Source organism: Aerococcus viridans (genome assembly GCF_001543285.1).
In the GTDB taxonomy this organism is placed as follows: Bacteria; Bacillota; Bacilli; order Lactobacillales; family Aerococcaceae; genus Aerococcus; species Aerococcus viridans.
In genome coordinates, this window is the sequence record NZ_CP014164.1 from 1 (window position 1) to 57,671 (window position 57,671).

Here is a 57,671-nt window from a genome sequence, read left to right on the forward strand (position 1 = left end):
TGTAGGCTTATGCTTTCAATCATTTGCCTTAGATGCAGTCGAACGCCCTTAGCCGTGGCCTAAGGGCTTGTCTGGCTGTTCATTCTGTAAGGCTAAAGTAAAAAATAGAATGATATATACCAGGCTATCCAGAACCACTGCGAAGGCATGCTAGGAAAGCGCAGTTATTTTCTCACGACGCTGTGGAGGTGTTCTTTTTAAAAAGTAGTGCGTAATAAGCAAACAACTATTCTAAAGTTTGATCGATAAAGCTAGCTCTAATATCCGTTGGCAAATATATTTAGCGCTAACAAAAAAGTCGCCCTTTTTCAAGGACGACTTTCTTTGTTTCTATTAACCAACTTCAATTTGTGCGTCTGGATTATTGAATACATCTTCGTTTAGAGTGCCCAAACGTTTAGAAGTGACAACACCTGCTAGGATTGAATCGTTAACGTTTAAGGCTGTACGGCCCATGTCAACAATTGGTTCAATTGAAACCATTAAACCAATGATTTCTACTGGTAGGCCTAGGGTACCGAATACGATTAGTGATGCGAAGGTTGCACCACCACCAACACCGGCTACACCGAATGATGAAATAACGATAGTACCAATAATGGTTAACCAAACCATTGGGTCAGATAGGTCCATACCCACTGTTGGGGCTACGATGGCTACTAACATGGTTGGGTAGATACCAGCACAACCGTTTTGACCGATGGATAAACCAAAGGTACCGGCGAAGTTAGCTGTTGCATCTTCTACACCTAAAGCTTCTGTTTGTGTCTGGATGTTCATTGGTAATGTCCCACCACTTGAACGTGATGTAAAGGCAAATCCTAATACAGGAGATGCTTTCTTGAAGTAGTTGATTGGGTTGACTTTGAAACCAGCTAAGATCAAGGCATGAATTGCGAACATGATAATAATGGCTACGTAAGCTGCGATAACGAATGTGGCCATATTCAATAGGGCTTGGAAGCTTGATGATGCCATGGCTTTCACCATTAAGGCAAAGATACCATAAGGCGCCATTCTCAAGACTAATGTCACGATACGTGAAACGATGGCGTCTAACATATCGATCATTTTCTTAAAGTATGAAGCTTCTTCTGGGTGTTTTCTTGCGATACCTAGATAAGCGACACCAACGAAGGCTGAGAAGATTACTACTGCGATGTTACTTGATTGACGTAAGCCCGCTAAGTCTTCAAAGATATTTGTTGGGATAAATGACAGGATTTGTTGCGGTAGGGTTGTATCAGCGATTTCAGCTTGGCGCTCTTGGATATAAGCGATCCGTGCTGTTTCGGCTGCCCCCTGGGTAAATTCTGCACCGTCTAAGTTGAATAGTAAGGCAATGGATAAGCCAATAACGGATGCAACGGCTACTGTGATAATTAATACAGCTAGGACGTTGAAACCTATTTTGCCAAGGTTCTTCTCACCTTCTACTCGGGTAAAGGCGCGGACTAGTGAAACGAAGATTAATGGTACAACAAGCATTTGCAAGAAGGATACGTATCCGTTCCCGATGATGTTGACCCAATCTAAAATTGTTGTGGTTGTACTTGAGTCGGAACCAAATAGTAATTGAATAATAATACCAAAAACAATCCCAATACCTAATCCGATAAAGACACGGTTTGAATATTTCACGTGTTTCCCTGCTAAACGGTTTAGGAATAACAATACAAGTACAAAAATAGCTAATGTAATGATAACTGCCATCTTGTCTTCCTCCTGAATATTGATATAAATGTGGTGCTGATTAAGAATCAGCAGATCCAATTACATCATTCAACTGGTCATTCAAAATGCCAATGAATCGTTCGGCTTCGCTAGATAGTTTACGGTATTTGTTTTGAATGTAAATAATATGGTTGTCTTCAACATCTGTAACAGGGACGGTGGTCATCATGTCACGGAATGGTGAAGTCAATATACCTGTACCCACTAGGATAGCGTCGGTTTTCACTAAGACATTAATCGAAGTCGCCCGGTCGCTGACGTAAATGGTTGATTGTGTAGAGCCCTCTCCCAGGTCCAATGCTTCCTCAGTTAATTGAGCTGAGGAACCTTGTGTCTGTTCGAATGTAACAGATGGATAGGCCAGCAAATCTGCTTGGGTTAGGCTTTCTCTACCTGCTAAGGGATGTTGTTTACCGACGAAAACATGGGGTTGAAAGGCCCCGATTTCTGTATAGCTCAACTCGTTATGGTTTAGGTACTGCTTAATGACCTTTTGGTTGTAAGCATTCATGTATAAAATCCCGATTTCAGAATAGGCATTTTTGACATTTTCCATTACATCAGTTGTTGAGGTTTCTAATAAACGATAATGGTGGGCGCGATCTTCATCATTTGCAACTAATACCGCAAAAGCTTCTGACACAAAGTCATAATGCTGACTAGATACAGAAAACAATTTTTTTCGGTCGGCATCTAAGTAACGATTCTCCATAATGGATACCTGCGACAAGACGTCACGAGCGTACGATAAGAATTCGCTACCTTCTTCAGTAATGAAGATACCGCGTTTTGTGCGCTCGAAGATTTGTAAGTCATACATTTCTTCCAACTCACGAATGGCCGTTGATAAAGAAGATTGCGCCATGAACAGCCGTCTAGCCGCCTCACGGAATGATCCGCTATCAGCGACGACAACAGCATATTTTAGTTTTTGAAAGTTCATGGCTCTCTCCATCCTTCCCTTGTGAACTCCTACACTCACAATTTACTATATTACACTAATCAAATTCATTTTTCACTATTACTGCTCACAGATAATCACTTTTTTTAACGTTAAAAGCTTGGTTAATATCTGCCACTAAATCATCACTATTTTCAATCCCTGTTGATATCCGTAAAACCTTGTCAGTTAGGCCGTATTGCGCCCGTAATTCAGTTGGGATATCCGCATGCGTTTGTGTTTCTGGGTAAGTAATTAAACTTTCTACCCCACCTAAACTCTCTGCAAAAGTAAAAATCTTCAAGCTGTTCAAGGCATCGCGAATAATTCCAGCGTCTTTCACTGCGAATGATACCATACCCCCGCGTCCTGAGTAATACACTTTCTCAATTGCTGGGTGGTTTTCTAAAGCTTCTACCAAGGCTTTGGCGTTCTTTTCATGTTGTTGCAAGCGAACTGCCAAGGTTTTTAGTCCACGCACGATCAACCAACAGGCAAAAGGATCTAAAGTTGCCCCTGTTGTATTCAATTGGAAGGCTAATTTTTCATTGATATCTTGACCCTTGCTGGCTACTAAACCACCTAAGACATCATTGTGACCACCAATATATTTCGTTGCTGAATGGATGACAACATCCGCCCCTTCTTCAAGTGGGCGTTGGATGAGTGGTGTGTAGAAAGTATTGTCTACAACAACTACAGCACCAACTACATGGGCACGTTTAGATATTTCCGCAATATCAAATTCCACCATCATTGGATTAGTTGGTGTTTCGATGAAGACTAATTTCGGTCCTTTTTCAATTTCAGCGTACACTTCATCTTCTGTTAAACAGTAAGTGAAGTTGCAGAAGCCCTTTTCCTCCATGTGATGGAAGTAACGGTATGAGCCACCATATAAATCTTGTAGGGTAACGACTGTATCTCCATGTGATAATAAGCCTTCAATAACTAATTGAATAGCTGCCATACCTGATGACGTAGCAAACCCTTGTTCACCATACTCCAAAACTGCAATTGCTTCTTGCAAGACGTCACGAGTTGGGTTGGCCGTACGCGTATAGTCGTAACCAGTAGATTCACCTAGGCCTGGGTGTTTATAGGCTGTTGAGAAATATAGTGGCGTGTTAATCGCACCATAAGCCTTGTCACTACGGTTACCAATTTGTGCAAGCAAAGTTTCAATATGTCGTTCTGTCATCGTCATTACCGTCCTTCTATTAAAATTCAATTAAATTCCGTTATCGCTTTTATCAATCATAACATGGTTTAAATGATTAAAATTTATGGATATTAGAACGGTGCTGTTCGCTACAAACGAACACAATCAAGTTGTTGATTGGACGACATTTTCCCACAGCAAAAAGGACCATCAACCATTAAGCTGATAGCCCTTCCGCCAATAAGAATATTGGATTATTTAAAATCTACGTATACGATAACGCCATTCGCGTCTTTGGCGGTTACATGATTTGCTTCTTCAGCAACTACACGACCGTTAGCTTTTAATTTTGCTACGATGTTATTGTATAATTCTTGGTTATGGTAAGTTAATGTGTATGCTGCTATACCAGTTTGGTCTTCAGCGTAAGGTACCATCGATTCTGCACCCCAAGCGTTTACGGCGATGTGGTGGTGGTAGTCAGAGTATGAAGTAAAGTGGACATTATTCGTGAAGCCCATTTGCTCTTCTAAGACCATTTCATCTGTTAAGAAACCGAAGAAGTCTTCTACTTTAGCTGATGATAAGTGTAAGTGACCGATGATTGTCCCTTCAGCGAAGAATGCTTGTGGTTCGTCAGATGAACGGCTAGCTAATACGCCTTCTGCATCCATTGGTTCAGTCACACCAGTTACCCCTCCGTTTGGACCATGTGTCCATTGGTCAGCAATACGATCAGCGTAAATTTCAATACCATTGTCTTCTGGATCTTGTAAGTATAATGCTTCTGAGTAAGAGTGGTCTGAAGCACCTGATAATTGTGTTTGGTTTAATAACATACGATATAAAACGTCACCTAAAGCGGCACGAGAAGGTAACAACCAAGCTGTGTGGAATAGACCATTTTTCGGACCAGTGATTAATTTGTAGTCTGCTTTACCGTCTAAGATTAATTGCGGTGCATCTTGCCCTTTGAAACCTAATTCAACGATACCTTCAGTTTCTTCATCTTTTAAGATTTCTAAACCGATCACTTCGTTGTAGTAGCGTTTCATTTTGTTTAAGTTTTTTACGCGGTAAGTAACTGTTGAGATTGTAACATCATTAAAAAACTGTTTTTCCATTTTATATTTCCACCTTTTATTTTGCTTATATATACGAATTGAGTTTGCTTCAACTATTATCATTAAATTTTGATTTAACAACTTATTTTTTTAAAAAAATACTTACTAAAAGTAAGCTCATATACAGTATACTTTTTTTTTCTCAGTAGTAAACACTCTTGCTTCTTTCTTCTCATATTTTTTGGTATCCCGAATAAAAAAGCCAAAACTTTACTAATTCTAATGAAATGCTATACCAAATGTTTTATAATAAAAGTGGAATATAAGAAGAAATGGAGTGAATGTGAATGTTTGAATGGTTTGCAAGTGCCAACCCGATTTTACAAGCTACGCTGGCCGGCGTCTTTACTTGGTTAATGACGACTTTAGGTTCAGCATTGGTATTTTTCTTTAATGAAATTAACCGTCGTGTATTGGATATTATGAATGGATTTGCTGCTGGGGTTATGATCGCCGCAAGTTTCTGGTCACTTCTTGCCCCATCAATTGAATATGCAGAGGCAGGTGGGTGGGGCCGTTTTGCCTTTGTACCAGCCTTAATTGGTTTTATCGTAGGGGGACTTTTCCTACGTTTGATCGATTACATCACCCCCCATTTACATATGGGACAAATTAAAATGGATGCTGAAGGACCTAAGACCAAGTTGCCAGCAACAACCTTGTTATTCTTAGCCGTAACCATCCACAACATCCCCGAAGGTCTATCTGTTGGGGTAGCATACGGGGCCAACGAATTTAATGCTGCAAGTCTGGCTTCTGCCTTGGGATTAACCATGGGGATTGGGCTACAAAACTTCCCTGAAGGGGCAGCCTTATCTATGCCAATCCGCGCAGAAGGTGCCAGCAAATGGCGTGCCTTCCGGTTGGGTCAAGCATCTGCCCTAGTAGAAATCGTCGGTGCCGCTTTAGGCGCTATACTGGTTTCTCAAGTGACTGTTATCTTACCTTATGCACTAGCCTTTGCAGCAGGTGCCATGGTCTTCGTTTGTGTGGAACAACTGATTCCTAGATCACAATCGCATGGTAACTCAGATATCGCCACCGTCGCCCTACTTATTGGCTTTGGTGTCATGATGACCCTAGACGTTGCTTTAGGTTAAATCCCTTGCAAAACGTTTTGTAAAAAGACTACCGCAATAAAACCCATCAACCAGACGCAAACAGCGTACACCAGGTTGATGGGTTATTTTTTGTATATTTAAGACAGGTATTTTTAAAAAATGACTGTCTGTTAGAATTTCACATCCGCGTCTTGCATGGCTTTTTGAATGTAAGCTGCCGACTCATGCAATTTTTCCTCTTCCCAAGTATTCAAGCTAACGGGTAGTCGTTTTTCCACGCCATTAACCCCAATAATACATGGCATTGATAGGGCAACGTTGCCGTTATAGCCGTATTCGCCACGTAGAGTGGTGCAGGCTGGGTAAACACTGCGTTCATCAAGGACGACGGCCTTAGCCATCGTAACCGCTGCTTGAGCAACACCCGCATTAGTCCAACCCTTGCCATTAAAGACATCATAAGCTGCAGAAACCACATTCTTCTTGATATCTTCAGGACTGGATAGGTCAACTTGTGGGTCGCGGTCAAAATATTGGTCTAATTCTTCGTAAGCCACTCCTTGAATGTTCAATTTACTCAAGACTGGGAAAGCTGTCGCCCCGTGTTCCCCCATCATATAGCCGACGACTGATTTAGGGTCAACGTCGTAAGCGTTGGCGAAAACATTACGCAAACGAGCTGAATCAAGCATCGTTCCTGTCCCAAAAATCTTCCCTTCAGGATAGTCAAACTCATTTTCCGCGATATATAAAATGGTGTCTAGCGGGTTGGTAATCACAATGATAATGGCCTCTTTGGTGCGCTCAACGATGTTCTCCATGACGTCACGAATGGTTTTTGAAGTAATTTTCGCAAGGGTCGCCCGGTCCGGTTCGGCAGTTGGATTATTGGGATCTGGTTTCATAGAATTCCCGGCCGCAATTACGATAACATCCGCATCATCTGTTTGCTCGTAACCACCGTGTGTCACTTTAATATTGTTCATGTAAGTTAAAGCTCGGGCCTGCTCTTGGTCAATCGCTTCACCGCGCGCGATATTTTCATCGATATCAATGACGCCAATTTCACCAAAAACACCAGCCTTCATAGCATCCGCCAATACGTAAGAACCTACGTGACCAACACCCACAACTACTAATTTATTTGTTTTCATCCCATTGCCTCCGTCTCTCTAATTCTTTTTTAATTATTATAACGCAGTTGTCAGGAAAAATCATTAACGGGACTGAGGATAGGATGCAGTCTATAACCTTGCCACCAAGACGCAAAAAAGAAGCCAGGAATTCGTATTCCCAGCCCCTCATGTTAGTTAGCTCGTTTTTCATCCTCAATCGCTCGAGCAAAGCTATTGAGTTCAAAACCATTATTTTATGACTAATACATGTGATTTGACGTTACGTACTACATATTCAGATACGGAACCCATCATGGCTCGTTCAATTGCCCCTTTACCAGTTGCACCTACAACCACGAGGTCCGCTTTGGCTGTATTTGCGAACTCTACAATACCGTATCTTGCGTCGCCTTTGATGATTTCAAGGGTTACATTTTCAAGGCCAGCTTCTTTAGCTTCTGCTTCATAAGATTCTAAGACGCTTAAGGCATCCACCCGCAAGTCGTCATATAATCGCATAGAGGCTTCCGAATTACCGAAACGCACAAAGTCATCTAACACATTCAACAGGATCAACTCAGAATCATTTCGCTTGGCGATAGATACTGCTTCTTTAAAAGCACGGTATGAAGCATCTGATCCATCTACTGGAATTAAAATTTTTTTATATTCTGATACTGACATGATAATCCCTCCTCATTGGTGCTTGTGTTCCTTCCCATCTTATTTCACAACTAGTACTGGGATTTTAGCTAGTCGTACTGTGTACTCTGCCACAGATCCGACTAGGGCACGTGTTACAGCGCCTTTACCAGTTGCACCAATTACAACTAATTGGTAGTCACCTTCATTAGCAATTTTAGCTACTTCACGTCTTGGGTTCCCAAAAGAGGTGAAGGTGCGAATGTTGTTGAAATTACGGGCTTTACCGTAATCTTCATATTTTTTAAGAGTTTCTAGGGTACGTTTTTTCATCTCGTTGATATCTGTTTCAGATACCCGCAAGTCACTAAACACATAGTCATCGGCAATTACTGATAGGACGTCTACAGTAGCATTTGAGCGCATGGCAATCTCAACTGCATCTCGAAAGGCTGCTTTACTGTTCTCCGAGTCATCTACTGGCACCAATATACGTTGAATGTTATCAAGAATCATTTTCGTTACCTCCCTTACTTTCTTTCCATATAAAGTATAACATAAAAATGGAATCGCTTGCAAAAGTAAGGCCTTTATATTTCAAGAAAAACAATTAGCCTCTTTTCTCTAACCAATGCTTGAACCTTGCGCCAGTAGGCTATTCAAATCGGGTCTCCGACTTTTGGTGTGGATGAGAAATCATTCAAACCTATTTTGTATAAAAACACAAAAAGACATATGAATATTTCCTATGCTAAAATTTAAGCGTCTAAACCAAAATTAGAAAGGAAATTCATATGTCTCAGAACGATAATATCAGACTTTTACTAAACATTAAAGATACTAACATCATATTTAACGAAGAAAATTGGATTCAAGAGCGTAATATTAAAGGAATAAATGTAAAAGTTTTTACTGGCACGTTAACCTACAAGCCCAAGGCTTGCCCTAAATGTGGTTGTATAAATGACCATTCTATCGTTAAAGATGGGTTTATGACGTCTAGGATCACGTGGTTACGCCAATCCAATACACCAACCTATCTAGAGCTTAAGAAGCAACGCTTCTGGTGTCATGAATGCGATGGGCGCTTCATTGCTCATACCAGTGAGGTTGCACGTAATTGTCATATCGCTAAACAAGTGAAACAATCTGTTTTAGTTGAGGCTGCAGATACGATTTCAAACAAGGATCTCGCTCGTAGGCACTGTATCTCAGATAATACTAGTAGACGAATTATTAATCGCTTTATGGATGACTATTTTCGTCGCAATCGCACAAAACTAGCGAAACACATGTGCTTCGATGAGATCAAATCTACAAAACAAGCTGACAATCAAATGAGTTTTATTTTTAGTAATGAGGATACTCATGAAGTTCTTGGTATACTGCCCACTCGACAACTATACAAATTAAGAGAATACTTCCGCCAATTTAGTTTAAAAGAGCGCTCTGCTGTTGAAACCATTGTTGTTGATATGAATGCGCCTTATATGACTTTGGTTAGAGAAATATTTCCAAACACCAAAGTAATTATTGATCGTTTTCATATCATTCAATTGATTTCACGTTCTTTAAACAAAACGAGAGTTCAAGTAATGAATACTTTCAATACAAATAGAAATAATGGTGAAGATAAAAAGAGTATCGCAAGCTGAAAAGTTTTTGGAAGCTTATCCTAAAGGATTTCAACGAAGTTGATTTTATAAATTATAGAAAACAACGTTTATTTAAAGGGAAAATGGTTTGTGATATGGATATTCTTGATCATCTACTTTCTTTAGATGAGGATTTAACGGAAAATTACTGGGTATATCAAGCTTTACTAGAGGCTTCTAAAGAAAATAATATCGAAATGTTTCATGAGACTATTACTGCAGAACGTCACCAAAATATCAGTAAATATATGCAAACCTCACTGAACACATTATTGAAGAATATAGCGTTTATCGCAAACACCTTCCATTACAAGACTAGATCAAACGCTAGTCTAGAAGGAAAAAATAATCGTATCAAAGTTATAAAATGTGTATCCTATGGATATCGTAATTTTTTCAATTTCAGAAATAGGGTGATGATTAGTTTCATTTTAAAACCTTGCAAGCCCGCTTCCCTTAATTAAATAAACATGATACATCCCGCTCGCTATGTTCAAAGAAAAAAACTGCAAGTGTACGTCCTTAGCCGTGAAAAAGCATGATATCGAGACCTTGGCTCGATATCAAGGCAGAGAGACCTTGGCTCTCGCCGGTGCCACGGCTCTTAAGGAACGTACACAGCAGTTCAAAGGACAAAAAAGATAGTTCTTCTTTTATCAAATCTCATTTAAAATAAAATAAAAAAGAAACTCAAATCCATATAAAATGAATTTAAGTTTCTTGCTTAAATTAAGCTATCCACATTAAATGTCGAAGAGCCTTCAAATCGAAGCCAAGCAAAAAGACTATGACATTTTGCCACAGTCTTTTGGGTTCCTATGCTTATAAGTCCTGTAATGATGTGAAGGCTAGGTCCTCTGCTGTTAAGCCTTTTAAGAAGGCTACGGTGACGTCCACAGTATCTTGGAAGTCTTGATAGGCAGATATTAGGTAATGAGTATGTGCATAACGAGTTGGCATACCTAGTGTAATCACTGATACCCCATTATTTGCAGTATGGATTGAACCAGCGTTTGTACCACCACCATCGCGGACGGCTTGTTGGATTGTGATGCCAGCCTCTTCACTAGCTTTCAAAAATAGATTGTTTAAGTGGTCAGAAGCGATATAAGTTGAATCACGATACCGTAATTGAGGTCCTTGTTTCACGCGTCCTTGGCCAAGTGTAGCTGATTTTGCGTAATCGTCTGAAGGCGTTCCCTCAAAAACGATGGCCACTTGTGGATCAATACGTTTTGTTGTGACTTTAGCCCCTCTTAAACCAACTTCTTCTTGAGTAGCAAAAGCGCCAACAAGATTGAATGGTAAGTTTTTCACGCCTTCAAGTCCTAATTCATTGAAGACAGCGATGGTTGCAGCTACACCAAGACGGTTGTCAAAGGCTTTACCAATCATCATGCCATTCTTTTCGTTGAACTGGAATTTGGTTGCTGGTACAACGGGTTGGCCGACTGTAATACCAAAATCGTTGATTACTTCTTCTCTTGAAGTAGCACCCACATCTAGCTTCAAGTCTGTTAAGGCTACTGGTTTAGCTTTTTCTTCTGCAGTCATGAAATGGATAGGTTTACTTGTGGCAACAGCTGGTACATAGCTTTCATTATCATTGGTTCTAACCATGAATAATTGCGACTGGGCAGAGGCCGCCGTCCAACCACCTAGAGCTTGCATCAATAATAAACCATTTTCGTCGATGGCTTGCACCATAAACCCGACTTCATCCATGTGGGAGTCTAACATGATCGTTGGTTTGTTGGGGTCAATGTCAGTAAAGTTCATATATAGGTTTTTCATAGCATCGGCTTGTAAGCTAAAATCGCCTTTGTTGGCTTTCACTACATCGATCACTTGGTCTTCATATCCTGGCGCCCCGTAAGCATTCGACACGTCTTCTAACAATTTAATATATTTCATATTGCACCTCTTTAGACTTTCTAATGTAACCATTCTACCGATATTTATTGGAAAATGAAAGCGAGTGCCCTTCAAAGTAAAAAGCCCCTCTCCTTGCTAGCCAGCAAAGACAGGGATGGCTCTTCTTCAATCCTTATTTGTCTGCATTAATGTGGTCGTATTTCGCTGGGTTTTCGTTGAATTTCTTCACGACATATGGGCATACGGCTTTAATTTTTCGGCCTTTTGCCTCTGAGTCGGCAACTAGGTGGTCGACAAGTTGCGCAGCAACACCTTGTCCGCGTAAACTTGGATCCGTCCATGTGTGTGTTGCGACGATGACATTGTCTGCCTTTGGTTGATACTCGATTTCAGCAATACGTTTGTCGCCTGCTTCGTTAAAAATGGCAAATCCATTGGTGACTTCTTTAATTTCGTATCCCATATATTCCCTCCTCAACTTGTGTGACGCTTTATTACCTTAATCATATCAAAATCTAGGGACAATAGCTCAAAATTAGCCTTGGTTGACCTTATTTTCATTTACTCGGTATAATGAAGTGAACTTAAATGGTAGGCAACTGTTTTACAAAAAAGGAGTGGCAATATGGGCTTATTTTCAGGATTATTTGGTAATGCTTCAGAAGCGGATAAGGAGCGAGTTTCCGAGGCCTTGGAGAAGGTACTCATTCCCGGTGAATCAATTGAATTATCTTACAACATCTTGCGAGACTTAGTCGTATTTACATCATATCGATTAATTTTAATGGATAAACAAGGGATTACCGGTAAGAAACGAGACTTCATGAGTGTACCTTACAAGTCAATTTCACGCTTTTCAGTAGAAACTGTGGGGAATTTTGATGTGGATGCTGAAGTAGATATTTACTTATCTGGTAACGACCAACCAACGATCGCCCTACAATTTAGAGGTGGTGACGTGGTATATGATGTACAGCGCGCCCTAGCAGCAGCCGTATTACTGTAAGAATTTAGATATCAACTACATTGGAGTTGACTGAATAATCGTCAGCTCTTTTCTTTTGCCTATCATTTGTATAGCAGTTGATGACTGCCAATTCAACATCCGGTGACTATTTTGCCAAAAAAATAACCCCCTAAAGTTAGGTTTTTGGTCTACCTTTAGAGGGTCCCATTCAACAAACGATGCTGCCTAACTGTTGGCTTTTAGGCTTGTTGATGATTCGGTGTTTTGATTGATATATATTTTGATGTTTAGCTAGTAACGGCTAGCACCGAGATACAAAGGATCACCTCCTTAAGGCGGGACAGCTTTTGAATGCATCATCCGGTTAACAAACGCAAGGTTAACACTGTGTTGTTTGATAGAGATCATACATTTTTTCATTTTATCTTTCCTCCTAAAGGTGTGAAAATCCATAAAAAAATAGCGTCAGACACTAAGGTCAAACGCTAGAATTTTTAATAGCTATTTTCATTGTAGTCGGTGTAAGAACTGCAGCATCAAGGGCACAAGGGCAGGCAGAACCGTTAGCTGGTAACTGGTTCAACGGTGCATTCCAAGTGTTATACAATAGATTCGTCATTTTATACCTCACAAATTTGGCAAATGGGTTGAATTCAATTGGCTGATTTTTTTGCTACAATTTTTACACTTTCATCATAGCATGACCAATTTTCGCTTGTCTAATAATTATACTTTAAAAATAATGAGAAAAATGTTCGGCTTTTGCCCATACTTGATTGGCAAAGGGTTTATGTTGATATATAATAAAGCAGTATGCCACAAAGGCGCAAGAGAATTTTGAAGGGACGATTATTTATGTCTAGAGCTGTAGGTACTGTTGTAAGAGGGTTACGTGCCCCAATTATTAAAGAGAACGATGACCTAGCTGGTATCGTTGTAGATACTGTCTTAAACGCTGCTAAAGAAGAAGGTTATGAAGTTCGTGACCACGATATCGTAACAGTTACAGAGTCAATTCTAGCTCGTGCACAAGGAAACTTTGCTGAGTTAGATGCTGTTGTAAAAGATATCCAACGTCAAACAAAGAGCGAAACGATTGGTATCCTTAACCCAATCCTTAGCCGTAACCGTTTCTACGCCATCTTAAAAGGTATCGCTATGTCAGCGAAAAAAATCGTGATTCAATTAAGCTACCCTTCTGATGAGGTGGGTAATCGTTTAATTTCACGCGATGAATTAGAAGCATCTGGTTTAAACCCATACACTGACGTTTTAACAGAAGCTGAATTCCGTAACCACTTCCCAAACTTAGCACATGAGTTTACAGGTGAAGACTACGTTGCTTTATATAAAAAATGCGTGGAAGAAACTGGTGCAGAATGTGAAATTATTTTCGCTAACCACCCACAAACCATTTTAGACTACGCAGATACAGTTGTAATCGCTGATATCCACGACCGTAAATACACACGCCGTACTTTAGAAAAACATGGCGCTAAAGAAATCATTGGTTTAGACCAAATCTTAAACCAATCAATCGATGGTTCTGGTTACAACGAAGACTTCGGTTTATTAGGCGCTAACCTTTCTGGTAACAACAGCTTGAAACTATTCCCTCGTGATGCACAAGCATTCGTTGAAGACGTTCAAAAACGTTTATTAGAAGCAACTGGTAAAGCTGTTGAAGTAATGGTTTACGGTGACGGTGCTTTCCAAGATCCAGTTGGCCACATCTGGGAGTTAGCTGACCCTGTTGTATCACCTGGTTTCACTAAAGGTTTATCTGGCACACCAGACGAAATCAAAATCAAATACGTTGCGGACAATCAGTTCGGTGACTTATCTGGTGAAGCATTAACAGAAGCGATGCGTGCTTACATCAAAGACCATGACAAAATCGATGAAGCTGGACACAACACATCATTAGGTACAACACCGCGTAACATCACTGACTTAGTTGGGTCATTATCTGACTTAACTTCAGGTTCAGGAGACAAGGGTACGCCGTTTATCTATATCCAAGGCTACTTCGACAAATATTCTGACTAATAACAGGATGTGAGTGAGAACGTTTAACTCCACAATGATGGCGTAAATAGGCAAAGTGATAGCACATCAAGAAGACTATTTGCGTAGCAGAATTGAGCTGGTCGCACGAGCTCAACTTTAGGGTGTGAGTTTCGGCGCTAAGTCTGGTCCCCACTCTTAATCAGATAATAACTTTAACTATTAGGGACACGACCATGCTTGTGTCCCTTTTTTGCGTACGCAAAAAAATAACCAGCCGTTGGGAGGACAGCTGGTTAAAATGATAATCTTTCATTTGGGAGGAGAAAGATTTATGAAGAAAAGTTTGGTTTGTTTATTGGGTATACTTATATAATAGGCGATACTTTTGAAGATATGATGAAATTGTTAGCAAATTTTGTGACAAATATGTGATAAAAGTTTTAACAATTTCTAAAGGCAAGATTTTACCGTAAAGAAAGGCCTATGACTTTCATATCATAGACCTTCTTGAAAATAGTTACTATTTTGAGCAGGTACTCACACCTTGTAGTCGAGTGCGCTTCTTGCGCATAGGCATCCGTATGTCACTACGTTCCTACGAATGCTTTATTGACCAGCTCACGTCCACTTCGCACCTTCAATTGGGCTTACTTTGGTAGTCCGGCCTCCACTTCAGACTAGTTTGCATCATACTTTCTGTGATACAGCACTAGTCTTCCAATGCTACCTACCTAAGCGCAAAGCTCGCACCTTTTTTTAATGTGTTTTGCCGCCGACGATTTTCATGTCTTCTTTGCCGTCAAAGTCCACAATGGCTGCGATGGCTGCTTCGATTCCGCGAACGATGTCTTCCAAGGCCATAGATGGCGTGTTTGGACGGTTTGTGACTTGTTCTGGTAGGAATGGAATGTGCATGAAACCAGCTTTGATGTTAGGATACTCTTTATTGGTTAAGTATAGCGAATGGTACATAATATGGTTGCAAACAAAAGTACCTGCCGTATTAGACACTTCCGCTGGCACGCTAGCGTCTTTCATGTAAGTAACCATTGCCTTAATTGGCAACTGGCTAAAGTAAGCTGGTTGCCCGTCTTCTTTGATAGGTTCGTCAATTGGTTGTTGCCCTTCGTTATCTGGAATACGTGCATCATCTTCATTGATGGCTACCCGTTCAGGTGTTAAGGCAAATCGTCCGCCCGCTTGACCGATATTCAAAATATAGTCAGGTTGGTGCTCTTCAATTGCTCTTTTTTCTACTTCTGCACTTTTATTAAAAACAGTTGGAATTTCTAATTTGATAATTTCCGCACCCTTGATTTCTTCCGTCAAACGTTTCACTGCCTCAATCGCTGGGTTAATCGTATCATCACCAAATGGATCGAATCCTGTTACCAAAATTTTCATTTTTATACCTCCTAGAATGCCCAAGTATACATTAATACAATGTGAACAACAATTAAAGCAATAGCAATTGCTGGGTTAGCACCTTGCATAATCACAAAAGGAATACCGATACCCGCTGTAATAACTGTAAAAGCAGCAAATGCATTCCCCATAATCATTGTAAATACAACCATCGCGATAACGTACATTGTTGCACCTAAAAATTGGTTCCCTTCAGGTACTAAGTTTCCAAAGATTGATGTTACTATTTCGCCAACCCCCGCATTAACGAAGATGACACCTAATGCAGCCAATAATTGTGGCAAAATAGCAGTTGATCCAACTTGTTGTACATTTCGATTAGATTCATGTAAAACTTGTTGGAATGGTGCACGGAAAATAGCCATCGCAAGCACTAGTGCAACAATTGCCCCGATACCAAAGTCATCACCAAACCAGCAATTACAACAACCGCAATCGTGTCTAGCTTCATTGCAAAACCAACAATAATGATTAAAATACCTATCAATGGTAGATAGTACATTGTTTCCACTCCTTTTTAAAAAATATATGATTTCATCTATTTATTTTGTCATTTAATTGCGATAGAATATATAATTTCACAATCTACTTTTGTACTTATCCATCAAAAAAAGCGTCACTATTATTTAGCATTTAAATCTTTAATCATAAAAGTATCCATTAAGGTATGGTCACCCGGCAACAAAGGTTCATCTAAAAATCGATAACCCCATTTTTCATACAAGATAATGGCCGTCTCAAGCCTACTGATTGTCTCTAAATACAAGAAATCATAACCCCGTTCTACCGCAAATGCCGTCAGAGTATCCATCAACCGTCTAGAATAGCCCTTCCCTCTAGCTTCTGGCAAAAGGTATAACTTCTGTAACTCGCCCACCTTAGCAACTATTTCCCCTTTTTCAGTTAATAGCTCTGAGTGCCCTTTAATAGGTAATTCAAGCGATTCAGAAAGCAATCCTATCCCAACACCACCAACAAGATGGCCATGGTCTTCAACCACCCAATATGCACTATCTACAAGCTTGTTGTAGTAATCATACATATAGTCTAATTCCAGATCAAAATAGGCGGTACCCGGAACATCCAACTGGCTTTCCTCTAACACATTGCGAATAATAGCCGCAATCACTGGTTCATCTTCTTTTGCAATTGGTCTAATCAATACCATGTTCAAGCTCAATCCTCCTTCTATCTTTTAACTATACGAAAAAACACCATCTTAGACAATTAATCTAAGATGGTGTTTCTAGTTTGCATGGCAACGTCCTAGTCTCACAGGGGGCAACCCCCAACTACATTCGGCGCTAAGAAGCTTAACTTCTGTGTTCGAGATGGGAACAGGTGTGTCCTTCTTGCCATCGTCACCACACAATATTTATATGAGCTTTTGTTCGCTCAAAACTGAATCTGTAAGTCGTCTACCATTCCATCATACAATCTTATATCCATTGGATAAGTCCTCGACCGATTAGTACTAGTCCGCTCCATACATCGCTGCACTTCCACTTCTAGCCTATCTACCTGATCGTCTCTCAGGGGTCTTACTATCTTAAAGATATGGGAAATCTCATCTTGAGGAGGGCTTCACGCTTAGATGCTTTCAGCGTTTATCCCATCCACACATAGCTACCCAGCGATGCTCTTGGCAGAACAACTGGTACACCAGCGGTGTGTCCATCCCGGTCCTCTCGTACTAAGGACAGCTCCTCTCAAATTTCCAACGCCCGCGACGGATAGGGACCGAACTGTCTCACGACGTTCTGAACCCAGCTCGCGTACCGCTTTAATGGGCGAACAGCCCAACCCTTGGGACCGACTTCAGCCCCAGGATGCGATGAGCCGACATCGAGGTGCCAAACCTCCCCGTCGATGTGAACTCTTGGGGGAGATAAGCCTGTTATCCCCAGGGTAGCTTTTATCCGTTGAGCGATGGCCCTTCCATGCGGAACCACCGGATCACTAAGCCCGACTTTCGTCCCTGCTCGACTTGTAGGTCTCGCAGTCAAGCTCCCTTCTGCCTTTACACTCTGCGAATGATTTCCAACCATTCTGAGGGAACCTTTGGGCGCCTCCGTTACATTTTAGGAGGCGACCGCCCCAGTCAAACTGCCCGACTGACACTGTCTCCCGACCGGATTACGGTCGCGGGTTAGAGTGGCCATGTCACAAGGGTAGTATCCCACCAGTGCCTCCACCGAAACTAGCGTTCCGGCTTCAATGGCTCCTACCTATCCTGTACATGTCACACAGACACTCAATATCAACCTGCAGTAAAGCTCCATGGGGTCTTTCCGTCCTGTCGCGGGTAACCAGCATCTTCACTGGTACTACAATTTCACCGAGTCTCTCGTTGAGACAGTGCCCAAATCGTTACGCCTTTCGTGCGGGTCAGAACTTACCTGACAAGGAATTTCGCTACCTTAGGACCGTTATAGTTACGGCCGCCGTTTACTGGGGCTTCAATTCGTACCTTCGCTAATGCTAAGCACTCCTCTTAACCTTCCAGCACCGGGCAGGCGTCAGCCCCTATACGTCATCTTTCGATTTTGCAGAGACCTGTGTTTTTGATAAACAGTCGCTTGGGCCTATTCACTGCGGCTGACCAATGGTCAGCACCCCTTCTCCCGAAGTTACGGGGTTATTTTGCCGAGTTCCTTAACGAGAGTTCGCTCGCTCACCTTAGGATGCTCTCCTCGACTACCTGTGTCGGTTTGCGGTACGGGTTGTTTGTATCTAACTAGAAACTTTTCTTGGCAGTGTGACGTCAGCAGCTTCGGTACTATATTTCCCTCCTCATCACAGCTTGTCTTTAACACGAAGCATTTCACTCTGTGTCAGACTCACTGCTTGAACACGAATCCAATAACGTGCTCTGCTTAGCCTCCTGCGTCCTTCCTTTGGTCAAACAATACAAACAAGTACAGGAATCTCAACCTGTTGTCCATCGCCTACACCTTTCGGTCTCGGCTTAGGTCCCGACTAACCCTGGGAGGACGAGCCTTCCCCAGGAAACCTTAGTCATACGGTGGACGGGATTCTCACCCGTCTTTCGCTACTCATACCGGCATTCTCACTTCTAAGCGCTCCACAAGTCCTCTCGATCTTGCTTCTCTGCCCTTAGAACGCTCTCCTACCATATCCATGCGGATATCCACAGCTTCGGTGTTCAGTTTAGCCCCGGTACATTTTCGGCGCAGGGTCACTCGACTAGTGAGCTATTACGCACTCTTTAAATGATGGCTGCTTCTAAGCCAACATCCTAGTTGTCTAAGCAACCCCACATCCTTTTCCACTTAACTGAAACTTTGGGACCTTAGCTGGTGGTCTGGGCTGTTTCCCTTTCAACTACGGATCTTATCACTCGCAGTTTGACTCCCGGATTAAAATATTTGGCATTCGGAGTTTATCAGATTTCGGTAATCCTAGATGGACCCCTAGATCAAACAGTGCTCTACCTCCAATATTCATCATCCGAGGCTAGCCCTAAAGCTATTTCGGAGAGAACCAGCTATCTCCAAGTTCGATTGGAATTTCTCCGCTACCCACACGTCATCCCCGCCTTTTTCAACAGACGTGGGTTCGGGCCTCCAGTGCGTTTTACCGCACCTTCACCCTGCACATGGGTAGGTCACTTGGTTTCGGGTATACGACTACATACTCGACGCCCTATTCAGACTCGCTTTCGCTATGGCTCCGTTTCTTCAACTTAACCTTGCATGCAATCGTAACTCGCCGGTCCGTTCTACAAAAAGTACGCCATCACCCATTAACGGGCTCTGACTGCTTGTAAGCGCACGGTTTCAGGTACTATTTCACTCCCCTTCCGGGGTGCTTTTCACCTTTCCCTCACGGTACTGGTTCACTATCGGTCACTAGGGAGTATTTAGCCTTGGGAGATGGTCCTCCCGGATTCCGACGGAATTACACGTGTTCCGCCGTACTCAGGATACAGACTAGCGTTATTGATCTTTCGTCTACGGGATTGTCACCCTCTGTGATTGGCCTTCCCATGCCATTCGACTAAATCTTTAACTACATATCGTCTGTCCTACAACCCCAAAGAGCAAGCTCTTTGGTTTGGGCTCTTTCCGTTTCGCTCGCCGCTACTCAGGAAATCGAATTTTCTTTCTCTTCCTACAGGTAATGAGATGTTTCAGTTCCCTGCGTCTTCCTCTCAAACTACTATGTATTCGTAGCTGAGTAATTGCCTATCAAAGCAATTGGGTTTCCCCATTCGGAAATCTCCGGATCAAAGCTTACTTACAGCTCCCCGAAGCATATCGGTGTTAGTCCCGTCCTTCATCGGCTCCTAGTGCCAAGGCATCCACCGTGCGCCCTTATTCACTTAACCATTGGTTAAGTTGTATGATTCGCGAAAAGTAATTTGCTTACTTTTATTGGTTTTTTTACTCTTGGTAAAATTGGAATTTCTTATATTAATTATCTCCTGGTAGAAAATAATTAAATAAGAGGTTTATTACTTACAGTATTCAGTTTTCAAAGAACAAAATATATACAAGAGAGATAAATCTCTCAAAACTAAACAAAGAAGCGTCAAACACATTGTGTTTCCGTTATATTCCTTAGAAAGGAGGTGATCCAGCCGCACCTTCCGATACGGCTACCTTGTTACGACTTCACCCCAATCATCTGTCCCACCTTCGGCGGCTGGCTCCATAAAGGTTACCTCACCGACTTCGGGTGTTACAAACTCTCGTGGTGTGACGGGCGGTGTGTACAAGACCCGGGAACGTATTCACCGTGGCGTGCTGATCCACGATTACTAGCGATTCCGGCTTCATGCAGGCGAGTTGCAGCCTGCAATCCGAACTGAGAATGGCTTTAAGAGATTTGCTTGCCCTCGCGGGTTTGCGACTCGTTGTACCATCCATTGTAGCACGTGTGTAGCCCAAGTCATAAGGGGCATGCTGATTTGACGTCATCCCCACCTTCCTCCGGTTTGTCACCGGCAGTCTCATTAGAGTGCCCAACTAAATGCTGGCAACTAATAATAGGGGTTGCGCTCGTTGCGGGACTTAACCCAACATCTCACGACACGAGCTGACGACAACCATGCACCACCTGTCACTTTGTCCCCGAAGGGAAAGCCCTATCTCTAGGGTGGTCAAAGGATGTCAAGACTTGGTAAGGTTCTTCGCGTTGCTTCGAATTAAACCACATGCTCCACCGCTTGTGCGGGTCCCCGTCAATTCCTTTGAGTTTCAACCTTGCGGTCGTACTCCCCAGGCGGAGTGCTTAATGCGTTAACTGCGGCACTGAAGGGCGGAAACCCTCCAACACCTAGCACTCATCGTTTACGGCGTGGACTACCAGGGTATCTAATCCTGTTTGCTCCCCACGCTTTCGAGCCTCAGTGTCAGTAACAGACCAGAATGTCGCCTTCGCCACTGGTGTTCTTCCATATATCTACGCATTCCACCGCTACACATGGAGTTCCACATTCCTCTTCTGTACTCAAGTTTCCCAGTTTCCAATGACCCTCCACGGTTAAGCCGTGGGCTTTCACATCAGACTTAAGAAACCACCTGCGCTCCCTTTACGCCCAATAAATCCGGACAACGCTTGCCACCTACGTATTACCGCGGCTGCTGGCACGTAGTTAGCCGTGGCTTTCTGATAAGATACCGTCAAGACTGTAGCAGTTACTCTACAATTTGTTCTTCTCTTATAACAGAGTTTTACGACCCGAAGGCCTTCTTCACTCACGCGGCATTGCTCCGTCAGGCTTTCGCCCATTGCGGAAGATTCCCTACTGCTGCCTCCCGTAGGAGTTTGGGCCGTGTCTCAGTCCCAATGTGGCCGATCACCCTCTCAGGTCGGCTATGCATCATCGTCTTGGTAGGCCATTACCCCACCAACTAACTAATGCACCGCAAGGTCATCTATAAGTGACAGCAGAGCCGTCTTTCAATCTTCTTCCATGCGGAAGAAAATATTATGCGGTATTAGCACCCGTTTCCGAATGTTATCCCCCGCTTATAGGTAGATTCCTTACGTGTTACTCACCCGTTCGCCGCTAACGTCAGAAGTGCAAGCACTTCATCTGTTCGCTCGACTTGCATGTATTAGGCATGCCGCCAGCGTTCGTCCTGAGCCAGGATCAAACTCTCATGAAAGATTTTCATGAGCTTGATTGCTCATTAAAGTTTGCTGACTTATTTATAGTAGTTCTCACTACTTTTAATTGTTGGAATCAAATGATTCCATACACAATTTTTGGTTTGTCTTCTTTGTTCAGTTTTCAAAGGTCTATCTCGTTGCTTTATTAGCAGCTCATATATCATATCATCTTCATTCGATGTTTGTCAACAAAAAGTTTTAAAAAGTTTTTTGCTGTTTTATACAAACGATGTCCTGTTGACGACTTGAATATCATATCACCTGGCTTGAGGTCTTGTCAACAATAATTTAAAATTTCTTTTATATCTCATTGTCGCCCTCAACAAGCAACCTATTTATAATACCCCCTATTGGAATCCTTGTCAACGATATTCCAATATATTTTTCAATGTTTTTGCAGATGTTTATTGAAAGGTTTATTTGACGGCATTTCTATGTGAGTGAATTTGTTTATCACCTTGCATCTCTAGTTATATTCCTAGCAATGCTTATGTACCATCTCATGTGGAATGATTATTATTTGCTGTAAATTTTTATATTATTTTCCAATTCAATCAACTATTTTTACAAAATTTCCGTGAAAAAAATATTTTGTCATTCACAATTAGCTATGCATTTTGATCAATAAATTCGTTGATAGTTAAATTTTGTCATTAGTGAATGTCTATGAGTTTTTAGTTTTGATTTATTTCCAGAGAATTACTCCACCATTCTTCATTCGTCATCCGTCAAATTACTTACAAGTATTCGCCATTTTTTGAAAGAATCTTTTAGTAGCTAAATATCAATATAATTTTACCACTGCTATTGAACAATATTTACATCCTTCGGATTTTGAAAAATGACCACAAAAAAACCAGCAGCAGAAGCTACTGGTTTTTTCATCTTGCATGGCGACGTCCTAGTCTCACAGGGGGCAACCCCCAACTACATTCGGCGCTAAGAAGCTTAACTTCTGTGTTCGAGATGGGAACAGGTGTGACCTTCTTGCCATCGTCACCACACAATACTTAATGTGTTTATGAGCATTTTGTTCGCTCAAAACTGAATCTGTAAGTCGTCTACCATTCCATCATACAATCTTATATCCATTGGATAAGTCCTCGACCGATTAGTACTAGTCCGCTCCATACATCGCTGCACTTCCACTTCTAGCCTATCTACCTGATCGTCTCTCAGGGGTCTTACTATCTTAAAGATATGGGAAATCTCATCTTGAGGAGGGCTTCACGCTTAGATGCTTTCAGCGTTTATCCCATCCACACATAGCTACCCAGCGATGCTCTTGGCAGAACAACTGGTACACCAGCGGTGTGTCCATCCCGGTCCTCTCGTACTAAGGACAGCTCCTCTCAAATTTCCAACGCCCGCGACGGATAGGGACCGAACTGTCTCACGACGTTCTGAACCCAGCTCGCGTACCGCTTTAATGGGCGAACAGCCCAACCCTTGGGACCGACTTCAGCCCCAGGATGCGATGAGCCGACATCGAGGTGCCAAACCTCCCCGTCGATGTGAACTCTTGGGGGAGATAAGCCTGTTATCCCCAGGGTAGCTTTTATCCGTTGAGCGATGGCCCTTCCATGCGGAACCACCGGATCACTAAGCCCGACTTTCGTCCCTGCTCGACTTGTAGGTCTCGCAGTCAAGCTCCCTTCTGCCTTTACACTCTACGAATGATTTCCAACCATTCTGAGGGAACCTTTGGGCGCCTCCGTTACATTTTAGGAGGCGACCGCCCCAGTCAAACTGCCCGACTGACACTGTCTCCCGACCGGATTACGGTCGCGGGTTAGAGTGGCCATGTCACAAGGGTAGTATCCCACCAGCGCCTCCACCGAAACTAGCGTTCCGGCTTCAATGGCTCCTACCTATCCTGTACATGTCACACAGACACTCAATATCAACCTGCAGTAAAGCTCCATGGGGTCTTTCCGTCCTGTCGCGGGTAACCAGCATCTTCACTGGTACTACAATTTCACCGAGTCTCTCGTTGAGACAGTGCCCAAATCGTTACGCCTTTCGTGCGGGTCAGAACTTACCTGACAAGGAATTTCGCTACCTTAGGACCGTTATAGTTACGGCCGCCGTTTACTGGGGCTTCAATTCGTACCTTCGCTAATGCTAAGCACTCCTCTTAACCTTCCAGCACCGGGCAGGCGTCAGCCCCTATACGTCATCTTTCGATTTTGCAGAGACCTGTGTTTTTGATAAACAGTCGCTTGGGCCTATTCACTGCGGCTGACCAATGGTCAGCACCCCTTCTCCCGAAGTTACGGGGTTATTTTGCCGAGTTCCTTAACGAGAGTTCGCTCGCTCACCTTAGGATGCTCTCCTCGACTACCTGTGTCGGTTTGCGGTACGGGTTGTTTGTATCTAACTAGAAACTTTTCTTGGCAGTGTGACGTCAGCAGCTTCGGTACTATATTTCCCTCCTCATCACAGCTTGTCTTTAACACGAAGCATTTCACTCTGTGTCAGACTCACTGCTTGAACACGAATCCAATAACGTGCTCTGCTTAGCCTCCTGCGTCCTTCCTTTGGTCAAACAATACAAACAAGTACAGGAATCTCAACCTGTTGTCCATCGCCTACACCTTTCGGTCTCGGCTTAGGTCCCGACTAACCCTGGGAGGACGAGCCTTCCCCAGGAAACCTTAGTCATACGGTGGACGGGATTCTCACCCGTCTTTCGCTACTCATACCGGCATTCTCACTTCTAAGCGCTCCACAAGTCCTCTCGATCTTGCTTCTCTGCCCTTAGAACGCTCTCCTACCATATCCATGCGGATATCCACAGCTTCGGTGTTCAGTTTAGCCCCGGTACATTTTCGGCGCAGGGTCACTCGACTAGTGAGCTATTACGCACTCTTTAAATGATGGCTGCTTCTAAGCCAACATCCTAGTTGTCTAAGCAACCCCACATCCTTTTCCACTTAACTGAAACTTTGGGACCTTAGCTGGTGGTCTGGGCTGTTTCCCTTTCAACTACGGATCTTATCACTCGCAGTTTGACTCCCGGATTAAAATATTTGGCATTCGGAGTTTATCAGATTTCGGTAATCCTAGATGGACCCCTAGATCAAACAGTGCTCTACCTCCAATATTCATCATCCGAGGCTAGCCCTAAAGCTATTTCGGAGAGAACCAGCTATCTCCAAGTTCGATTGGAATTTCTCCGCTACCCACACGTCATCCCCGCCTTTTTCAACAGACGTGGGTTCGGGCCTCCAGTGCGTTTTACCGCACCTTCACCCTGCACATGGGTAGGTCACTTGGTTTCGGGTATACGACTACATACTCGACGCCCTATTCAGACTCGCTTTCGCTATGGCTCCGTTTCTTCAACTTAACCTTGCATGCAATCGTAACTCGCCGGTCCGTTCTACAAAAAGTACGCCATCACCCATTAACGGGCTCTGACTGCTTGTAAGCGCACGGTTTCAGGTACTATTTCACTCCCCTTCCGGGGTGCTTTTCACCTTTCCCTCACGGTACTGGTTCACTATCGGTCACTAGGGAGTATTTAGCCTTGGGAGATGGTCCTCCCGGATTCCGACGGAATTACACGTGTTCCGCCGTACTCAGGATACAGACTAGCGTTATTGATCTTTCGTCTACGGGATTGTCACCCTCTGTGATTGGCCTTCCCATGCCATTCGACTAAATCTTTAACTACATTTCGTCTGTCCTACAACCCCAAAGAGCAAGCTCTTTGGTTTGGGCTCTTTCCGTTTCGCTCGCCGCTACTCAGGAAATCGAATTTTCTTTCTCTTCCTACAGGTAATGAGATGTTTCAGTTCCCTGCGTCTTCCTCTCAAACTACTATGTATTCGTAGCTGAGTAATTGCCTATCAAAGCAATTGGGTTCCCCCATTCGGAAATCTCCGGATCAAAGCTTACTTACAGCTCCCCGAAGCATATCGGTGTTAGTCCCGTCCTTCATCGGCTCCTAGTGCCAAGGCATCCACCGTGCGCCCTTATTCACTTAACCATTGGTTAAGTTGTATGATTCGCGAAAAGTAATTTGCTTACTTTTATTGGTTTTTTACTCTTGGTAAAATTGGAATTTCTTATATTAATTATCTCCTGGTAGAAAATAATTAAATAAGAGGTTTATTACTTACAGTATTCAGTTTTCAAAGAACAAAATGGCAACCTAATTTTAATGGTTGCTATGGAGAATAGCGGGATCGAACCGCTGACCTCCTGCGTGCAAAGCAGGCGCTCTCCCAGCTGAGCTAATCCCCCATGGCTGGATATATTTATATATGTATTACTTATTCCATTTCTGGAATGGGCCTGAATGGACTCGAACCATCGACCTCCCGCTTATCAGGCGGACGCTCTAACCAGCTGAGCTACAGGCCCGATTGGCTTCCATTACTATAAAAATATAGTATAGACCTCTCAAAACTAAACAAAGAAGAATTGAACCTATTGTGTATTCCGTTATATTCCTTAGAAAGGAGGTGATCCAGCCGCACCTTCCGATACGGCTACCTTGTTACGACTTCACCCCAATCATCTGTCCCACCTTCGGCGGCTGGCTCCATAAAGGTTACCTCACCGACTTCGGGTGTTACAAACTCTCGTGGTGTGACGGGCGGTGTGTACAAGACCCGGGAACGTATTCACCGTGGCGTGCTGATCCACGATTACTAGCGATTCCGGCTTCATGCAGGCGAGTTGCAGCCTGCAATCCGAACTGAGAATGGCTTTAAGAGATTTGCTTGCCCTCGCGGGTTTGCGACTCGTTGTACCATCCATTGTAGCACGTGTGTAGCCCAAGTCATAAGGGGCATGCTGATTTGACGTCATCCCCACCTTCCTCCGGTTTGTCACCGGCAGTCTCATTAGAGTGCCCAACTAAATGCTGGCAACTAATAATAGGGGTTGCGCTCGTTGCGGGACTTAACCCAACATCTCACGACACGAGCTGACGACAACCATGCACCACCTGTCACTTTGTCCCCGAAGGGAAAACCCTATCTCTAGGGTGGTCAAAGGATGTCAAGACTTGGTAAGGTTCTTCGCGTTGCTTCGAATTAAACCACATGCTCCACCGCTTGTGCGGGTCCCCGTCAATTCCTTTGAGTTTCAACCTTGCGGTCGTACTCCCCAGGCGGAGTGCTTAATGCGTTAACTGCGGCACTGAAGGGCGGAAACCCTCCAACACCTAGCACTCATCGTTTACGGCGTGGACTACCAGGGTATCTAATCCTGTTTGCTCCCCACGCTTTCGAGCCTCAGTGTCAGTAACAGACCAGAATGTCGCCTTCGCCACTGGTGTTCTTCCATATATCTACGCATTCCACCGCTACACATGGAGTTCCACATTCCTCTTCTGTACTCAAGTTTCCCAGTTTCCAATGACCCTCCACGGTTAAGCCGTGGGCTTTCACATCAGACTTAAGAAACCACCTGCGCTCCCTTTACGCCCAATAAATCCGGACAACGCTTGCCACCTACGTATTACCGCGGCTGCTGGCACGTAGTTAGCCGTGGCTTTCTGATAAGATACCGTCAAGACTGTAGCAGTTACTCTACAATTTGTTCTTCTCTTATAACAGAGTTTTACGACCCGAAGGCCTTCTTCACTCACGCGGCATTGCTCCGTCAGGCTTTCGCCCATTGCGGAAGATTCCCTACTGCTGCCTCCCGTAGGAGTTTGGGCCGTGTCTCAGTCCCAATGTGGCCGATCACCCTCTCAGGTCGGCTATGCATCATCGTCTTGGTAGGCCATTACCCCACCAACTAACTAATGCACCGCAAGGTCATCTATAAGTGACAGCAGAGCCGTCTTTCAATCTTCTTCCATGCGGAAGAAGATATTATGCGGTATTAGCACCCGTTTCCGAATGTTATCCCCCGCTTATAGGTAGATTCCTTACGTGTTACTCACCCGTTCGCCGCTAACGTCAGAAGTGCAAGCACTTCATCTGTTCGCTCGACTTGCATGTATTAGGCATGCCGCCAGCGTTCGTCCTGAGCCAGGATCAAACTCTCATGAAAGATTTTCATGAGCTTGATTGCTCATTAAAGTTTGCTGACTTATTTATAGTAGTTCTCACTACTTTTAATTGTTGGAATCAAATGATTCCATACACAATTTTTGGTTTGTCTTCTTTGTTCAGTTTTCAAAGGTCTATTTCGTCGCCCTTATGACAACTATTTAATAGTATCACGAGTTTAACTGGAAGTCAACAACTCTTTAAAAGTTATTTAAAATGTTGTTTTCTCGGTTATTGTTACGTTGTAACGCAACTATTAGATATTACCATGTTCAGCTGGTTGAAGTCAACAATTTTTTCAAAATATTTTCTTCAATGTTTCAACAGAAACAATAATAACGTCTGAAAAATATAGTACCATCTTTCACAATTCTTGTAAACCTATTTTTCGTATTTCTTCAAAAAATAAAAGACCCTAGATAATATACCCAGGATCTTCTTATTTCGATTAGTAGGAATCAGCGATTAAGCTTCTTCCCAACTATCTTTGATGAATGTTTTACGACCAGATAATTCACTATAACGTTTATAGTGGGCTGGATTCTTTTTGTAGAATTGTTGATGGTAATCTTCTGCTGGCCAGAAAGTTGTTGCTTTCGTGATTTGTGTTAGAACTGGTTTGTTAAAACGACCACTCGCATCTAAAGCTGCTTTAGATGCCATTGCTGCTTTAGCCTGTTCTTCGCTGTTCACAAAGATTTCTGGTCGATAAGAATCCCCACGATCAACAAATTGCCCCATTGCATCTGTTGGGTCTGTTTGTTGCCAATAAATATCTAGCAATTCTGAATAGCTTATTTTTTCATTATCAAATTCAATCTCAACTGCTTCTGTATGACCGGTTGTGCCCGAGCAAACTTCTTCATATGTAGGATTTTCTTTGTGGCCGCCAGTGTATCCTGATGTCACTTTTTCAATACCATCCATTTCTTCGAATGGTTGAACCATACACCAAAAACATCCGCCGGCAAATACTGCTGTTTCTTTAGACATCCTAATTGCCCCTTTCGTTAAATTTAAAAAATTAATCCCCCTCTATTGTATTACATTATTTTAATTTTGAAACGCCAGAAGCATTTTCTTTTGTAATTTCTTTAATACCACCCATGTAAGGTACTAACGCTTCAGGGATTGTTACTGAACCATCTGCGTTTTGATAGTTTTCTAAAATAGCTGTTACTGTACGCCCAACTGCTAAGCCAGAACCATTTAATGTATGCACATATTCAGGTTTACCGTTTGCGTTACGGAAACGGATTAAAGCACGACGCGCTTGGAAGGCTTCAGTGTTTGAACATGAAGAAATTTCACGGTATGTTTCTTGCGCTGGTACCCATACTTCTAAGTCATAAGTTTTAGCAGCTGAGAACCCCATATCACCAGTAGATAATGTCATTACACGATATGGTAAGTTTAATTTTTGTAGGATATTTTCGGCATTTGCAACCATTTTTTCTAATTCGTCATAAGAATCTTCTGGGCGCGCGAATTTTACCATTTCAACTTTTTGGAATTGGTGCAAACGAATCAAACCACGAGTATCACGACCAGCTGATCCTGCTTCTGAACGGAAACTTGGAGACATTGCTGTGAAGTAGATTGGTAAATTTTCACCTGGAATGATTTCATTTGCAAAATAATTGGTTAAAGGTACTTCGGCTGTTGGAATCAATGTTAGGTGACGGTCTTCATTCGTTGTTGAGAAGACATCTTCTGTAAATTTAGGGAATTGACCAGTACCGTACATAGCGTTCTCGTTCACTAAGTAAGGAGGGATGATTTCTTCGTATCCCTCTTCTTGGTGTTGGTCTAACATAAAGTTATAAACAGCACGCTCTAAACGGGCACCTAAACCGCGGTAGTAAAGGAAGCGGGCACCTGAAACTTTAGCACCACGTTCAAAGTCTAAAATACCTAATGCTTCACCAATTTCGTAGTGCGCTTTTGGTTGAAAATCGAACTCAGGGGCTTGGCTCCATCGTCGCACTTCAACGTTGTCATCTTCATCGGCACCAACTGGTACTGAATCATGTGGTAAGTTTGGTAAACGATCCATAATGTAAGTCACTTGCTCATCCAATTTAGCAAGTCTTTTGTCTAAAACAAGGATTTCTTCGCCTACTTCTTTCATGCGGGCAATTTTATCATCCGCATTTTCTTTGTTGCGGCGTAATAAGCCAATTTCATCAGAAACGGCATTACGTTCCGCTTTTAAAGTTTCTGTTTGAGAAATCACCTCACGGCGTTGGCCGTCTAAATCAATTAATTTCTCTAATTCATCTTTTGCAACCCCACGGCTAGCGTATTTTTCCGCAGTCGCATCAAAGTTGTCTCTTAATAATTTAATATCAATCATTTCGTTTTCCTCCTATATATAAATAAGTAAATAAAAAAGCTATTCCGGTCTTCCAAAAAATTGGAAGGGACGAAATAGCTTGAAGCTCATATATTATTGCGCGGTGCCACCCTACTTTAAGACACAGAAATACCATGTCTTACGCTCATTAGATAACGGCTAACCCGGCTCTACTTAATTAGGATTAAATCCTCATATTCGTAGTCAGTGATTGTGTGGATTCATATCGCTTAATTACCTGCTTTCACCTACCGCAAGCTCTCTAGAAATCAGCCTATATTACTATTCACAATCGATACTTTTCTTATATTGCCTCCATTATATATTTGAAGCAATTAAAAGTCAATTGCGCCAAATTAGGTGCTCATAAATTCGTTTAGACTTGTGCAGAGCTAGAAAAAAAGCCATTTATAGATAGTTGGAACTTTCCCCTGTGCCTACCACTTCAGTTATGCAAAATTAAGCAACACTCAAATCTACGTTGCTTGGTACAACACACCCCTATAAAGTCACAAATACGCTTCTCTAGAACAAATACGCTTCTCTAGACACGTATAAAAGCCATGACAAGACATCATGACTTTAGCGAAAAAAATATGATTTTTTTCAACCAGTGTTGTTCAAGCCTGTAGAAAAAACGAAGTGTGTCCGTCTCTAGATAAATTTATAAATCATTTGAGCAATACGATGTATTTCATTTCTTGAAAATCTATACGGTTGTTAACTAAAAACGCCTTGGATATCTTCCATCCAGCCTTTAAACAGATCTTCCATGATGCGTGCCACTTGTACAACAATGCTGACCTTGTCGACATCTTCTGCTGGTACAATGGCATTTGACATATCCAATTGGTTAAAGAGACTTTCATCGAAGTTCACCGTCGTATTGAAGGTATTAATTGATTGGTCCACTGACAATGGCGCTGTCAGCGCTAAGTTCCCTACAGCGTTATATTGGAAGGCTGCATCATAAGTTGTAGTCGAATTATTTTCTAAATCATAATTATCAGGTAAGAAAAGGGCATTCGTTTTGGCATAGTTCAGATCTACGCCACTAACGACACCTTGGTAAATAGCTACATCATCAGCAGGCAACCAAGGGGCACCTTCTTCATAAAGGGTAGTATAAGCAAGGTTTTCTTGTAGGGCAGTCAGTAATGTGCCTGTATTTACATACCGTTCATCTTCTGTTTCAGCACCTAAGGTCACAAGCATGATGTCGCGGCCATCGATTTGACTCATGATGATAATACAACGACCGGCAATAGATTCAGTTCCAGTTTTAAGACCAGACACGTCGTCACGTTCGTAGGCATTGCCTGGTAAAAACAGGTTGGTGCTCTCTAAAGTATAAGTCTCCGTATCCGATACTTGGAATTCTTTTGAAGTGACATTAGACCGTTCTAAAACATCCGGATATTCATTGACGATTTCACGGGCCACAAACAAGATATCTCGGGCCTGCATCATATTTTCTTGGTCAATTGAGTACGGTGACGCTGAACCATCAGTTGTGGTTAACCATGAACCGGCTAAACCTGAAGCGGTATATAATTCGAAGTCTTTGATGCCTAATTCGGTTAATTTGTCATCCATCATTTCCACAAAAGATTGCTCTGAGCCGGCAATATATTCAGCCAAGGCAACTACGGCTGCATTCCCTGACCCAATCACAGCAGCATCAATTAAAGCATCCACTGTATAATAATCAGTTGATTCTTCTAATGGTACATTAGATAAACCAGCCGCTACGGAAAGCTCTGAAACTGCCTCTGAGACAGGCACTTTACTGTCAAAAGACAAATTTCCTGCTGCAATTTCATCATAGACAACAAACAAGGCAATTAACTTAGTCAATGAAGCAATCCCGTGTAAATCGGCCCCATTTTGGTCATATAAAATTTGGCCAGATTCACTATCAATGACCATCGCGGCATCGATATTCAACTCGTAATTTGTCGCAATTTCTTCTGAAAATTCTGCTACCGTACCACTTGTTGCCTCACTCGCTTGACTAGTGTCTACAGTCGTATTTTCAGTTGCTAACACAGCCATCGGTACTTGGGCCAAATTGAGGCCTAACAAGGCAACCAATGCTGTGGTCAAAACTTTTGTCAACTTATTCTTCACTTATATTCGCTCCATTTCTACATGATCCTCTAAATCTTCAAAGCGATTAGGAATAGTAAAAATGAACCGTGTCCCTCTATGGTCCGACTCCGCGTGAATTTCACCACGGTGCAGTTCAATAATCGATTGCGTAATCGCTAACCCCAAACCACTACCCGTCTGCGGCTCAGTTCGAGATTTATCCCCCCGATAAAATCTCTGGAATAGGTCCTTCAGTTGCCCCTTGGGAATCTTAGCGCCGTCATTTTCAACGACAAACTTGGTCTTTTCTTGGTCTTGATAGATTGAAATCCTGATATACTTACCCTTTCCACCATATTTAAAGGCATTGGTAAATAAATTGGAAAAAATACGTACAAATTTTTCTGGGTCAATATCGACTAGGATATTGTCATCCGGTTCGGCCACAATTTGAAATTCACGGCCGGCTTTATTGGCCTCTAATTCAAATTCTACCGTAATTTGTTCTACCATACGGACCACATTGATCCGGTTAATAGCCAACTTAGTATCCACTTGTTTGACCTTAGTATATTCAAACAAATCTTCAGTCATCCGTTGCATTTGAACGGCCTTATCGTAAGCAATATTGATATACTTCATAGCCTTTTCTGGGTCTTTCAACCCTTCCTGCTTCAATAAGGTCAAGTAACCAATCACGGAAGTAAGCGGCGTCCGAATGTCATGACTCATATTGGTTATCAAGTCATCCTTAGACTGTTCAATCCGCCGCTCTTCTTCCCGCGCTTTAACAGTGGAGTCGACCAAACGATTAATCGAATCTACAACCGGCTGCATCCCATTCAACTCGGAAGTAGAAATCTTATGATGGTAGTTTCCTTGCGAAATATAGTGCAGCTCTTCAAGCACATAGCCCAATTGAACCGCCCGTAGCCGCCGGTAAATCCGCCAGCCAACAAAGGAAACACTCATCACCAAGTAAACCACGGTTAGAGACAGAAAGAAATTTTGTTGAAATTGTGGATGGACAAAAAAAGAGCCAGGATATGTCCGTAACAAGACTGAATAATTGGTTTCATAAACCGTGATCAACACGAACATTAACCCAAAATACAGTATGACCAATATCGCTAGCCACACAATCGCTTCAAAAAAAAGCTCTGTATGCATTCTACTTTTCTTCTTTTGCAAGAGCGCACCTTCTAACTATTACTGTCATTGAACTATTAACTACCTAACCGACTAACTGGCTACTATAAAAATGTAAAAAAGACTAGGTGCGTTGATACCAATATCGCATTCCCCAGCCTTACTGAACATTCGCCGTGATACCAGACGCTTTCTATACTTAGCGCTTAGGCTGTAATTTTATAACCTACACCCCAAACAGTTGAGATTACCTTGTCCCCACCTGTAGCTTCACCGATCTTATCACGCAAATGGCTCACGTGGACCATAACAGTCTTCGCTGATACCACAGACTCTTGCTGCCATACACGTTCAAAAATCTCGTCAGCAGAGAATACGTTATTTGGATTACTAGCTAGTAAGTATAATATACCAAATTCTAGCGCAGTTAGTTGAATTTGTTGACCATCTGTTGTCTTTACCTCATGAGAATTTTTGTTAATTACAAGCGGGCCAACTTCAATCGTTGCTGAATCATCGCCAGCTGTAGAAGCACGACGCAATAAAGACTTGATACGAGCCATCACTTCAAGCGGGTTAAAGGGTTTTGTCACATAATCATCCGCACCAGTCGTTAAACCAGAAATCTTGTCCATATCAGACGATTTAGCAGATAATAGTAAAATTGGCATATCCACATCACGTTTCCGTAACTCCTTAATCACCGTAATCCCATCCTTACCAGGCATCATAATATCCAACACCATCATCGCAATATCAGGATTCTCAGCAATTTTCTTCAAGGCCTCATCCCCATCAAAAGCCTGGATTACCTCGTAGTCTTCATTTGTAGCATATATAGTTAATAATTCAACGATTTCCTTATCGTCATCAGTAATTAAAATTTTCATTAGGTTATCCTCCGAACTCTATAATCTCTCTATCTTATTTTAACAAACCCCAACCACATAAGTCCTATATTTCTATTTAAAAGTAGTTAAGAATGCCTTAAGACTTGATATCACAAGCTTTTTCGACCTATTTTAAAGATTTTTCCATTGAAAAAGGACAAGCGCAGTCATGCTGACCCACTTGCCCTCGGAATATTTTCATCTTTAAATCGATTAGCCTCTTGAATAGTTTGGCGCTTCTTTAGTGATTTGTACATCATGCGGATGCGATTCGATTAAACCAGCACCTGTCATGCGAATAAATTGTGCATGTTGACGTAAGTCTTCAACTGTTGCAGCACCGCAATAGCCCATACCTGATTCAATACCACCAAGTAATTGGAAGATAATACCTGAAACTGAACCCTTATAAGCAACGCGTCCTTCGATGCCTTCAGGCACTAATTTGTTGGCTTCGTTGACTTCACCTTGGAAGTAACGGTCCGCAGAACCCTTTTTCATAGCCCCTAATGAACCCATACCACGGTAAGTTTTAAATTGACGTCCTTGGAAGATTTCTAATTCCCCAGGTGCTTCGTCAGTACCCGCTAACATTGATCCTAACATCACTGCATGGCCACCAGCCGCTAAAGCTTTGACAATATCACCTGAGAATTTGATCCCACCATCCGCAATAATGGTCTTGCCGTATTCGTTGGCTACACTAGCCGCGTCATATACCGCTGTGATTTGTGGTACCCCAACACCTGCAACCACACGTGTTGTACAAATTGAACCAGGCCCAATCCCTACTTTAACCACGTCTACACCTGCTTCATATAAAGCACGCGTACCTTCAGCTGTCGCTACATTTCCAGCGATTAAAGTAGCTTCTGGGAACTCTTGGCGAATTTGTGCAATTTTACGTAAAACCCCTGCAGAGTGACCATGTGCAGTATCGATTACAATCGCATCTGCACCTGCTTCAAGTAAAGCAGCCACACGTTCAAATGTATCTGAAGTAACCCCAACTGCCGCACCCACAATCAAACGACCTTTTGCGTCTTTAGCAGAATTTGGATAGTCTGTTACCCGTTCAATATCTTTAATGGTGACTAAGCCAGTTAAACGGCCTTGGTCATCAACTAGTAATAATTTCTCTATACGGTTTTCGTATAAGATATGGCTTGCTTCTTCTAAAGAAGTCCCTTGTGGTGCAACCACTAAGTCATCCTTAGTCATGACATTTTCAATGGCTTGGTCATGATTTTCCAAGAAACGGATGTCACGGTTTGTTAAGATCCCCAACAATTTGTGGTCTTCTTCATTGTTGATGATGGGTACACCAGAAATCCGGTAACGACCCATCAATGCCACTGCTTCTTTCACAGAAGATTCAGGGAATAAGTAGAATGGATCTGAAATGACACCTGATTCTGAACGCTTCACCTTACGTACTTCATCCGCTTGTTGGGCAATTGTCATGTTTTTGTGAATAATACCAAGTCCACCTTGGCGTGCCATAGCGATGGCCATGCTCGCATCCGTTACAGTATCCATTGAAGCTGAAAGGATTGGAATATTTAATTTCAAGTTGGGTGCCAACTGTACGCCTAAGTCTACCTCGTTAGGCAACACCTCTGAATGTGCTGGCAATAGTAAGACATCATCAAATGTTAAGCCCTCTTTAGCGAACTTGTTTTCCCATGCAGTAGTCATTGTCATTCATTCCCCTTTTCTGTATAAAATTGATTTTTACTATCCTACCACCATACACCAACAAGGTCAACCTTATATTTCGTAAATAAATGGATTTTTTTTATATATTAAAGATATAGTTCGCTTTTTATTTGTTTGAAAAAGGAATATGTGGTTTTAAAAACTTGTATCAAATTTTAACGTTCGGAAATCGGCTAGAGGCATCATCTCTTCTTTTACCTAGATATATTTACCTTATACCTATAGCAAAAACCATTGTTAACAAGACCCCTATAAACCTATGACACAATGACATACTTTTTCAACATACAAATCCAATATTTATACGACACAAAAAGCCGTGACATTAAGTCACGACCTTTGATTGATTATTCGTATAAGTTTGCCAGGGAAAAATCAAAACACTTAGATTCTTTCCATTATGGCTTGTTTGAAGGCTTCTGGGTCTACTGTTTCAACGAAGGCATGGTCTTCGATGAAAATCGTTGGCACCGCGTCAACACCGACTGCTTGTGCTTCTTCAAATACGCGGGCTGCCAGTTCGCTATTGTCTTGTTGCACACGTCCTTGTTGGGCTAAATAGGCTTCAACTTTATCAAGATCTAGACGCGCCCAGTCATTTTGCGAACGAAGGTATTGGTTTGCCACAGTATAGGCTGCTTCTTGGTTGTCGTAGTCGATGTAATCATGGACCAGATTACCTTTCTGTAGACGCGGACTGGTTTTATCATAGTGCTTCAAAATCCGTTGCACCTGCCCTGTTTGAATTAATGGATCTAGGAAGAAGGCGAATTGCTCCTGATAATTTAAGGCATCCGGACAAGCGAGGTTGTAGTATTCAACGACTTTAACCTTAGCTGTATCTTTTCCAAGTTTAATCGCATCTTGATAGGTGATTTTATCTGTTTGAAAGGTCATTTAAATGCCTCCTTATTATTTTTTCCTTACTGGGCAATTTGTTCGTCTAAGTAATCGATTAATTCAGCTGCTGCATTTGGCCCCACAAAAGCTTTGTCATTATTTACGACGATTGTTGGGGTTGCTGTACCGCCAAGCGCTTCAAATTCAGCTTTAACGACATCGTTTTGCAGGCGGTTGCCTTGGTATTGGTAAGATAGTGTTTCAATAGCATAGTCTACGATGCCACCAAAGTCTGTCGTTTTCCATTCACCATGACGGGCGAAGATTTCTTTGAATTGTTTGTAGGCTTTTTCTTGGTCCTTATAGTCTACAAAGCGGTTAATTACTTCCCCTTTAGCTAAGCCAGCCTTATCGATATCAACGTGTTTGATAACCCGTTGAATCTTTCCTTCATCCGCTAAGACTTCTAATTTTTCAGACACGGCGTCTTCAAAGTTTTTAGACCCTTGGCAACGGAAGTTGATGTATTCTGTCACCTTAATCGGCGCATCATCCTGGCCGTATTTAATAGCCCGTTTATCCGTAACCTTGTCTAAATCTAGTTTTTCGGCCCCGAAATCATAGTCTTCTGTTGCAGTAGCTGTTTGGTAAGCAGCGTTAAACCATTCGCGGATAGTCTCGTTGTCTTCGTGCTCATCAAAGGCTTGGCCAAATACATAGGCAGTTGGCACTGTTTTGGCGCCTACTTCAACCGCTTCAGCTTTAATGGCTTCTTGGGTATCATCGTTGTCTTGTTTGGTGTAACCTAATTGGTTTTCAGCATATGCTGCTACACCCGCTTCGTCTAATTCCGTCCATTCTTGACGAGTCGCAAACATCTCTGTTAGCTGCTTAAAGGCATTTTCCGGGTCATCGTAAGTCAGGTAACTATGCATTACATTCCCTTTACGCAAGTGACCAGTTGGGCGGTCTAAGGGCTTCACAATATATTGTACTTTGCCCGCTTCAACGAATTCTTGAATAATCGCCGTATTTTGTTGTTCGAATTTCCGTGAAAAAGGACATTCTACGTTTAAGTAGGCATATAGTTTTACCGGTGCGTCTGCTTTCCCGTAACGAAATCCTAGGTCATCTGAAACTATTGAGAAATCAATATTTGTTGCATCCATTTTATTACACGTCCTTTGTACTTTTAATACCCTTATCTTAACGAAGTTTCCTCGTCATGCCAAAAATATCAACTCGAAGCCATCAAAAAAGCCTGCCAGAATAACTGACAGACGCATGTTTTTAGAATAAGGTATTTTGTACTTTGAATTCGCGTTTAAACCACCATCTGCCGGCTAAACCTAGGACTGCTAGGGCTAGGTAAGCGAATACTGGTAATTCTGGGTTAATACCCGCTGGCAGAAATTCAGTTAGGGAAATGAGTAAGATCCAAGCTAATAGAACAGCTACTGAAATCAAGATGTAGCGCATAGTGCCGCGTTCTTTCTTCGGTTTAGACATATCTGGTTGATTTGTTGTCAGAACTGCCATTGCTAGCCCCCCAACAATAAAGTTCAAGATCAAGGTGAATAAACCAGCTGGGCCTGATGAGGCATTTTCTGAACCGATTAATAAGGTCAATCCAGAAATACCCGCGAATACACCACCAATTAATAAGCCACCTTCAACCCAGTAGTGCCAGAACGGGCTGTCGCCTGCTTGAACTGCCCCATTATCGTCGTTAGGGTTTTGGTGTAGTTCTTGGGCGTAAGTTGTTGGTGTGCCGTATAATTGTTTGGCAGTAACCCCTTTGTCTTGCTCTTCAATAAGAGTATGCAACATTTGATTTTCTTTTAAGTCGATATCACCATCGTAACCCAAAGCATTGATTTCATTCATAAATTTGATCATAAATTCTTGGTTACGTTTGGTTAAACCCGCGTATAGGCCTTCGCGTTCGTCTTTGATGCGTTGGCGGGTTGCTTTTTCAGCCGCTTCACGTTCAGCTTGAATTTCAGCTCTCGATTTTTTCTCATTTCCTAATGCCATTGTTGGTCAAATCTCCTTTTGCCTGAATGATCTTAAACGTTAAATCTAAATAGTAAGATATCGCCATCTTTCACAACGTAGTCCTTACCTTCAGAACGGTAGCGACCTGCTTCTTTGGCTGCTTTTTCACTACCATAAGTCAGTAAATCTTCATAAGATAAGGTTTCTGCACGGATAAAGCCTTTTTCAAAGTCTGAGTGAATGACGCCCGCTGCTTGTGGGGCTTTCATGCCCTTTTTGAAGGTCCAAGCGCGTACTTCTTGTTCACCGGCAGTAAAGTAAGTTTCAAGACCTAATAAAGTGTAAGCGCGTTGGATTAAACGGTCTAATCCAGATACTTCCATCCCCAAGTCTTCCATGAACATTTCACGGTCTTCATCATCCAATGACGCCAATTCTTCTTCGATTTGCGCTGAAACAATTACCACTTCAGCATCCTCTTCACTTGCAATACCGCGTACGATTTCAACATAGTCGTTACCAGTTGCTGCATCATCCTCGTTTACGTTCGCTACGTATAAGATTGGTTTTGTTGTCAAAAGGAACATGCGGTCAATAAATGGCTGTTCTTCTTCAGTAAAAGTCACTGTTCGAGCTGATTTACCAGCTTCAAGCACTTCTTTTACCTTAGCTAGAGCGTTTGCTTCAACGATTGCATCATGGTCTTTTGATTTAGCCATTTTTACTGCTTTTTCGTAGCGTTTATTGACTGTTTCTAAGTCAGATAAGATTAACTCTAGGTTAATTGTTTCAATATCGTCAGCGGGATCTACTTTTCCAGAAACATGGGTGATATTCCCATCTTCAAAGCAACGAACCACGTGGATAATCGCATCTACTTCGCGAATATTGGCTAAGAATTTGTTTCCTAAACCTTCACCCTTACTTGCCCCTTTAACAATTCCGGCAATATCCGTAAATTCAAAAGTTGTTGGGACAGTTTTCTTTGGTACGTAGAATTCAGTAAGTGTTTGTAGACGGCTATCTGGTACCTCTACAACCCCCACATTCGGGTCGATTGTTGCAAAGGGATAGTTTGCGGCTTCTACTTGAGATTTTGTGATTGCATTAAATAAGGTAGATTTTCCAACGTTTGGTAATCCTACGATTCCGGCAGTTAAGGCCATTTCTTCACGCTACTTTCTTTATTAAGGGTATTTTTTCTTTATTTCTATCATTATAAGTCATTCTGATAATTGAAAACTCGAACACATCAGACCAATATAGGCAAAACGGGTGTTAATCCCTAGTTATTGTCTGCTGGTTGAATGATTTTTTTCATTTTCTTTTCAAATTCACGTCGTGGCATCATGACAGATTGGCCACAACCTTGGCATTTAATGCGGATATCCGCACCTAAACGAATGATTTTCCAGGCATTTTCACCACACGGGTGTTGTTTTTTCATTTGCACGATATCGTGCATGCCATATTCTTTGTCTCCCAAGACATACACCTCTAATCTTCAAATTTAATATTCAAAATATCTAGAATACGGGTTAAATCTTCTTCAGAAAGGTATTCGATTTCGATTTTGCCACGTTTTCCGCGATTATTGATTTGGACATTCGTCCCAAATTTATCCATTAACCGGTCTTCGCTTTCACGGATATAAGGTGGCACGACTTCTTTCTTGTCGCCGTCTTTTTTAATATCCTTGTCCGCTGGCTGGTTTAAGGCTTGCACCATTTTCTCCAATTGGCGAACGGTAATGCCTTCTGCAACAACCTTCTTAGCTAAACTTGATTGGTCTTTTTTTGATTTTAACCCTAAAATAGTCCGGGCTTGACCTGCTGATAAGGCACCTGATTGCACTAGGGCTTTGATATCGTCACTCAAACCTAGTAAACGTAAATGGTTGGTAATATAAGTTCTGGATTTCCCAAGGCGTTTAGCAGCTTCATCTTGCGTAATGGCTAAAACATCAATCAATTGTTGGTAAGCCATAGCTTCTTCTAGAGCTGTTAGGTCTTCACGTTGTAAGTTCTCGATGATAGACGCTTCGATCATCTGTTCATCAGAAAATTCACGTACAATGGCTGGAACGGTCGTTAAACCGGCGATTTTAGACGCACGAAAACGACGTTCACCAGCAATAATTTCATACCCTTTCACCGCAGATTTACGTAGGGTAATCGGCTGAAAAATGCCTTGCTCTTGAATAGATTTGGCCAAGTCGTTCAAGGCCTCTTCATCAAATTGATGTCGGGGTTGGTAAGGGTTTGGACGGATATCTTCAACACTGATCTCCTGCACCATTTTGTCAGTCGCAGGGGCTTCAATAGTCGCTTCACTTGCAGTTTGCTTACTTGTTTCAGCTGTATCTTTTACGTCAACTTGCTCTTGGTCTGTCTCATCCTGGGTAAAAAGTGTTTCGCCACCAAAAAAGGCATCAATCCCACGGCCAAGTCCCTTATTCTGCTTATTTGTTTGTTTCGCCATTATTTTCTAGCACTTCCTTTGCCAATTCCAGATACACTTCAGCGCCACGTGAACGAATATCATAATCAATGATGGATTGTCCATATGATGGTGCTTCAGACAAGCGCACATTTCGCGGAATCAAGGTCGTATACACTGCTTGACCAAAGTACTTCCGGACTTCTTCTACAACTTCGTTCGATAAGTTTGTTCTTGCATCATACATTGTCATTAAAACACCTTCAATTTTTAAGCTTGCATTGAAGTGTTTTTGAACTAATTGGATTGTGTTCAATAATTGACTTAATCCTTCTAAGGCGTAGTATTCACTTTGTACTGGAATCAATACAGAATCAGCACTGGTGAAGGCATTGATTGTCAAGTGACCTAGTGAAGGCGGACAGTCAATGAAGATATAGTCATAGTCATTTCTAATTGGTTGGATGGCTTCTTTCATCTTCTGTTCACGGTGGGAGATGCTGGTTAACTCAACCTCAGCCCCTGCCAATGAAATTGTTGCCGGTACAACAGAAAGGTTCTCGCGTGATGAAGATACTACCGCATCTTTTACGGCAACTTCGTTAATCAACACGTCATAGATGCTGTTTTCAACAGAACCTTTAGCAATCCCTAGACCACTCGTCGCATTCCCTTGCGCATCACTATCGATTAATAAAATTTTCTTTCCTTGATAGGCAAGTGCGGATGCTAAGTTGACAGTTGTTGTTGTCTTCCCGACACCACCTTTTTGATTGGCGACTGCGATTACTTTACCCATTTTCTAACCCCCTGCGTTGTATACATCATTTTCAATAAAAAAGGAACGGAATGCGTTTCCGTTCCTTTCGCATTCATTCAAAATAGTTTGGCCTATTTTTCGCAATATTATGCTTGTCATGTCGTTTATTCTTTACCATTGTACCAAAAAAGCCTCTATATTGTTTAAAGAATTCTATTATCAAATAAAATACTTTTGCTGCGTATAGCTTTCTCTTAACTATAATGGACTTTTCGCTGGTTTTCCTGGCTTACGCGGATATTTATTTGGTGTTTCTTTTGGTTTTTCAATTCGTAGAATATGACGTTCGCCTGCTTCAGCTGGTAAGTCAAATTGAATATCTTCCACAAACTTACCACCTAAAATAGCAATGGCATGTTTGGCTTCTTCAATTTCATCGTCTGATTTTTGAGCTTTCATAGCTAGAAATTGGCCGTCCTTTTTCACTAAAGGTAGACAAAATTCCGCTAATAAGTTCAAGCGGGCTACTGCTCTAGCTGTTGCAAAGTCGAATTGGTCGCGGAATTGTGGGTTTTGACCAAAGATTTCAGCGCGATCGTGGTAGGCATGCACACCTTCTAAACCAAGTTCATTCACCACTTCATTGATAAAGTTGATGCGTTTATTCAATGAATCAACGATGGTGATGTCTAAGTTTGGCAAGGCAATTTTCAATGGGATACTTGGGAAACCAGCTCCTGAACCCACATCTACCAAGCGATATTCCTGATCAGCCATCTCTACATGCATGGCTACAGTCAGCGAATCATAGAAATGCTTCAAATACACTTCTTCTAATGCCGTAATCGCTGTTAAATTGATTTTCTCATTCCATTCAACTAATAACTCGAAATAGCGGTTAAATTGTGCCATTTGTTGGTCATTTAGTTGGATCCCCGCTTCAGCGAGGCTACTTTTAAATTGTTCTGGATTCATAATCGTCTACTTTCTATATTGAATTCTGAGGGTATTGAAGACTTGGTCTAATGGTTTCCCATTCTTTCATTTCAGTTACATGGAAAATAACACGTTCTAGTATATGAATACGCCTTTTCCGTTCAATTTCCAATGTTTTCTCAATCAAATTATAGCATAGCCCGCTTTTTAAAAGAAGATAAGGTCCTTGAAGAACACAAATTAGAAAAGTCCCTAAATGGTTCCCATCACAGACCATTTGGCTGTAAACATAATGCACTATAGATGATAAATCACAAAAAGCTATCCCTATTTTCTGGGATAGCTTTTTTAATGTACTTACTGGTTAAACACGTGCTACATGCCCGCCTTGTAAGTAAACCATAATAATGGAGACATCTGCTGGATTTACCCCTGATACACGACTGGCTTGTGCTAAAGTACGTGGGCCGATTTCTTTCAATCGTTGACGTGCTTCGGTGGCTAAGCTGTCGATGGCATCCCAATCGATGTCGGCTGGAATTTCTTTTTGCTCTAAACGATGTAATTTTTCTACTTTACGTTGTTCTTTAACAATATAACCAGCATATTTGATTTGGATTTCAACTTGTTCTAATACTTGACGTGATAAATCCTTGTCGCTTGGGGCGAATTTAAGGATATCATCAATTTTAAGCTCTGGACGACGTAGTAAGTCGCTCGCCATGATTCCATCTTTTAAGGCTGCAGAATTTTTCTCTGCAAGGTAGTCTTGTAATTCTTGAGTTGGTTTCAAGCGAACATTGGCTAAACGGTCTAACTCTTCAGCAACCTCTGCTTGGTTTGATTTGTATAAGTTGTATTGTTCTTCAGAGACTAAACCAAATTCATAACCTTTTTCAGTTAAACGAGTATCAGCGTTGTCATGACGTAATAATAAACGGTATTCAGCGCGTGATGTTAATAATCGATACGGTTCAGTTGTCCCTTTTGTGACTAAATCATCGATCATTACCCCAATATAGCCTTGGTCACGGCCGATAACAAAAGGTTCTTCGCCGCGGATTTTAAGGACGGCGTTAATCCCTGCGTATAAACCTTGACCAGCAGCTTCTTCATAACCAGAAGTACCGTTTGTTTGACCAGCTGTAAATAAGTTGGCCACTTGTTTAGTCTCTAAGTTCACTTTCAATTGGTTTGGTTTCACCACATCGTACTCAATGGCGTAGCCGTTACGCATGATACGTGCGTTTTCCAAGCCTTTAACTGAATGAATCATATCATTTTGCACGTCTTCTGGTAGTGAAGTTGAAAGTCCTTGGACATAGATTTCTTCGTTGTCTAACCCTTCAGGTTCAAGGAAGATTTGGTGTTTTGGTTTATCTGCAAAACGCACAATCTTATCTTCAATTGACGGGCAGTAACGGGCACCTACACCCTCAACGATCCCTGTAAACATCGGTGCACGATGTAAGTTTTCACGAATCGTTTCATGAGTTGCTTCATTGGTATAAGTCAAGAAACATGGGACTTGGTCTACTAATGGTAAGTAATCCGCGTCTTTGGACATGAATGAAAAATGATTCGGCGCATCATCACCCGGTTGGATTTCCGTTGCATCATAGTTGATCGTACGTTTGTCCACGCGTGGCGGTGTACCAGTTTTAAAGCGGGCAATATCAAAGCCGTATTTTTCCGCCATATTCCTAGTCAATTTCTCAGCTGGTTGCGAGTTGTTGGGACCTGAAGAATATTTTAATTCCCCAATAATAATTTCACCACGGGCTGCCGTACCAGTTGTCAAAATAACAGCATCTGCACGGTAAATAGCACCTGTGTTGGTGATAATCCCTTTAACCGTATCATCTTCAATAATCAAGTCGTCTACTAAACCTTGACGTAGGGTTAAGTGGTCTTGGTTTTCGATAGTTTTACGCATTTCTTTGGCGTATTCATCTTTATCTGCTTGCGCACGTAAGGCACGGACAGCCGGTCCCTTACCTGTATTCAGCATACGCATTTGGATATAGGTTTTATCAATATTGCGGCCCATTTCACCACCAAGGGCGTCGATTTCTCTGACAACTACTCCTTTAGCTGGTCCCCCAATTGACGGGTTACATGGCATAAAGGCAACCATATCAATGTTAATCGTAATCAACATGGTTTCAGCGCCCATACGCGCTGCGGCTAAGGCTGCTTCACTCCCTGCATGCCCAGCACCAACTACAATGACATCATATTTGCCTGCTTCATAAGTTTGCATCATCTCATCCTTTCTACTCTTCTTTTATTTACCTAAACAGAATTGACTGAATAGTTGTGTTAATAGTTCATCCGGTGCATTTTCACCAATAATTTCACCTAAAATCTCCCAAGCACGGGTAAAGTCGATTTGAATCAAATCAACGGGCATGCCCATATCAATCCCGTTTCTCACTTCGTCTAATGATTGACTAGCTTTTTGTAAAAGGTCTATATGGCGGGCGTTAGAAACATAAGTCGCGTCCTTTTCCCCTGATTGACCTGAGAAGAAGTAGTCTGCAATTTTCTCCTCTAAAGCGTCAATACCTTCTTGAGTCATCATAGACGTGGCAATGATTTCGTCCTCTTCAACCCACTCTAACAGGGATTCTTTTAAAAGTTGGCTTGGTAAATCAATCTTATTCATGATAATAATTCGTTTATGGTCTTGGGTTAAGGATAAAAGCTCACGATCACCAGCGGTTAAGGCTTCAGATTGGTTGAGCAATAATAACACCAATTCTGCTTCCATTAAGGCCTTCTTCGACCGTTCCACACCAATACGTTCCACCACATCTTCTGTGTCACGAATACCCGCTGTATCCACCAATTTCAAGGGTACCCCGCGGATATTGATATATTCTTCAACCGTGTCACGCGTTGTACCTTCAATATCCGTTACAATGGCCTTTTCTTCTCTTAATAAGGCATTCAGTAAGGAAGATTTCCCCACATTTGGACGACCCACAATGGCAGTTGAAATCCCGTCACGCAAGATTTTTCCTTGTTTAGCGGTTGATAATAAGCCATCGATTCGGTCCTTGATAATAGTTGTTTTCTCGCCCAATAATTTAAGGGTCATTTCTTCCACATCGTCGTATTCCGGGTAGTCAATGTTTACTTCAACTTGCGCCAATGTATTTAAGATGTCTTGACGTAAATTTTCGATTAAATTGGATAATTTTCCGTCCAACTGCTTCACAGCTAAATCCATTGACCGGTCCGTCTTGGCACGGATTAAATCCATCACAGCTTCTGCTTGGGTTAAGTCAATCCGCCCGTTGATAAAGGCACGTTTGGTGAATTCACCTGGTTCTGCTAGGGTAGCCCCTTCCCGCAAAACAAGTTCCAGCACGCGATTTGTCGCCACAATCCCACCATGGGTATTAATCTCAACAATATCTTCACGCGTAAATGTTTTTGGTTCACGCATAACAGACACCATCACTTCGTCAATCTCTTGACCATCTTTTGGATCCACAATATGGCCATAGTGAATGGTATGACTATCTTGCGTACTCAGTTTTTTCTGACCTAATTTATAAACCTTATCTGCAATCGCTAGTGCGTCATCACCTGAAAGACGGACAATCCCAATCGCACCTTCGCCCGGTGCCGATGAAATAGCCGCAATTGTATCAAAACCACGAGTAATCATGAATATGTTCCTTTCTATCTAAATTTATCTACTATTGTTTATATTTGTGCAAATAAAAAAGCGCCCAATCTACCCCTCCCATGACCTGGTCGGACTAGAAAGACACTTTGACTGTCAAACTACTTTTTTATACATTCGGTATTATACGCAATCTCCATTTAAAAGTAAACAATAAAGTCTGCATTGAAGCAGAATATTTAAAGGCACAAATAAGGGGTATAGCACGACTGCCATACCCCTTAGCGTTATATGTTTTACTCTTCAATCATACTGGCGTTCATGACCGATTCGGGAATTTCAAATACTGGATTGGCTTCATTCAACCCTACTAGTCCGTCGATTTCAATAGGATCGCCATCGATACGCGGTTCAATATGGTCTGCATTATAGTAGCTCTTCGAACTAGCCATGATACTATTGAGCTTTTGCATACCCCATTCGTCATCCGCCAAAGCTATAATACCAGACGAAAAGTCGACATAAAGCGTCTTTTCAAATGTTTCTTCATTTGTTTCAGTTGTTAAGCTTTGAATTGCTGCATCCGCTGGTAATAATTGCGGACGGCTGTCATTTTCGCTTTGGAATAGACTTGTAAAAGCTGCGGTCATATCATCATTGGTTGTGATATTGACTGACTCGCTAGCTTGTGTGTATTCATCTTTAGTTACTGGATAGTAGACTGAAACTGGTTCGGCCCAACCTTCAGTACTCAATTCAGCCAAATCTTGGACTACAGTATACGGGGCATCCGGGTCTGTCGATTCACTTGAGGCATAAACTAAACCAACACCGGCTGCATAATATTCTTTATTCACAAAATCACCCGTATCTTCAGTCACTTCAATCGTGTCATATAGATCATTTTGAGTCGACATAGGGACACCAATCGCAGTGATTTCCCTAGTAGTACCAAGGCCTGTTTCCCAAGAATGACCTAATGCTATAGGCGCTTCAAGTAAGGTCTCTGTATTTTCTGGATCAATTAAGGCTGCCGCATCTATCTTCTCATGCGCATAGAATTCCGGCTGAGTATAGACCACACGCACCGCATCTTCAGTTACTTCTACCAGCTCTAAAACAGATGTCCCGCCATTGTTCGTCCGCATATATATCGTATCGTCCTCAATATAATCATAGGTTCTACTAAAACCAGCATACTCATTCCCGTCACCCTCAAAAACTGCCTGATACCCCTCAATCATTGGAAAATAGTTAGCCACTGTTAAAGCTGGCGCCACTTCTGCTGTTGAACTCGACTGACTGGATTGCGGATTTTCTGATGTTTCATCACTAGCACTTGAGGACACTTGTTCAGACGAGGATGTCTCACTTTCATCATAAATATCTTCTGCATTATTAAACCAAGAACATGAACCTAACAGTAATGACGTACTCAATAGTAAGAACCTTGTTGCTTTTTGTTTCATTTTTGACAACTCCCAGAATCAATCATAAATACTTTTATCACTTTTATTGTATACGTTTTCATAATACAGTTAAAGCGTTACAGTAAAGCTGAAGCCAGTCTTAAAGATTTCATGCAATTGAATAGCAAAAAGAAAAAACCCCCAGCACACAGCCAGGGGTAAAATCTTATCTTTCATTGTTGATTAGAATTGGTCAATATTGTTGTTGTTTTGACCAGATTCTTCTTCAATTTTCTTGTCTAATTTTTCTAGTTGTTTTTTCGCGAAGTCGCGTCCACCTAAACCAAATGATAAGGCAAAGGCAACTGATAAACCACCAATGATGAATAGGAAGGCCATGTTCACAATATTGTTAGCAAAGTTCAATTGATCTAATGCCATAAATACTGAGAAGACTACGAACACGCCTTTAACGATTGCACCAACCCATTTGCTTTGAGTTGCTTTATTCACTAAGTCGCCAACGAAACGGCCACCAAAGATACCAAGCCCTAAGATAATTAAGGCAATTAATACGTTCGGTAGGTAAGCAATGATTGCTGCACCAACAGTGTTTAAGATCGCTAAGTTTAATACATTTAAGGCTTCAACGGTAAAGAATAAACCAATGACTACAGCAACTACTTGACCAATGATTTCTGAAACATTGATGTTTTTAGTTGTTGCACCAGTTTCACGGTTGAATAAGTTGTTTAAACCAGTGCCCGCAAGTAAGTTTTGTACTAACTCACCAATGACTTTAGCAATCGCAAATCCAACACCTAATAAGATTACTGCTACTAAGATATTTGGAATTGCAGCAGCAATACTATTTAACACACCGATGATTGGTGTCGCAATTGAAGAAATACCTAATGTTTCAAGAGCTACAACTGCAATTGGAATGAAAACAACAATGTAAGCTACATAAGAAAGTACGTTAGCAATTGTATCTGCTGTTTGTCCGTCTGCTGTTTTGTTACCGGTAAATTTAGCCACATACTTATCGATGTTAACTGTTTTTACTAGTGAGTAAACCAATTGTTTCACTAAACGCGCTACCACTACCGCTACAATCATAATAATGATTGCACCAACGATTGATGGTAAGAACCCTAAAGCATTTGCTGTCATATCACGAATTGGTGTCGCAATAGAAGCTAAACCAAATGTATCGAAGATGCCTGGTAAGAATAGCACCCAAACAATGTAGTATAGAATTTGCGCGATGGTATCAATCGTTGTTTCCGCTTGATCCTCAGTCTCTGCAATATTCCATTTCACGAAGCGACCTGGTAATCCCACCGCTCGTAAACCTTTTGAAACTGCCTTTTTAACTAATACTGCCACGATCCACGCAATAAGAATTAATAATATACCACCAATGATGGCTGGTATGCTAGCAGCTAAGCTAGCCCATAAACCTGCTAAATCCATTTTTTCCATCTCCTTTTATCTAAAAATTTATTTGGAAAACTTCAAAAATAAAGAATTCCTTAAGACTATTTCTAGTTTACTATATTTATAAGTGATATTCACGCGATATACTTTGGGTTATTTTATAACCTTTAGCATAATGGGGTTTTGCGTTTTTTATTTATATATAAAATACATTATAAATACAATTTTAGATATTTTTGTATTTTAATCCCTTGAAAAATCATTATTTCAGCCAAACCCTAAATAAAAAAGAGCTAACTTTACCCCTAAAGATAAGCTAACTCCTTATGCGTTCATTTAGTTTTCTATTATAGAAGAAAGTTTCAATGACGACAGTCAGTTAGATCATATCGTAGGCAAAATAGATTCCAGCGGCGAAGCCAAATACACGGTTGAAGAAGCGTTATCACTAGATGTACCCGTTCCGATTATCGCCCAATCCCTATTTGTTCGAAATGACAGTCAATTACCAGACAGTTTTTCAAACAAAGTCGTCTCCGCCTTGCGTTCCGGATTTGGTGGCCACCCGATTCAACGAAAATAAGTCAAAATGTCTCAATAAAAGTGGCCAGATACCTAGATATGCTAAAACGTAGATTTAAAATCTGCGTTTTTTGTAATACACTTTTGTATTCATTTGATTTGGGAGGTTAACCTCGGTTTAATCGGAATTTTACCCCTTTCTTCTGAATAATAGAACCTTATCTATTGGTTCAACCCGAGTTTATCCGAACAATATTTTATTATATTTATTTTATAATTCGTATTTTTATCAATTCTTCCTATACTTTTGCTTCTGATTGTGGGTATAATACTATTCAAATTTTTAAATCAAATTAATCGACCTAAAGTAGTGAAGAAAGATTCGCTACTTACCACAAGTTTAACTATCAATATTTGGCATATAGGTATTAAAAAAGGGGACAAGCATGGAAAATCTAATTAACGTCGCAAACGGCAAGGCAATAGCTGACATTGTCTTAAAAAATGGCTATGTGATTAATGTATTTACAGAAGAAATCATCCAAACTGATGTGGCCATTGTGGGCAACCGGATTGCGGCTTTAGGCAAGTACGAAGGTAAGCAAACCATTGATTGTACAGGCAAATACATTGCACCAGGCTTTATCGACGCCCACATGCATATCGAATCTGCCATGGTGACGCCCTTAGAATTTTCAAAATACGCCCTAGCAAAAGGGACGACAACTGTTTTTGCCGATCCACACGAATTGGTCAATGTCCTTGGGCAAAAAGGCTTGGACTTTATGCTGACCAGTATTGAAGAAACACCCATGACTACTCATATCATGATGCCTTCGTGTGTGCCTGCAACAGATATCGACACCAATGGGGCTGGCGAAATTTTAGCAGCTGACATGGCGCCCTACCTTGAAAACAAGCAAGTCTTTGGTCTAGCTGAAATGATGCGGTTTGATGATGTGGTTAAGGCTGACGGGAAAATACTGGATAAATTGACACTTTTTAAAAACCAAATTGTAGATGGTCATGCCCCTGGTTTAACGTGGAAACCCTTACAAGCATACCGGGCTGCCGGTATTGATACTGAACACGAGGCGGAGAATTACGAGGAAGCGATTGAAAAATTACGGGCTGGCTTTAAATTGTTGATCCGTGAAGGCAGTGCCGCTAGAAACCTTGAGGCAATCCTTAAAGGCTTTGTTGAACATGATATCGCCCTAGACCATTGCATGTTCTGTACGGATGATAAACATCTTGAAGATATTGAAAAAGAAGGCCATATCGACTTTTGCGTCCGTAAGGCGATCGCACTGGGCGTTCCTGCTGCCACAGCTTACAAAATGGCTTCATATAATGCCGCTCGCGCCTATAACTTACATGATTTAGGAGCAGTTGGGGCTGGCTATCTAGCGGATTTACTCATTATCGATGACCTTGACCAAGTATCAGTTGAACTTGTCATCAAAAACGGGTAAATCATTGACTTTGACCAGTTAAATAGCCAACATATTGCGCCCGTATCAGACGCCAATCTCTTAAATTCAGTTAAACTGCCGAAAATCAACCAAGAAAATCTTGAATTAAAGGCAGATAACACGCCAGTAAAGGTTATTAACTTGGTGGCACAATCCATTTTGACAAGAGGGTCTGAAGAGATATTACCTAGTGTAGATGGCAAATTTGAAGCCAATAGAGACTTCAATAAGGCTTGTGTGATTGAACGTCACGGTCATTCGGGTGGTATCGGTGTGAGCGCGATTAAGGGCTATAATATTGAAAATGGCGCGATTGCGACTAGTGTGTCCCATGATGCGCATAATATTACGGCTGTGGGCGATAACGACGCTGATATACTACTGGCTGTGAAAGAATTGGACCGTATTCAAGGGGGCTACGTGATTGCTTCTAAAGGGGAAATTGTTGCAGCCCTACCACTAGAATTGGCTGGTATTATCAGTATCCAGTCAGGCAAAACGGTACAAGCGCAATTAAATAAGATGGTGGCACATGCTAGAGCACTTGGTGTACCTGAATCTATCGATCCGTTTATGACCCTATCTTTCATTGCCTTAACGGTCATTCCAGAATTACGGCTAACAGATAATGGTCTATATGATGTGAATCTGGGGCAATTTGTATAAGAAAATGTAATATTATAAAGCGATAATAACCAGAAAAAACGACCCTCAAAATCCAGTGATAATGGGGGTCGTTTGCTTTTAGTATTTTTATTATTTTTAGTCTTTGTAAGATACAACTAGATATCTATGCGGTTCTTTCCCTTCAGAATGGGTCGCAATATATGAATATCTAGCCAATTGCGCGTGGATAATTTTACGTTCCGCAGCAGGTAGTGGGTCCAAGAAAACAGGTTGTTTTGAATTGGCTACTTGGTCCGCTGTTTTACGTGCTAATCTCGCTAAGGTTTCTTGACGTCTTTCCCGATAATTGCCAACATTTACAATCACTTTGACATGTGGGCGCACATATTGGTGGGTCATCACTTGGGCAAGTATTTCTAATGAATTAATGATCTTACCGTGTTTACCAATAACCAACCCTTTTTTCTCAGTTTGGATATTGTAAATAATAGTACGACCACGGTCCTCAACTTCAATATTGGCGTCTACTAGGTAGGATGCCAACACGTCAATCAGGTATTCAGCAACATATTCCACATCTTTGAAGTCTTCATCTACCAATTCTAAGTTTTCGCCTGTTTGACCAGGCGTTTCAGTTGCTTCAACTGGTACTTCTTCTGATTCAATTGCTACTTCAGCAATATTTACTTGATCAGTAGGCGTTTCCTCATTAATCGATGGTTCAGACTTTTCAGTAGTCACTTCATCATAGGCAAGTGATTCTTCAACTTCTTGCTCCGATTCAGACTCAGCGTCTTGAACCTCTAGCTCTTCCTCAAAATTTGTTGATTCAACAACTTCTTCTTCAGTTTCATCTGTTACTGAATTGATTTTTGTATCTGCATTTTCAGATGGTTGACCATCTAAATCTTCAAATGGCGCCACTGCTGATGTGTTTTCTTGACCTAAATCAGAGAAGGAAAATAAATCATCTGTTGTGGCATCAATTTCGGACACTTCTCGTTCAGTGTAATGGATGGCTACAATCGCATCCTTTGCCCCTAAACCGAGAAATCCTTTTTTGGCTTCTTGAATTACTTGAACTTCAACATCTTCTCGCGCCAACCGAAGTTGTTGCAAGCCTTTGGCAATAGCAGCATCGACTGAAGTCGCTTCAAATCTTTCAGTTTTCAATACAAGAACCTCCTGTTATTTCTTCTTACCATTAGGATTACGTTTTGCTTTTTCTAAACGTCGTTCTAGCTCTTTCTCTTTACGAATTTGATCTTCGCGTGCATCACGCTTCTTAAAAGGATTATTCATCACTAATGTTTGAAGAATTGTAAATCCAGTGGACGCCACCCAGTAAAGGGATATTGCTGATGGTAAGGTTACACCCATGAATAAAATCATTACTGGCATTGTCCATTGCATCATCGCCATTGATGGATTGCTATTTGGTGTACCAATCGTTGTCAAACGTGTGTTATACCATGTTAGAATAGCTGCAATAATTGGGATTACAAATAGTTGGTCAGGAACTCCTAATTCTAACCATAAGAAGTGACCTTGGCTTAGAATTTCTGTTCTGGAAATAGATTGATATAAGGCCATCAAGATTGGCAATTGAATTAACATTGGTAAACAACCGGACCACATGCTATAGTCATATTTTTCATTTAACTTGGCTGTTTCTTCTTGTAATTTTTGCTGAGTCTCTGGATCCTTAGATGCATATTTTTCTTGCAAGGCTTTTAGCTCAGGCTGCATCATTTGCATTTTTTCAGTACTTTGTGTTTGGTACTTGGTTAATGGAATCAAGATGATACGAATGATCAAGGTAAAGGCAATAATCCCTACACCATAGTTACCAAAGATATCTGATAACCACACAATAATACGTGAAAAGTTATAGACGATGTAACGGTCCCACAAACCTGTCGAATTCTCATCGATTGGACTTGTCCCACAAGCCGCTAGAAAGATAACAGCCATCATGGTGATTGCTAAAATCTTCCACATTTTTTTACTTCGAATATTCAATTTTTACAAATCCTCCACGAATTCTACTATTCATGTGGTAATGACTTTGCTTTTGTATCCTCTTTTATCGGATGATAAATTTTTGCCAAAGATAGCACATGAATCAAACTTTTTTTCACTTCAGCTGTTGTCATATCTGCAGCTGGCTTACGAGCAATCACAATAAAATCATTAGACGGATCAATACCTGCCTTAAGTTCGGTAATGCTTTGACGAATTTTTCGCTTCACTGCATTACGGGTAACAGCGTTTCCAATTTTCTTACCGACAGAGATACCAATCCGGAAATGGGGTTGGTCCTTCTCCAACCGATAAATAACAAATTGGCGATTCGCAGTACTATGACCGTGATGAAATACCTGGCCAAAATCTTTCTCAGATTTGACTCTATAAGATTTCCGCACGTAAGTTCGCCTCCTTAATAAAAAAAGACCACATATTAATGTGATCTTATGCAGAAATAACTTTTCTTCCTTTTCTACGACGAGCTGCTAAAACGTGACGACCGTTTTTAGTGCTCATACGTTTACGGAAACCGTGAACTTTTTGACGATGACGTTTTTTAGGTTGGTATGTTCTTTTCATTACTTGCACCTCCTGTTGCGATTAAGTCTTTCGTTTTTTCATTAATATAAAACGACTGTAATATTATATACAATAAAAAGTCGAAATTCAATTTCAGGTGCGAAATTTCGCACTCGTAATCAAGATTTTACCACATTATACCTCATATCACAATACTTTTTGTACAAATATTGGTTTTTTAAGCTTTTCAACCAGTAAGACTCGTCTATATTATAACAGATATTTCTGGCGAAAAAATCCTCCTAAAATTTACCCTTATTTTTTCACAAGCCTTGCTTTTAAATTTCACAAACTATGTGAAGAAAAAAATGGTAAACTCTTATTCACAAAGTGTGTACGAAATTTGCACAAGCCTGTGGTTAGCTGCAGCAAGTTCAAATTCATCCCCAAGTTTTTTAAAAGACTTTTCAACAAATCCACAGTTTTGCAAAACTTTTCCACATCTGTTGATAACTCATTAAAAACCCTTATAAATTGACCTTTAAACAAGCATAATTATACACAAGACCTTTAATCTGGCAAACAGCTAACAGGTTTATGCACATCCTGTGGAAAACATTTATCAAAAGTTGGGATTATTTTTATTCACATCCTGATTTTTCTGTGGAAAACTGTTTTTTTTCATGATATTATGAATAAGCTTAACGAATTTAAAGATTCGTCGTACTAACATATTGAAATATATTTGATGTAGAAATTTTGTACACTAAGGAGCTAGGAAATATATGAGTGAATTAAACCGATTATGGGATTACGTCACCCAATACTTCAAAGAAGAGTTGCCTAAAACAAGTTTTGATACTTGGATTAAAGACCTAGATCCTGTTGCCTTTGAGAACGATACCTTGTATTTAAAAGCCATTTCAGTGCTGCACAAGGACCATATTGAGAAACATTATTCGATACAGATTCGACAAGTTTTATTTGAATACTTAAACCATGACGTGAATCTAGTCGTGAGTTTAAAAGATGATCGGTCACAATCAGCCAATCAAATTCAAGTAAACAATCATAATGACAATATTGAAGACAACGGATCAGATCTATTAAATCCAAAATATACCTTTGATAACTTCGTCGTCGGTGAAGGCAATAAAATGGCTCACGCTGCAGCTTTAGCTGTTGCGGAAGGCCCCGGCCGCGACTATAATCCCCTATTCTTCTTCGGTGGTGTAGGGTTAGGTAAAACCCACTTGATGCAAGCAATTGGCCATGAAGTATTACGGACAAACCCGAATGCCAAAATTAAATACGTCTCTAGTGAAACTTTTACGAATGATTTTATTAATGCCATTCGTAAGAACACTACAGACGCCTTCCACCAAGAGTATCGTACAGTCGATATGTTATTAGTAGATGATATTCAATTTATTGGGAACAAACAGTCTACCCAGGAAGAATTCTTCCATACATTTAACGTGCTCTACAATAATAATAAACATATCGTTTTAACAAGTGACCGCGACGCTAGTCAGATCCCTGAGTTAGAGGACCGGTTAGTTTCCCGCTTTAAACAAGGCTTATCAACTGATATTACACCGCCAGATTTAGAGACAAGGATTGCCATTTTGCGCAATAAGGCCAACGTTAATGGCTTACAAATTCCAGACGATACCCTCTCATATATTGCTGGACAAATTGACTCCAACATTCGTGAATTGGAAGGTGCTTTAACTAGCGTACAGGCATTTGCGGTCATGAACCAAGAGGACTTAACGCCAAATACTGCAGCTAAAGCGCTCAGAAATTATAAGAGCAATGTGAAAAGTAATTCACCAACCATTCCAAATATCCTTGAGACAGTGGCCCAATACTTTAATTTGCAGGTTTCTGATCTTAAAGGAAAGAAACGGGTACGGCAAATCGTGGTTCCACGCCAAATTGCCATGTATTTAAGTAGAGAATTAACAGATGCTTCTCTACCGAAAATTGGGCAAGAATTCGGCGGTAAAGACCACACGACGGTCCTTCATGCTTATGACAAGATTAAAAAAGATATCGATGAAAAAAGTGAGTTAGAACGTGATGTTGACAGCATTCGTCGTTTATTAGAAAAATAATGCCTTATCTACATCATCTAAGTCAGCGTTTGAAATGACTTATGCTAAAATATAGGTAAGAAAAGGAGGTTGTGGATAATTGTTCATAACCTCTCTGTTTTTTCCACAGTTTATACACATGTGGAAAAGTATGTTTTGACAAGGTTTCTAAAAGTTATCAACAAGATTAACAAGGCCTATTACTATTACTATTTTTTTTATCTATAATTAAAATTTATATACAAGGAGTGTACACATGAAATTTTCTATTAATCGTTCTGTTTTTATTCAAAATTTGACGGACGTTCAAAGAGCCATAAGTTCAAGAACAACAATACCTGTTTTGACAGGTGTTAAAATCTCAGTTAAAGAAGAAGGTCTTTACTTAACTGGTTCTGATGCAACGATTTCTATTGAGGCATTTATCGATGCTAAAGATGATGACAATAAATTAAAAATTGAAGCCACTGGTGATATTGTCTTACCATCTCGTTTCTTAGGTGAAATAGTGAAGAAATTACCATCAGATATGATGAATTTAGAAGTTGTTGAAAACTTCCAAACAGAAATCACTTCTGACCGTGCATCATTTACATTAAATGGGATTAATGGTAGTGAATACCCACGTTTACCTGAAATCGATGCAAAACAAACTTACGCATTACCAACAGATACCTTTAAACAAGTGGTCAACCAAACCATTATTTCTGTATCTAACCAAGAAATTCGCCCTATTTTCACTGGGATTCATTTTGAAATTGGGAATGGTGAGTTAAAAGCAGTTGCAACTGACTCTCATCGTTTAAGTCAACGCATTATGCCGTTAACAATGCCAGAAGTAGCTGGTGATACAGTGTTAGATATCAATATTC

43 protein-coding genes, 2 tRNA genes, 6 rRNA genes, 2 pseudogenes and 1 other annotated feature (1 of these 54 running past the window's edge) are annotated in these 57,671 nt (G+C 41.3%); of the genes and pseudogenes, 10 read left to right on the forward strand and 43 right to left on the reverse strand.

What is annotated here, in order from left to right; all coding sequences use genetic code 11:
* Positions 1-333: 333 nt before the first annotated feature.
* The 4 genes from AWM76_RS00005 to AWM76_RS00020 all read right to left on the reverse strand — a co-directional run bounded on the left by AWM76_RS00005 (position 334) and on the right by AWM76_RS00020 (position 4,960).
* Positions 334-1,713 carry an L-cystine transporter gene (locus AWM76_RS00005; protein ID WP_039935463.1) on the reverse strand — a complete coding sequence of 460 codons (1,380 nt, stop codon included), beginning with the start codon at positions 1,711-1,713 and terminating at the stop codon, positions 334-336.
* A gap of 40 nt (positions 1,714-1,753) precedes the next feature.
* Positions 1,754-2,677, reverse strand: a complete 924-nt coding sequence (locus AWM76_RS00010) for a LysR family transcriptional regulator (RefSeq protein ID WP_039935466.1) — start codon at positions 2,675-2,677, stop codon at positions 1,754-1,756.
* A gap of 85 nt (positions 2,678-2,762) precedes the next feature.
* The gene (locus AWM76_RS00015; protein WP_003142380.1) at positions 2,763-3,881 is read right to left on the reverse strand and encodes a PLP-dependent transferase; all 1,119 of its coding nucleotides are present in this window, start codon (positions 3,879-3,881) and stop codon (positions 2,763-2,765) included.
* 209 nt (positions 3,882-4,090) lie between these two features.
* Complete coding sequence (locus tag AWM76_RS00020) at positions 4,091-4,960, reverse strand: VOC family protein (RefSeq protein ID WP_060779283.1); 870 nt, start codon at positions 4,958-4,960, stop codon at positions 4,091-4,093.
* Positions 4,961-5,247: 287 nt separating this feature from the next.
* Here AWM76_RS00020 and AWM76_RS00025 point away from each other — a divergent pair, with 287 nt between their 5' ends.
* Entirely contained in the window at positions 5,248-6,060 is an 813-nt protein-coding gene (locus tag AWM76_RS00025; protein WP_060779284.1) for a ZIP family metal transporter, read from the forward strand.
* 131 nt (positions 6,061-6,191) lie between these two features.
* Here the strand turns inward: AWM76_RS00025 and AWM76_RS00030 are convergent, their stop codons facing one another.
* The 3 genes from AWM76_RS00030 to AWM76_RS00045 all read right to left on the reverse strand — a co-directional run bounded on the left by AWM76_RS00030 (position 6,192) and on the right by AWM76_RS00045 (position 8,294).
* Positions 6,192-7,175 carry a lactate/malate family dehydrogenase gene (locus AWM76_RS00030; RefSeq protein WP_060779285.1) on the reverse strand — a complete coding sequence of 328 codons (984 nt, stop codon included), beginning with the start codon at positions 7,173-7,175 and terminating at the stop codon, positions 6,192-6,194.
* 210 nt (positions 7,176-7,385) lie between these two features.
* Entirely contained in the window at positions 7,386-7,820 is a 435-nt protein-coding gene (locus AWM76_RS00040; protein ID WP_003142826.1) for a universal stress protein, read from the reverse strand.
* Between the two features lie 39 nt (positions 7,821-7,859).
* Entirely contained in the window at positions 7,860-8,294 is a 435-nt protein-coding gene (locus tag AWM76_RS00045) for a universal stress protein (RefSeq protein ID WP_003142827.1), read from the reverse strand.
* A gap of 278 nt (positions 8,295-8,572) precedes the next feature.
* Here AWM76_RS00045 and AWM76_RS11060 point away from each other — a divergent pair, with 278 nt between their 5' ends.
* Both AWM76_RS11060 and AWM76_RS11065 read left to right on the forward strand, forming a co-directional pair.
* Positions 8,573-9,433 carry an ISL3 family transposase gene (locus tag AWM76_RS11060; RefSeq protein WP_060779286.1) on the forward strand — a complete coding sequence of 287 codons (861 nt, stop codon included), beginning with the start codon at positions 8,573-8,575 and terminating at the stop codon, positions 9,431-9,433.
* A 47-nt stretch (positions 9,434-9,480) separates the two neighbouring features.
* Complete coding sequence (locus tag AWM76_RS11065) at positions 9,481-9,897, forward strand: transposase (RefSeq protein ID WP_250636711.1); 417 nt, start codon at positions 9,481-9,483, stop codon at positions 9,895-9,897.
* 358 nt (positions 9,898-10,255) lie between these two features.
* Here the strand turns inward: AWM76_RS11065 and AWM76_RS00060 are convergent, their stop codons facing one another.
* Entirely contained in the window at positions 10,256-11,347 is a 1,092-nt protein-coding gene (locus AWM76_RS00060) for a M42 family metallopeptidase (protein WP_039936007.1), read from the reverse strand.
* A gap of 133 nt (positions 11,348-11,480) precedes the next feature.
* Positions 11,481-11,771 (reverse strand): GNAT family N-acetyltransferase, encoded by a 291-nt coding sequence (locus AWM76_RS00065; protein ID WP_003143639.1) that lies wholly within the window; start codon positions 11,769-11,771, stop codon positions 11,481-11,483.
* Between the two features lie 162 nt (positions 11,772-11,933).
* Here AWM76_RS00065 and AWM76_RS00070 point away from each other — a divergent pair, with 162 nt between their 5' ends.
* Together AWM76_RS00070 and AWM76_RS00075 are read left to right on the forward strand one after the other, a co-directional pair.
* Entirely contained in the window at positions 11,934-12,314 is a 381-nt protein-coding gene (locus AWM76_RS00070) for a PH domain-containing protein (RefSeq protein ID WP_003143637.1), read from the forward strand.
* Positions 12,315-13,130: 816 nt separating this feature from the next.
* A complete protein-coding gene (locus tag AWM76_RS00075; protein ID WP_039936005.1) occupies positions 13,131-14,324 on the forward strand; it encodes a coenzyme F420-0:L-glutamate ligase in 1,194 nt (397 codons plus the stop codon).
* A gap of 717 nt (positions 14,325-15,041) precedes the next feature.
* On the opposite strand, the gene pcp is transcribed toward AWM76_RS00075, so the two are convergent.
* From pcp to AWM76_RS00220, 30 genes and pseudogenes are all read right to left on the reverse strand, one after another.
* Entirely contained in the window at positions 15,042-15,689 is a 648-nt protein-coding gene (gene pcp / locus AWM76_RS00080) for a pyroglutamyl-peptidase I (protein WP_003143633.1), read from the reverse strand.
* Positions 15,690-15,700: 11 nt separating this feature from the next.
* Positions 15,701-16,075, reverse strand: a complete 375-nt coding sequence (locus AWM76_RS00085) for a 5-oxoproline transporter, DUF979 family subunit (protein ID WP_081453844.1) — start codon at positions 16,073-16,075, stop codon at positions 15,701-15,703.
* A 23-nt stretch (positions 16,076-16,098) separates the two neighbouring features.
* Positions 16,099-16,212: pseudogene (locus tag AWM76_RS10660) on the reverse strand (5-oxoproline transporter, DUF969 family subunit); the annotation flags it as partial.
* Between the two features lie 120 nt (positions 16,213-16,332).
* Complete coding sequence (locus AWM76_RS00090) at positions 16,333-16,878, reverse strand: GNAT family N-acetyltransferase (protein WP_039936008.1); 546 nt, start codon at positions 16,876-16,878, stop codon at positions 16,333-16,335.
* An 85-nt stretch (positions 16,879-16,963) separates the two neighbouring features.
* Positions 16,964-17,079: ribosomal RNA gene (rrf, locus tag AWM76_RS00095) — 5S ribosomal RNA — on the reverse strand.
* 79 nt (positions 17,080-17,158) lie between these two features.
* Positions 17,159-20,061, reverse strand: a 23S ribosomal RNA gene (locus AWM76_RS00100).
* Between the two features lie 236 nt (positions 20,062-20,297).
* Positions 20,298-21,847: ribosomal RNA gene (locus AWM76_RS00105) — 16S ribosomal RNA — on the reverse strand.
* 892 nt (positions 21,848-22,739) lie between these two features.
* Positions 22,740-22,855, reverse strand: a 5S ribosomal RNA gene (gene rrf / locus AWM76_RS00110).
* A gap of 87 nt (positions 22,856-22,942) precedes the next feature.
* Positions 22,943-25,845: ribosomal RNA gene (locus AWM76_RS00115) — 23S ribosomal RNA — on the reverse strand.
* A 184-nt stretch (positions 25,846-26,029) separates the two neighbouring features.
* Positions 26,030-26,102, reverse strand: a tRNA-Ala gene (locus AWM76_RS00120).
* Positions 26,103-26,148: 46 nt separating this feature from the next.
* A tRNA-Ile gene (locus AWM76_RS00125) sits at positions 26,149-26,222 on the reverse strand.
* A gap of 94 nt (positions 26,223-26,316) precedes the next feature.
* Positions 26,317-27,866 (reverse strand): 16S ribosomal RNA (locus AWM76_RS00130).
* The 16S, 23S and 5S rRNA genes sit together here with 2 tRNA genes alongside, the layout of an rRNA operon.
* A gap of 464 nt (positions 27,867-28,330) precedes the next feature.
* Entirely contained in the window at positions 28,331-28,858 is a 528-nt protein-coding gene (msrA, locus tag AWM76_RS00135; RefSeq protein ID WP_003142973.1) for a peptide-methionine (S)-S-oxide reductase MsrA, read from the reverse strand.
* A 55-nt stretch (positions 28,859-28,913) separates the two neighbouring features.
* Positions 28,914-30,221 (reverse strand): serine--tRNA ligase, encoded by a 1,308-nt coding sequence (serS, locus tag AWM76_RS00140; RefSeq protein ID WP_003142972.1) that lies wholly within the window; start codon positions 30,219-30,221, stop codon positions 28,914-28,916.
* 62 nt (positions 30,222-30,283) lie between these two features.
* Positions 30,284-30,526, reverse strand: a binding site (T-box leader).
* 415 nt (positions 30,527-30,941) lie between these two features.
* Positions 30,942-32,351, reverse strand: a complete 1,410-nt coding sequence (locus AWM76_RS00145; RefSeq protein WP_003142970.1) for a D-alanyl-D-alanine carboxypeptidase family protein — start codon at positions 32,349-32,351, stop codon at positions 30,942-30,944.
* The gene (locus tag AWM76_RS00150; protein ID WP_003142969.1) at positions 32,352-33,503 is read right to left on the reverse strand and encodes a sensor histidine kinase; all 1,152 of its coding nucleotides are present in this window, start codon (positions 33,501-33,503) and stop codon (positions 32,352-32,354) included.
* Positions 33,504-33,667: 164 nt separating this feature from the next.
* Positions 33,668-34,351, reverse strand: coding sequence for a response regulator transcription factor (locus tag AWM76_RS00155; RefSeq protein ID WP_003142967.1), 684 nt, complete (start codon positions 34,349-34,351; stop codon positions 33,668-33,670).
* Between the two features lie 213 nt (positions 34,352-34,564).
* Positions 34,565-36,049: an IMP dehydrogenase gene (gene guaB, locus AWM76_RS00160; protein WP_102950039.1), complete on the reverse strand. Its 1,485-nt coding sequence runs from the start codon at positions 36,047-36,049 to the stop codon at positions 34,565-34,567.
* 405 nt (positions 36,050-36,454) lie between these two features.
* Positions 36,455-36,967, reverse strand: a complete 513-nt coding sequence (locus tag AWM76_RS00165; protein ID WP_003142962.1) for a thioredoxin domain-containing protein — start codon at positions 36,965-36,967, stop codon at positions 36,455-36,457.
* A 26-nt stretch (positions 36,968-36,993) separates the two neighbouring features.
* Complete coding sequence (locus tag AWM76_RS00170; RefSeq protein ID WP_003142960.1) at positions 36,994-38,079, reverse strand: thioredoxin domain-containing protein; 1,086 nt, start codon at positions 38,077-38,079, stop codon at positions 36,994-36,996.
* A gap of 121 nt (positions 38,080-38,200) precedes the next feature.
* Positions 38,201-38,947, reverse strand: a complete 747-nt coding sequence (locus AWM76_RS00175) for a DUF1129 domain-containing protein (RefSeq protein ID WP_003142958.1) — start codon at positions 38,945-38,947, stop codon at positions 38,201-38,203.
* Between the two features lie 32 nt (positions 38,948-38,979).
* Positions 38,980-40,074, reverse strand: coding sequence for a redox-regulated ATPase YchF (gene ychF, locus AWM76_RS00180; RefSeq protein ID WP_003142957.1), 1,095 nt, complete (start codon positions 40,072-40,074; stop codon positions 38,980-38,982).
* 119 nt (positions 40,075-40,193) lie between these two features.
* Complete coding sequence (locus tag AWM76_RS00185) at positions 40,194-40,373, reverse strand: DUF951 domain-containing protein (protein WP_034258036.1); 180 nt, start codon at positions 40,371-40,373, stop codon at positions 40,194-40,196.
* Positions 40,374-40,405: 32 nt separating this feature from the next.
* Positions 40,406-41,389 carry a ParB/RepB/Spo0J family partition protein gene (locus AWM76_RS00190; RefSeq protein ID WP_003142952.1) on the reverse strand — a complete coding sequence of 328 codons (984 nt, stop codon included), beginning with the start codon at positions 41,387-41,389 and terminating at the stop codon, positions 40,406-40,408.
* Positions 41,370-42,146 carry a ParA family protein gene (locus AWM76_RS00195; RefSeq protein WP_003142950.1) on the reverse strand — a complete coding sequence of 259 codons (777 nt, stop codon included), beginning with the start codon at positions 42,144-42,146 and terminating at the stop codon, positions 41,370-41,372. The genes AWM76_RS00190 and AWM76_RS00195 overlap by 20 nt, the downstream gene beginning before the upstream one ends.
* 219 nt (positions 42,147-42,365) lie before the next feature.
* Positions 42,366-43,082, reverse strand: coding sequence for a 16S rRNA (guanine(527)-N(7))-methyltransferase RsmG (gene rsmG, locus AWM76_RS00200; RefSeq protein WP_003142948.1), 717 nt, complete (start codon positions 43,080-43,082; stop codon positions 42,366-42,368).
* A gap of 325 nt (positions 43,083-43,407) precedes the next feature.
* Positions 43,408-45,306, reverse strand: coding sequence for a tRNA uridine-5-carboxymethylaminomethyl(34) synthesis enzyme MnmG (gene mnmG / locus AWM76_RS00205; RefSeq protein WP_039935857.1), 1,899 nt, complete (start codon positions 45,304-45,306; stop codon positions 43,408-43,410).
* A 24-nt stretch (positions 45,307-45,330) separates the two neighbouring features.
* Positions 45,331-46,722, reverse strand: coding sequence for a tRNA uridine-5-carboxymethylaminomethyl(34) synthesis GTPase MnmE (gene mnmE / locus AWM76_RS00210; RefSeq protein ID WP_003142940.1), 1,392 nt, complete (start codon positions 46,720-46,722; stop codon positions 45,331-45,333).
* Positions 46,723-46,976: 254 nt separating this feature from the next.
* Positions 46,977-48,149, reverse strand: a complete 1,173-nt coding sequence (locus tag AWM76_RS00215) for a GerMN domain-containing protein (protein ID WP_003142938.1) — start codon at positions 48,147-48,149, stop codon at positions 46,977-46,979.
* Between the two features lie 183 nt (positions 48,150-48,332).
* Positions 48,333-49,565 carry a mechanosensitive ion channel gene (locus AWM76_RS00220; protein WP_050774116.1) on the reverse strand — a complete coding sequence of 411 codons (1,233 nt, stop codon included), beginning with the start codon at positions 49,563-49,565 and terminating at the stop codon, positions 48,333-48,335.
* A 367-nt stretch (positions 49,566-49,932) separates the two neighbouring features.
* Between AWM76_RS00220 and AWM76_RS11180 the strand changes: the two are divergent.
* The 3 genes and pseudogenes from AWM76_RS11180 to AWM76_RS10875 all read left to right on the forward strand — a co-directional run.
* Positions 49,933-50,112: pseudogene (locus AWM76_RS11180) on the forward strand (phosphogluconate dehydrogenase (NAD(+)-dependent, decarboxylating)); the annotation flags it as partial.
* 385 nt (positions 50,113-50,497) lie between these two features.
* Complete coding sequence (locus tag AWM76_RS10870; RefSeq protein ID WP_003142932.1) at positions 50,498-51,526, forward strand: amidohydrolase family protein; 1,029 nt, start codon at positions 50,498-50,500, stop codon at positions 51,524-51,526.
* A gap of 159 nt (positions 51,527-51,685) precedes the next feature.
* Positions 51,686-52,192 carry an adenine deaminase C-terminal domain-containing protein gene (locus AWM76_RS10875; RefSeq protein WP_201024710.1) on the forward strand — a complete coding sequence of 169 codons (507 nt, stop codon included), beginning with the start codon at positions 51,686-51,688 and terminating at the stop codon, positions 52,190-52,192.
* A gap of 96 nt (positions 52,193-52,288) precedes the next feature.
* On the opposite strand, the gene jag is transcribed toward AWM76_RS10875, so the two are convergent.
* From jag to rpmH, 4 genes are read right to left on the reverse strand one after another with little or no spacing between them, the layout of a single operon-like run.
* A complete protein-coding gene (jag, locus tag AWM76_RS00230; protein WP_003142928.1) occupies positions 52,289-53,326 on the reverse strand; it encodes an RNA-binding cell elongation regulator Jag/EloR in 1,038 nt (345 codons plus the stop codon).
* A 15-nt stretch (positions 53,327-53,341) separates the two neighbouring features.
* A complete protein-coding gene (gene yidC, locus AWM76_RS00235; protein ID WP_026465534.1) occupies positions 53,342-54,169 on the reverse strand; it encodes a membrane protein insertase YidC in 828 nt (275 codons plus the stop codon).
* Positions 54,170-54,201: 32 nt separating this feature from the next.
* Positions 54,202-54,579, reverse strand: a complete 378-nt coding sequence (gene rnpA / locus AWM76_RS00240) for a ribonuclease P protein component (RefSeq protein ID WP_003142923.1) — start codon at positions 54,577-54,579, stop codon at positions 54,202-54,204.
* 46 nt (positions 54,580-54,625) lie between these two features.
* Positions 54,626-54,760 carry a 50S ribosomal protein L34 gene (gene rpmH / locus AWM76_RS00245; RefSeq protein ID WP_003142921.1) on the reverse strand — a complete coding sequence of 45 codons (135 nt, stop codon included), beginning with the start codon at positions 54,758-54,760 and terminating at the stop codon, positions 54,626-54,628.
* A 725-nt stretch (positions 54,761-55,485) separates the two neighbouring features.
* On the opposite strand from rpmH, the gene dnaA reads away from it, so the two are divergent.
* A complete protein-coding gene (dnaA, locus tag AWM76_RS00250) occupies positions 55,486-56,820 on the forward strand; it encodes a chromosomal replication initiator protein DnaA (RefSeq protein ID WP_003142919.1) in 1,335 nt (444 codons plus the stop codon).
* 235 nt (positions 56,821-57,055) lie between these two features.
* A protein-coding gene (gene dnaN, locus AWM76_RS00255; protein ID WP_003142917.1) for a DNA polymerase III subunit beta crosses the window boundary here: on the forward strand, positions 57,056-57,671 show its 5' portion. 536 nt of this gene lie beyond the right edge of the window; the window shows 616 of its 1,152 coding nt (coding positions 1-616); it begins with the start codon at positions 57,056-57,058; its stop codon lies off the right edge, out of view.

Excerpts from the sequence above, each read along its gene's own strand:
- AWM76_RS00005 (WP_039935463.1), bottom strand. The coding sequence starts at position 1,713 with ATGGCAGTTATCATTACATTAGCTATTTTTGTACTTGTATTGTTATTC.
- AWM76_RS00010 (WP_039935466.1), bottom strand. The coding sequence starts at position 2,677 with ATGAACTTTCAAAAACTAAAATATGCTGTTGTCGTCGCTGATAGCGGA.
- AWM76_RS00015 (WP_003142380.1), bottom strand. The coding sequence starts at position 3,881 with ATGACGATGACAGAACGACATATTGAAACTTTGCTTGCACAAATTGGT.
- AWM76_RS00020 (WP_060779283.1), bottom strand. The coding sequence starts at position 4,960 with ATGGAAAAACAGTTTTTTAATGATGTTACAATCTCAACAGTTACTTAC.
- AWM76_RS00025 (WP_060779284.1), top strand. The coding sequence starts at position 5,248 with ATGTTTGAATGGTTTGCAAGTGCCAACCCGATTTTACAAGCTACGCTG.
- AWM76_RS00030 (WP_060779285.1), bottom strand. The coding sequence starts at position 7,175 with ATGAAAACAAATAAATTAGTAGTTGTGGGTGTTGGTCACGTAGGTTCT.
- AWM76_RS00040 (WP_003142826.1), bottom strand. The coding sequence starts at position 7,820 with ATGTCAGTATCAGAATATAAAAAAATTTTAATTCCAGTAGATGGATCA.
- AWM76_RS00045 (WP_003142827.1), bottom strand. The coding sequence starts at position 8,294 with ATGATTCTTGATAACATTCAACGTATATTGGTGCCAGTAGATGACTCG.
- AWM76_RS11060 (WP_060779286.1), top strand. The coding sequence starts at position 8,573 with ATGTCTCAGAACGATAATATCAGACTTTTACTAAACATTAAAGATACT.
- AWM76_RS00060 (WP_039936007.1), bottom strand. The coding sequence starts at position 11,347 with ATGAAATATATTAAATTGTTAGAAGACGTGTCGAATGCTTACGGGGCG.
- AWM76_RS00065 (WP_003143639.1), bottom strand. The coding sequence starts at position 11,771 with ATGGGATACGAAATTAAAGAAGTCACCAATGGATTTGCCATTTTTAAC.
- AWM76_RS00070 (WP_003143637.1), top strand. The coding sequence starts at position 11,934 with ATGGGCTTATTTTCAGGATTATTTGGTAATGCTTCAGAAGCGGATAAG.
- AWM76_RS00075 (WP_039936005.1), top strand. The coding sequence starts at position 13,131 with ATGTCTAGAGCTGTAGGTACTGTTGTAAGAGGGTTACGTGCCCCAATT.
- pcp (WP_003143633.1), bottom strand. The coding sequence starts at position 15,689 with ATGAAAATTTTGGTAACAGGATTCGATCCATTTGGTGATGATACGATT.
- AWM76_RS00085 (WP_081453844.1), bottom strand. The coding sequence starts at position 16,075 with ATGGCTATTTTCCGTGCACCATTCCAACAAGTTTTACATGAATCTAAT.
- AWM76_RS00090 (WP_039936008.1), bottom strand. The coding sequence starts at position 16,878 with ATGGTATTGATTAGACCAATTGCAAAAGAAGATGAACCAGTGATTGCG.
- msrA (WP_003142973.1), bottom strand. The coding sequence starts at position 28,858 with ATGTCTAAAGAAACAGCAGTATTTGCCGGCGGATGTTTTTGGTGTATG.
- serS (WP_003142972.1), bottom strand. The coding sequence starts at position 30,221 with ATGATTGATATTAAATTATTAAGAGACAACTTTGATGCGACTGCGGAA.
- AWM76_RS00155 (WP_003142967.1), bottom strand. The coding sequence starts at position 34,351 with ATGAAAATTTTAATTACTGATGACGATAAGGAAATCGTTGAATTATTA.
- guaB (WP_102950039.1), bottom strand. The coding sequence starts at position 36,049 with ATGACTACTGCATGGGAAAACAAGTTCGCTAAAGAGGGCTTAACATTT.
- AWM76_RS00165 (WP_003142962.1), bottom strand. The coding sequence starts at position 36,967 with ATGACCTTTCAAACAGATAAAATCACCTATCAAGATGCGATTAAACTT.
- AWM76_RS00170 (WP_003142960.1), bottom strand. The coding sequence starts at position 38,079 with ATGGATGCAACAAATATTGATTTCTCAATAGTTTCAGATGACCTAGGA.
- AWM76_RS00175 (WP_003142958.1), bottom strand. The coding sequence starts at position 38,947 with ATGGCATTAGGAAATGAGAAAAAATCGAGAGCTGAAATTCAAGCTGAA.
- ychF (WP_003142957.1), bottom strand. The coding sequence starts at position 40,074 with ATGGCCTTAACTGCCGGAATCGTAGGATTACCAAACGTTGGAAAATCT.
- AWM76_RS00185 (WP_034258036.1), bottom strand. The coding sequence starts at position 40,373 with ATGCACGATATCGTGCAAATGAAAAAACAACACCCGTGTGGTGAAAAT.
- AWM76_RS00190 (WP_003142952.1), bottom strand. The coding sequence starts at position 41,389 with ATGGCGAAACAAACAAATAAGCAGAATAAGGGACTTGGCCGTGGGATT.
- AWM76_RS00195 (WP_003142950.1), bottom strand. The coding sequence starts at position 42,146 with ATGGGTAAAGTAATCGCAGTCGCCAATCAAAAAGGTGGTGTCGGGAAG.
- rsmG (WP_003142948.1), bottom strand. The coding sequence starts at position 43,082 with ATGAATCCAGAACAATTTAAAAGTAGCCTCGCTGAAGCGGGGATCCAA.
- mnmG (WP_039935857.1), bottom strand. The coding sequence starts at position 45,306 with ATGCAAACTTATGAAGCAGGCAAATATGATGTCATTGTAGTTGGTGCT.
- mnmE (WP_003142940.1), bottom strand. The coding sequence starts at position 46,722 with ATGATTACTCGTGGTTTTGATACAATTGCGGCTATTTCATCGGCACCG.
- AWM76_RS00215 (WP_003142938.1), bottom strand. The coding sequence starts at position 48,149 with ATGAAACAAAAAGCAACAAGGTTCTTACTATTGAGTACGTCATTACTG.
- AWM76_RS00220 (WP_050774116.1), bottom strand. The coding sequence starts at position 49,565 with ATGGATTTAGCAGGTTTATGGGCTAGCTTAGCTGCTAGCATACCAGCC.
- AWM76_RS10870 (WP_003142932.1), top strand. The coding sequence starts at position 50,498 with ATGGAAAATCTAATTAACGTCGCAAACGGCAAGGCAATAGCTGACATT.
- rpmH (WP_003142921.1), bottom strand. The coding sequence starts at position 54,760 with ATGAAAAGAACATACCAACCTAAAAAACGTCATCGTCAAAAAGTTCAC.
- dnaA (WP_003142919.1), top strand. The coding sequence starts at position 55,486 with ATGAGTGAATTAAACCGATTATGGGATTACGTCACCCAATACTTCAAA.